The following is a 57671-nucleotide window of genomic DNA, read 5'->3' as shown; positions in this document are numbered from 1 at the left end:
TTGATTGAAAACCCTGTCAATCCGGTTTACAAGTTATTGATGGTGATGGGAAGAACCCCCGAAGAGCTGAAAGTTGCCGCTACTCATCTGGTGACCCGCACGTCTTCTTTGACCGGAACTTATGTAAAAGCAGAACAGCTGCAACAGAATGCGCGCAAACCCTATGATGCACCACGATGGGCTTCCACTGAGCAACCTATTGAGTTTGGCGAATTACAGGATGAAGAACGTCTGGTCAGCCGTGGTTTTTTTCATCCCCCGATTGAAGTGAATTTTACGGTTTCCCCAGATTTGTTTTTCTGGGAAAGAGAAGTGATCCCATTAACCATTAAATATAACTTTCCTGAAGGGCAATGGCTGAACGAGCAAAAGTCTACGCTGGATGTGTCGCTGAATAATCAATACCTCACCTCGCTACCTGTGAATCAAAGCGGATTATGGGCTTCATTTAATAGCTTATTAGGGCGTGACATCCGTCAGGAGCAAGCACAGATAGAAATCCCTCCTTATTTATTATACGGCGAGAATAAACTCAGCCTTTTTTATAATTTTGTCGCGAACGACACAGGCTGCGAGCTTGAGTTACCAGCCGAAAGCGCCGGGCGAATCTTCGAAAATTCCAGCATAGATTTAACCCAGGCTAAAAATTTTACTCAGTTACCTAACCTGTCATTTTTTGTCGGCGTTGGTTTTCCATTTACCCGTTATGCTGATTTGTCCGAAACCGTAGCTTTACTTCCTGTGTTCCCAGGCAACGAGGAAATCCAAACCTTACTGGAAGTCGCTGCCAGAATGGGACAAAACACAGGTTATCCAGCACTGGGGATGGATGTAAAAACGGGGTTGACTGTCACTTCAGGTCTTAAAAATCACGATTTGCTGGTTATTTCTAATTTTAAAGATTTAGATGAGTCAGCTTTACTCGAGCGCAGTGTATTTGATGTGTACAAAGACCGGATGACTGTCAAATCATTCAGTTGGTTTGACCGTTCCTTGTGGTTTTTGCAAGGCGATTGGGACAGAGAAGTAAAAACTGCAAATCGGATACTGGATAGCGCGCAGAAAGTGCAAGGGCTATTTAGTTTTGTTTCTCCGGTCGACTCCGACCGGGTTGTTGTGTTGCTGACCGCCGAAAAGTCGAAGCAGTTGCCACAGTTGTTACATTCGCTGGCTAAACCCTTGGTCAGTAGCCAGGTGCATGGTGATATGGCACTGCTCGATAGTCAGGGACATGTTCGTAGTGCCAGAGCCGGTGAGTTGGTCGCCTCTGGTGACATGCCATGGCACATGGAGGTCCGATGGTTTTTCGGTCAGCATGTGGTTTTCATGGTGATTGGATTAGCGCTGGCTGCATTTTTGGGAGCTTTAATTTTATTCCCACTGCTCAGTGCGCGTGCTCAAAACAGACTAAAAACAGGATCAGGGAATAATGAATAAGTCGATGATTGCACTCTTTCTTGCTTGTTATCTTGCGCCAGGTTTCGCTGCTGATGACACTAGCTCTTTTACTGCATTATTTGAGCAGGCTCAGTTTTGGCAGGAAAAAAACCGGAACGATCTGGCCAAAGACGCATTGCAGCGGATACTTAACGCAGATCCACAAAACAAAGAAGCCATTTATCGCATGGGCATGATAGCCGCGCGCGAAGGTGATGAAGAAGCAACGCAGCAGTGGACTAATTTATTGGCTCAAATTGCGCCTGCCGATCCACGGGTTAAACAACTGGGCGCCGCAAAAGCGGTGCAGGCCGTGGATCCTGCAACTCTTGCTGAGGCGCGCCGTTTAAGCTCACAAGGACAGTACGACGCCGCCATAAAACGCTACCAGGAGGTATTTGGTGGTGTGACTCCGACGCTGGAGCTCTCTGCTGAATACTATCTGACGTTGGCAGGAACCAAGGGCGGTATTGCAGAAGCCAAAGCGCAGCTCAACAAATTGTCACAAGGCGCTTCGCTGAACAGTAGTCTGCGCCAGGCTTATGCTCAGGTGCTGAGTTATGATGAAAACACCAGACGTCAGGGTATTGAATTGTTATCTGCTATGGCGGCGACTTCTCCACAAAGCGACAGCCACTGGCGACAGGCGTTGCTCTGGCTTGATGCCTCTGCATCGGATAAAAAGTACTACGATCAGTATATGAGCGTTCACCCTAATGATTTAGAGGTGATCAATTACTTCCAGAGCACACTGCAACGTAAAAAAAATAACGCGGTGACCAATAACAGAAGCCGCGGTTATCAGGCGTTAAATACCAATAAGTTAAAAGACGCAGAACGGTTATTTAAAGCCGCCGTTGCAGAAAATGCCAAAGATGCCGACGCTGTGGCAGGTCTGGGTCTGATACGTCTTAAACAGCAACAGTTTGATGAAGCTAAAAGCTATTTAGCAAAAGCTATGGCGTTAAGCCCGGCTAAATCGAAACAATGGACTGAAGCTTATCAATCTGCAGATTTTTATGCTCAGATGACTCAGGCTCGTCGACTGATGGAGCAGGAACAATACGAAAGGGCGCTGAATCAGGTGTTGCCTTTGACGACTACAAAAACACCTCGCTCCTTCGAAGCTCAAATCCTTGCTGCTCAACTGGAACATAAGCAGGGCAAAGCCGAACAAGCGCTACAAAGATACAATGCGGTGTTACAAAAAGATCCCTCTCATCTGGACGCAAAACTTGGGTTGATTGCGGTATTACAGAGTCAGGGCCGTTGGAGTGACGCTGAGCGTCTTGCTGCCTTGTTACCTGAAAAAGACAGAAATCGGGTTGCCTATGTTTCGCAGGCAGAAGTGAATAAATTAAGAGCGGATGCAGCCAATACCAATGATCTGTTGGCAGAAATTAGTTTACGCCGCGCCATGAAACTTGCTCCTGCCGACCCATGGGTCCGGTTAGATTTGGCGCGTCTTATTGCCAGACAAGGTGACGACATCCGTGCTCGCACTATAGTGGAGCCTTTACAAGCAGCCAGCCAGAGCGCTGAATCGCGGTATGCGGCAGCTATGTTTGCCAGCGAGCAAAAACGCTGGTTGGATGTTGATCGAATTATGAGCAGCATACCTCAAAGTCAGAGAACTCCAGCGATGAACGCGCTGGCCGCCCAATCAGCGGCCCGCAGTAAGTTTTCCGCTGTCATTCAGCGTGCGTCGGTTGGAGACCAGGCTGGAGCCCGTCAGTTGTTGATTGATTTACACCAAAGCTCTGCTCTGGGCGCTAAAGTGGTTGGTGAATTGGCCAATGAGCTGGTCCAGGCCAACCAGACCGAGCTTGCTTATCAACTGGTTGAACTGGATTTGATGCAGGGGCTGGATGAAAAAGCCGGAGATTACATCGGTCATATCAGTGTGATGAATGAAAGCGGCAGGTCCAGACAAGCCCGGGAGCTGATGACAGAGCTTATGTTAAGGCCTGATTTGACGGAAGAAAACAGAAGATCCCTGATGGGGCTGCAGCAAGGTCTAGCAGTGCGTGAAGCCGACCAACTACGTAGCTCAGGTCAACTGGCCTTAGCCTACGATCTGCTGGCGGCACGCTTAAGGGAAGCGCCTGAAAACGAAGAGCTGTTACTGGCGATGGGGCGTTTGTACGAGAGCGGCAATAAAACCACTGAAGCTGACGAGATATACAATTACGTGCTTAAACTTAACCCGGCTAATCAGCAGGCATTATCCGGTGCAGTCAATCTTGCATTGGCACAAAATGATACCGATAAAGCAGCGCAGTTGCTCAGCCGTATTGACTGGAACTCTGCTGCCGATCCTGAATTACTGGTGATGGCAGCCCGTGTGTCTCAGGCAAAAGGCGATGACAACGAAGCTGCAGCTTTATTGCTAAAAGCCAGAAAGCTGGCTTATCAGGATGCGTCAGTCTGGGGAAGTCATACGAGCTCAGGGGCCAGTGCCAATCCGTTCAGAGAGCCAGCCGAGACGGCATCAAATCCGTTCAGAGATAAACGGCTGTCGAAGAAGCAAAAGCCAGCTACAACGGACATCAGGCCTTCCTGGTTGCCTGGTCAGGCAATCAGTGAGTCACAGGACAGCCTCACCGCTGCTAGTACGTCAACGGATTTATTTGAGCAAATTGACGGTATGTTGCTCGATTTAGAGCAAAGCACGCAAACCCGGGTTGATGCGGATGTTGTATTACGTGTCAGAGAGGGCTCGGAGGGCTCTTCAGGCCTTGATTCTGTAGAAACCCCTTTGGTGGTTTCAACCGGCGTTTTGGGCAATGACAGAGCGGAATTATCAATTACTCCCACCTCACTAAATTCAGGTTCAGTGTCGGGTCAGGATGTTAATTTGTTTGGTCGTGGTGCAGTGGTAAATGCGGCCAGCGGGCTAAGTGCGCGGATAAATGGTTTGGATACTGTGCTAAATAATGTTCAGACTTTAGCTAACACTTATGCCGTTGCAGAGGCTTCATACTTTAGGTTTAAGGAGAGCGAGCTCAATCCAAATTCTACGAGGCTCGAAGAGCTCAGAATTCAGGCTGACACAGCTAAGTTAGCGTTTATTGATGCCGCTACTATAAATTTCTATGATGCGTTAGGGTTGACCTCTGAAAATTTGAGTACCGAGCAACTGACAACGATAAATGAATTTGTCAATTCTTTGTTAGAAGCCAGAGGGTATTCTGATGCATTTCTAATTCCATTAGTAACCCCAACAGATTTAGATGGTGTTCAGGCGTTTATTGATGATTTTGCAACACTCAGGGGACGTCTTGAAGATATTATCGGAGATGCCCAAAGTTCACTTGATGCGCTTGCCGTCAGTACAGGTGATCCTGAGACCCAACGTCAAACCGGTGTCGCTTTGGGCGTGGCATACAAAGGTGACTGGATAGCTGCAGATGTTGGAACCACGCCTTTAGGCTTTGAAAAAACCAACGTCGTAGGTGGCGTAAAACTACAGCCTGAGGTGACTAAAAATACCCGGGTTGTGTTGCAGGGGGAGCGCCGACCTGTCAAAGACAGCTTACTGGCTTATGCTGGAACTGTGGACCATGTTACAGGCGAGACCTGGGGCGCTGTTACCAAAAATGGCGGTGGTGTAGGACTGAATTTCGATAATGGTAAAACCGGAGCCTACGGCTCAGTGGCTGAACACCGTTACGAAGGTGACAATGTCGAGTCGAACAAAGCCTTGTCGATGGAAGTGGGTGGTTATTTCAGGCCGGCACTCTCAATGTCTGAGCAGTTACAGCTAGGGGTTCATGTCGGCTATAGCAGTTTTGATAAAAACCTCAGTAAATTTACCTTTGGTCATGGCGGTTACTTTAGCCTCAGGACTATGTCAGTGTCGCTTTTCCGGTTAATTACAGCTTTGAGATGAAAGATGCACGCTTTAGTGTTTTGCTTGCACCGGGTTTCCAAAGTTATAGCGAAGATGGCAATAGTTTGTTTCCAACAGATACTGCTGCTCAAGCTGCGTTGGATCTGTTTTATGCTTTGGGTGCTATTCAACAGGCTGGATACGCACCTTCAAGTAAATCCGGCTTTGGCTTAAGTTTTGGCGCTACCGGTGAATATATGCCAGACCCTTATCTGCGGGTTGGCGGGCAGTTAGGTTTTGACAGCTTCGGTGATTACAACGAAACAACGTTCCGTTTATATATGAAGTATCTGATTGGAGGTTTTAATGATTGACATGATGCTGACTGAGCGACTGAATTCTGGTTATTTCAATAGTCAGCACTGCTCAAAGCAATGGCGAAGCTTTATTCAGGTATTTGTCGAAGAAATTTATCAGACTGCCGGTGATGAAGATTCCCGGGCGTTTTTACGCCATATGGGGACCCGACTCGCCGCCATGCATCCGGTTCCGCTTTACGACAGTATCGAAGATCTGGAAAAATCGATGAATCTGATTTTAAGCAGTATGGACTGGGGCTGGGTAAAAATAGAAATGCATGACCTCAGTCTGGTGTTCTATCATGGTGCTTTTCCATTGCCTTCTTATGGTAAAAAAGAAGCTGAACGTGAAGCACTGGTGTTCAGTGCCTTACTCGAAGGTCTTTACCATGGCTGGATGGTCGCGCTTGGTGGTAATCCAGAGATTGCTGTCAGAACTCAAAAAGCCATACCGGGACAGGTTTTTGAATTGGTGTATGCAAAATTAACGAGAAACTCTTGATCCCTAAGATGCTGCTCATTCGACACTTGTGGCTGTTGCTGCTGTTGTCTTTATCCTCGATATCTTGTGCTTTTGCGCAGAACACCGACTGGGAAATCTATAAAACCCGGTTTGTCAGCGAGGATGGACGGGTGATCGATACCTTCAATAAGATCAGTCACTCTGAGGGGCAGGGCTGGGGCATGCTGTTTGCCGAGGCGAACAATGATCGCGCCACCTTTGACCGGATCTGGCGATGGACCAGAAAAAATCTGTCCAGACCCGACGTATTTTTATTTTCCTGGCGCTATGACCCGTTGCAAAAACCGCCGGTAAAAGATCCTAATAATGCCAGTGATGGGGATGTGCTTATTGCCTGGGCTTTGTTAAAAGCCGCTAAACGTTGGAACGAGTCTAATTATGAAACAGCCTCTGCTGCGATAAGAGCAGATATTGTGAAGCATCTGGTTCGGGACTATGCCGGCTATACCGTGTTGTTGCCCGGTATGTCAGGCTTTTCCGAGCAGGAGAGTCTGGATCTTAATTTGTCCTACTGGGTGATCCCTGCCTTTATTGCTTTTGCAATCAAAGAACCCGAGCAGCCATGGAGTAAATTAGTTGTGGATGGCCAGCGGCTGCTGGCTGGCAGCAGATTTGGTCAACACGCCTTGCCTACAGATTGGATCAGGCTTTCAGAAAATGGACAGCTAAGCCCATCAAAAGACTGGCCCAGCAGATTTGGTTATGACGCAGTGCGGATCCCGCTGTATTTCATTTGGGGCTCAGCATTAACAACTGAGTTAAAGCAGCCTTTTTCTGAGTTCTGGAAGCGGGGGGAGATGATTTTACCCTGGGTCGATGTGCTCAGTGGCAAAACAGCAAATTATCAAGCTTCAGCCGGTATTCAGGCCGTTCGCGCTTTGGTATATAACGATAGCGCTTTTTTGCAAAAACAACCGCAAATGACAGATGATTACTACTCTACGTCTTTGCTTTTACTGAGTAAATTAGCTGCGTCTCCCCAATAAGACCTGTTGTCTTTGGTTCGGGCTGCAAAAAGGCAAACCGCGGGTAAATTCCGAAATAGTCTTAAGATGTCCCCGGGCAGGTCTTAAGGTAGACCAATAGCGTGAGCCACCTTTGGGTTCGGTGCTCCACCGGGGCTGGCTGATCACGCCATCTGTTTTCACCCATTTGCTCATTATTTTAACGCCACAACGTAAATTAATTTTAGGGTCATGCAGATAATGCGGTTGTTTTATATCGCAGGAATATCGGGGCTGATTGGCGCTTTCATGAGAGATTTGCAATAAGCCACGGCTGATCACCCGGCGACCTTTGGCATCTTTAAACTTTTCCTGGTAAAAAGACTGTGGCTTAAAATTACTTTCAGGTTTGGCCATAGCGGAAAATAAAGCCACCCAAAACTGACTGCGTTGTTGCTGAGGCAGGGCTGGATAACCTGGACAAAACTGATGAATATCCGCCGGCACTAATCTGACTAGCGGCGATTGTGCGACGGCTTGTTCGGTGATCCTGGTCCAGCTACCGTCCTGGTTTTTTTCTGACCAGGCGGCGTAATCTGCGCTTTTGTTGTGGCTCAGGCTACCTGCAACGACTGAAGTTAAAGGTAAAGCACACAGAGCTGTGAGAAGAAGGACTGTAAAATTCATAGGCATTTGTTGTTTATAATATTCCTGACGACTTGTTTTGTATCGGCCTCGTTCAGCCAAACTTCAGCTTCAGACTAGTGTTTTGTTGCCATGGGCTCAAGTCTTTTTTGCCTGAATCAAGCAATAGCTTAAATTCTCCGTCGAAGGCAGTGAAGCGCTCTGGCAGAGTCAGTGAAAACCAGATATGGTACTCATATTACGGCAGTTTTTGCAGGTGTAGCATGCCACACGATCATCAAATTCCAGACCCAAAAGCTCATCAACATGCCCCGGGCTGTACTCGCGGCCATCACCATGGTGCAGGCCATGGTCATACACATGATGATGAACACTCACATTCCCATGGGCTTTTTGGCCATCATCACCATCATCATGGCTCTGAGTCGGGCAATATAGCCACGGCGTTTTGGTTGAACTTCAGTTTTACTATTATTGAATTCATTGGTGGTTGGCTGACCAATAGTGTGGCTATTATGGCGGACGCTATGCACGATTTGGGCGATACTCTGGCCATCGCCTTCGCCTGGTTTGCGGCTAAAGTGGCAGGCAAAGAGGCGACGCCTCGATACAGCTATGGTTACCGGCGTTGGTCTTTGTTGAGTGCCTTGATTAACAGTGTCATTTTGGTCGTGGGTTCCTGCTGGATTTTATATGAAGCTATACCACGCTTGTGGGAACCTCAACTCCCTCATGCGGCAGGCATGATGGCTCTGGCTGTGTTAGGTGTGCTGGTTAACGGTGCTGCGGTGTTTAAACTTCGTCGTGGTAAAACCCAAAATGAACAAATTCTGACCTGGCATTTGCTGGAAGATGTTTTAGGCTGGGTGGCAGTGCTGCTAGGGTCAGTGCTGATTTATTTTACCGACTGGGCCTGGCTGGACCCTTTATTAAGTATCGGTTTTACCTGCTTCATTCTGATCAATGTCTGGCGCAATTTACGTCGTACTCTGGCGCTGTTTTTACAAGTCAGTCCCGATCCAAAACTGGCTGCTAAAATAGAGCACCAGCTACAAGATCTGAGTTTTGTGCAGGATGTACATCACCTACATTTGTGGTCTCTGGATGGTGAAAAACATGTGTTGACAGCACATTTAGTATTAAAGGAGGAAACTGCTGCTGAGCAGTTAAAAGCGTATAAAGAACAGATCCGTCAGTTATTAAAGCCTTATCAGTTGGAACATACCACCATAGAGTTTGAGTTTAATCAGGAAGTATGCCGAGACCAGCATTAACCGCAAATCATAAGGGCGCTGATACATAGCGCCCTTATGATTTCGACAGGTATTAGATAGGCTATTACAACTGGCCATCCTGCAGGCTGATTTCATCCAAAGACAGTGAAAAACTTGGGATAAAAATTTCCAGGAAGTAATTCACCTCCGCCAAGGCATAACTTTCAAGCACTGCCTCCAGACGTTTTTTCGCCAGCACAAACTCATGATTGCCAGCGGAGAGTTCCTCCAGAGTTTTTACATAAGCGCACAGTGTATCCGCTGCTTTGACCAGCAGTTTTTCATCGGCTGAATACTGTTCTGACAGTAACAAAGTCTGATAAAAAGGCTGTAATTTCTCTGGCAACATCGACAGTAGTTTCTGCTCTGCTATACGCTCTATCTTCTTGTACTCCTGAGCAATTTGCGCATTAAAATACTTCACAGGCGTGGGTAAATCACCCGTCAGTACTTCACTGGCGTCATGAAATAATGCCAAGGTTGCGACTCGTTCAGGGTGTACTTCACCTGCAAATATTTCGCGGCGGATAAGCGCCAGCATATGAGCTACCACAGCGACCTGATGGCTGTGTTCAGCTACATTTTCGGTGTTGACGTTTCTCATGAGTGGCCATCTGTTAATCAACTTCATTCGAAACAGATGCGCAAAAAAATGGCTTGGCTCTTCAGAGGTGTTTGTAGTCTTTTGTCCGGTATCCATTATTGCTGATACCCTGGTAAAAATTGTGCTAAGCGACCCATGGCCATTTCCAGCTGTTCTTTGTGGGGTAAAAACACAATACGGAAGTGGTCCGGCTCTGGCCAGTTAAAGGCGCGACCGTGCACCAGCAGCACTTTATGTTGACGTAAGAAGTCCAGCACCATTAACTCATCGTCTTTGATTTTGAATTTTTTACGATCCAGTTTAGGGAATAAGTACATCGCACCCTTGGGGCGGACACAACTGATGCCGTCGATACTGGTCACCAGCTTATGGGCTAAATCCATTTGATCATACAAACGGCCGCCAGGAATGATCAGCTCGTTGATGCTTTGATAGCCACCTAAGGCGGTCTGTACTGCATGCTGACAAGGTACGTTGGCGCACAGACGCATCGAAGCCAGAATATTCAAACCTTCGATATAGTGTTTCGCCAGATGTTTTGCACCGGATAATAAAATCCAGCCAACCCGAAAACCTGCGATACGGTAGTTTTTCGATAAACCACCAAAGGTCAGCATAAACAAGTCATCTGCTAAAGAGGCTGTGGTGACGTGCTCTGCGCCGTCATACAAAATTTTGTCGTAAATCTCATCGCTCATGACCACCAGCTTGTGCTCACGGGCTATGGCCAACAGATCGAGTAAAAATGCCTTAGAATACACAGCTCCCGTCGGATTATTTGGATTGATCAACACCAGCGCTTTGGTTTTTTTCGTGATTTTGGCGCGGATATCAGCTAAGTCCGGGAACCAATCGGATTGCTCATCACAGCGATAATGCACAGCGTTGCCGCCAGCCAGATTGACTGCAGCAGTCCAGAGCGGATAATCAGGGGAGGGGATCAACACTTCATCGCCATTATTTAAAAGTGCCTGTAACGACATCAGAATAAGCTCTGATACCCCATTGCCTATATAGACGTCATCGGCATCAGCACCCAGAATGCCGCGCTGCTGGTAATACTGAGCAACCGCCACACGGGCCGGATAAATGCCTTGCGAATCGCTGTAGCCTTGAGCAGTCGGCAGATTGTGGATCACATGCTTTAAAATTTCATCCGGTGCTTCAAAACCAAAAGGTGCGGGATTACCAATATTGAGCTTTAAAATACGCTGACCTTCTTCTTCCATCCGTTTGGCCTCGCGTGCCACCGGACCCCGAATGTCATAACAAACCCCATCTAATTTTGTCGAGCGCTCTATTGGTTTCATACCGCTATCCTTATGTCTCCGTTTTTCGTTATTAGTTATACCCTAAGTAATTGATGTTGCGGGGAGGCGGCAAGCAATTGAGACCCCATGAACATAGTAATCCTATGTTCATGGGGCGAGATTGCGTAGCCAACAAAGCAGCAGCTTCAAGTACGACGGGGATAAATCTTTGCTTACACCTTTTTACACGCCTAGACGTCTTTTGCAAGTATGATAAGGAAAAAAAGCCGGAAAATCAGGAGTTTTATGATTAGTCAACGAACTATCCCTGTAGGCGCTGTAGTGTGCTGTGAAATTTTTCAGTTTTTTGAGCATACGGGAATTTATATTGGAGATGGGCAAATAGTGGAACTGGCTGGCTCTGGTTTAGTGCGTTCTTTATCTTTTAACAGGTTTTTAGCGGACAGGTCCGGTGCTGAACTGATCTTCGCCACTTCGCCAGCCGGGAACATTATAGGCTCTGAGATAGCCGCAAACCGGGCTATCGAACAGATCTACAGTTATCAGAACTACGACTTGCTAAGAAACAATTGTCACCGCTTTACTTACAGTTGTATCAGCGGTGATTCGTTGCCGTTAACCAGTTTTTTTGATTTAAAGCAGGCGTTAGCTAAGTACTGGCGCTTTACACCAAATTGGCAACATACCCGTCGCAGCTAAAACTTCGGCAACTCAGGGTACGTTGGGTCGATAAGAGGAGATAAAGTGCTTTACCGGATGTTTAGATCCTGGTTACTGGTTATCACGCACTTCAATATCACCCACACCTACATTAGCTTCTAATTCTTTTTTACCTTCGCCATGCAATTGACTAGAGCTGGTGACTAACACCTGATCGCGCTCGTAACGGCCTTTACCGCCTTTGATTGACGTATCGCCTACACCGGCATCCAGTTTAATGGAATCATATAAGCTGGTGTTGACCGCAACATCTACTTCACCGACGCCCACATCTACCTTGATATCCGACGTCAGATCGTCAATTTCAACTGAGCCTACACCTAAGTTTAATGAAATCGCCATATCGGCAGGCATCATCACAGTCCAGTTTTGCTCTACGTCATCGTCATCTTCTAAATCGACTTTTAGTTTTAAGGTCGAACCATCGTCACCTCTGCTGATTTGTGCATCCGATAAATCACTACTACGACCTAGCCAGTCTTCATCAGGATCTAATTCAACCACTAAGCTAATCTCAGAGCCTTTGGCTGCTTTGATATTAATTTCTCCCACCGGAACTTCCAGAACCAGCTTAGTGAAACTCTTAGCATCGATCACTTTTTCTAATACTTTGACATCCTCTGCCATCACAGTTGTTGCAGATAACGCCATAACCAGTGCAGAAACTAAACTCAATTGACGCATGTTATTCTCCTTTTTTCATTGTTATAACAGAGTATGCAGTTTCCTTGCCACTTTAATTTTTGTTTTAAAACAATGGTTTACCTATTTTTGTCAGCGGGTGGCTTATCATTTCGACCATTTTGTGGTCGAAACTACAACCAGATCTGGTTAGAATACGCGCCACTAGGGTCTGGGTGGCATAGGTTATTGTGGCTGGCCGGATAAAAGACGAATTCAGGGTATTGCATGAAAAAAACAGAATTGAGTTTTTGGTTGGTGTTATGGGCAGTGGTGCTCTATGCCACAGTGTACCCTTGGCTTAAGCCTGCTCCTGTTGAAGACATTGCTTCCTTAGCGGATTGGCAAGTCCCATCAAAACTCGAATCATTAGATGCAGCAGATCAACGTAAGTTGTTAAAGCGGCTAGCGTATCCTGTTGCGATGCCAGAGTTATTGCCTGTACCTGACTTTGACCAGTACAAAGATGTGGTCGAGAAGAAAAAAGCATTCTTTGATTACCTGTTGCCTTTTATTGAGCGTGAAAATGCCAGATTGCTGCATATTCGTCAGCAAGTCATCGAAGTGCAGCAAAAACAACAGCAACAGGAGCTGACGGTCGAAGAATACGCTTTTATCTACAGCCTGTACGACGAGTTTAAACTGGACTATCCAGATGTGGACGCACAAGGATTTCGTTTGCTGTTAAGCCGGGTCGATGCCATACCTGCTGATTTAGTCTTGATCCAGGCAGCGAAAGAATCCGGCTGGGGCAGCAGTCGTTTTGCTTTGGAGGCGTACAATTTCTTTGGTCAATGGTGTTTTAAAGCAGGTTGTGGTCTGGTGCCACAAAAGCGCAGTGCAGGTAAATACCATGAAGTTGCGGTATTTCCGCATGTTGCTGCAGCTATCAACAGTTACTTTTATAACCTCAATACTTTTTATGTGTATGAGGAATTACGCCAGCTCAGAGCCAAACGTCGCGCTGAAGGTGAGGTCGCCGGACATCATCTGGTCACAGGTCTGATCCGTTATTCAGAGCGTGGCAAGGATTATGTCGATGAAATCCACACCATGCTCAAAGCCAACACTAAACATATAGACAGCTAATCATGAAACCTTATTTTTTTGCCAGCGTGCTGGTTGCTTTTAGCGCTTCAGCTGTGGCTGATACTGTATTTAATTACGATGCTTTTATGCCCGGATGAAAAAGAGTGAAAAGGTCGAATTCAGTGATATTACGCTGGCTTTTGTGTTGCAAAAGGCCGGAACCAGTGAGGCCTGTAGCGTAGATAAGGCCTTAATTACCACTGATATTTCTGAAGCGCCTTTAACTATTGCTGGTAATGGCGAGCTGATGCTGCCTTTTGATCTGATGCTAAACGCGCAAAAAGCGCTGATAGTGCTCAAGCAACCTGAGGGGGCCGATGCCTGTGATTTAAACTTTAAGCTACGGAGTAAGATGCCGGTGTCGCAGCAGGCTACTGTGGCTGAGCTGCGTAAGTTACAAGCTCAGTTTGATGCACTTCTGGATTCATTGGCCGGTTGGGGCAAATACTGGTTACCTGAAGTGTCAGGTTTGACTGTGCATTTTGCATCCGAAGTCGTGGCGCAAAGTTCAGATGCAGCCCTGAGTCAGCAGTTGCTGTGTGAGCAAAATCGCTGCCGGATCTTTTTACCAGCCTCTTTATCGGATAAAGCGACAATACAGTTTTCAAAAGTACCGGATCACGCGACGCCTTTACTGCAGCAGCCTTAAACTACGTGACCGTATTGGTGCTTTATCTGCTGACCCACAGCAGGGAGTTACAGAAAGATACCAACACCGGTATTTTGGTGTTGCAGGCGCTCTCAGCTTCACTAAAGATCAGGGTTGAGGTGATTGAATGGCAGCGCAAAGCACCAGATCAGCGATTGTTTGATTTATCAGCATCACGGCAACTGGGTTTGATTTATCCATTGTTAGCTGACACACCCCAAGCCTGTTATCTACTGCATCATGGTCAGTATCAGGCTCAAAATCCTGCGGCCCTTGCAGAGCTGGAAGCTCGTCAGAGCGAAGCGGTCAAACACTGGGTTTTGTTGGATGCCACCTGGCAGGAAGCGGCAAAAATGCTCAGACAAAGCCCTTATTTGCAGTCTTGTTACCGTCTTGCCATCAAACCTGATACGCCATCCTTATACAAACTACGACGTAATCAAAAAGCAGGGGCCTTGTGCACAGCAGAAGTGGTGATGGAGTTGCTACAGCAAACAGGATTTATTCATGAAAAAGAGCAGCTGATGCTGCTCTTTGATGAATTTAATAAGCGCTGACCCAGTCTGGTATTGGATTGGAATTTGCGCCGGGATGGGGCAAGCCCATTCCCTACGTCAGCTCAACAAACTGAACCGCGGTAGCGGCCGGTTCGTCTTCATCCAACAGCAAACCCACTGGTACTTTTGGCACATCAGGTTTATCAAAGGCCATATCACCTTCGACTGCTAAAGGACTATCTTTACTGATCCCTGCAAAATCAAACAGATTTTTATCAATCATATGAGAGGGCACAATATTCTGCATGGCCTGGAACATGGTTTCGATACGACCAGGAAAACGTTTATCCCAATCCTGTAGCATTTCTTTCACGACCTGACGCTGCAAACCGTCTTGTGAGCCACATAAGTTACAAGGGATGATCGGGAACTGGCGGGCAACAGAGTATTTTTCAATATCTTTTTCGCGGCAATAAGCCAAAGGACGAATTACAATATGCTCACCGTTGTCGCTGATGAGCTTGGCTGGCATCGACTTCATCTTACCGCCGTAAAACATGTTTAAAAACATAGTTTCAATCATGTCGTCGCGATGATGACCTAAGGCTATTTTAGTGGCGCCCAGCTCTTTTGCTGTGCGATATAAAATGCCACGGCGCAAGCGCGAGCACAAAGAGCAAGTCGTTTTGCCCTCAGGGATTTTGTCTTTGACAATAGAGTAGGTGTCTTCGGTGACGATCTGAAAATCCACACCAATACGACTTAAATAACCAGGCAGTACATCTGCAGGAAAACCGGGTTGTTTCTGATCAAGATTCACCGCCACTATGGAAAACTGAATAGGGGCAGATTGTTGTAAGTTCAGCAGAATATCCAGCAGGGTATAACTATCCTTACCGCCTGACAAACACACCATTACTTTGTCGCCATCTTCAATCATATTAAAGTCGGCGATAGCTTGGCCGACGCCACGACGCAGACGTTTGTGTAATTTATTCAGATTATATTGTGCTTTGGCTTCTGCTGCATGCGACATAAAACAACGACCCCAGATAAAAATGGCGCGTAGTATAACCAACTACACGCCAGCTTTGTAGCGTAAGGAGCTTATTGTTTTGCTAAAGGGCAGACAAAACCCGCCGGTTTGACCGCCAATACATCACAATCCAACCTGTCTATCACATGCTCAGCTGTATTACCAATGATGGCAGCAGATAAACCGGTGCGGCCTATAGTGCCTATCACTACCATCTCGGCATCCAGTTGTGCGGCTAGTGTAGGGATCACATCTTCAGGCATGCCTTCCTGCACATGAGTTTGAGCTGCAGGCAATTCAAATTCCATAGCCAGCTTTTGTACCGCTTCCAGATGATGAGTTTTCATCGTCTGACTGTATTCCTTCGGATTAAATTCAGGAATTTCAATAGCTATATTGACAGGGGTACCAGGGAAAGCGTTGACCAGTTGTACTTTACTATTGAGTAAAGCGGCGAGCTGTTTGGATTGCTGAATGATACGTTGATTCAGCGAGCTGTGATGGGTCTGTTCACTACCCGCATTGACTGCTGCGAGTATATTGCCATGTGCAGGCCATTCATGATCTTTAACCAGTAAAACAGGGCAAGGGCATTTACGCAAAATATGCCAGTCGGTAGGGGTGAAAATCATCGATTTGAGTACATCGTGATCATGTGTACCTTTAATCACTAAATCGTATTCTTTCTCCAGTACCGCTTGCACTATGGCTTCAAAGGGCCTGTTGTGCCAGACCACCTGAATATCTATCTTCAGACCTTGTTCTTTGTGTTCCGCAATCAGTTCGCTGATCCAAAGTTCTCTGTCGTTGATCACAGCCTGGCGCATAGACTCTCGTTCTTCGCCGGATAACATAGTGGTCATTTCGTAGGAAAAATCGTAAATCGATAGAAAAGCGGTTAGATGGCAATCTTGTAGTTTTGCCAGTTGAACAGCGCGCTTGAGGGCTTTCTGTTCAGCCACCGAAGGGTCCAGCACCACCAGTACTCTCGGATATAAGGTCATATCATGCTCCTGCTAAGCTAAGGCTTACCTTGTAAGTGTAGCCAAGGTAGCGAAGGTAGGCTGATAAGTCCTTGTGCTGGATCAAGGATTGGTTTGATCAGCGCGCTATAGCAGACCCACCAGCCAGTTTACTTAACGCCTCCGGATCGCTGATGCAAATCAGCTTACCATCGACCTGTATTAAATCGTCCTTATGGAATCGACCCAATAAACGGCTAATAGTTTCAACGGTCAGGCCTAAATAGTTACCTATTTCGCCACGCGTCATACTTAGACGGAACTCTTTTTTCGATAAACCGCGATTCGCAAAGCGTTGGGCCAGGTTGGTCAGAAAGGCAGCGAGTTTTTCTTCCGCGTTCTTCCGGTTTAACAACAGCAACATTTGTTGATCACCGCTGATGTCCTGACTCATCAGACGCATCATTTGTTGGCGTAATTTGGGCAATTGTCCCATCAGCTGATCCATCTGGCTGTAGGGAATTTCGCAAACCATAGCCGTCTCCAATGCCTGAGCAAAACTTGGATGTTGCTGCTCGCCTATCGCATCGAAACCTATCACATCACCAGGTAAATGAAAGCCTGTGATTTGCTCTTCACCGGATTCAGTTAAGGTAAAAGTCTTAAAAGACCCACTGCGTACCGCATACAAAGAGTGCAGGTGAGTACCAGCTTCAATTAAAAAGTCACCTTTGTGCAGAGGCTTTTTGCGTTCGATAATATCGTCAAGCGTATCCAGTTCGGCATTATTTAACGTAAAAGGCAGGCAGAGCTGGCTAAAACCACAGTGTTGGCAACTTAAATTTGAACCGGACATAACAGTATTCCTTTGTAACGACTTTCCCAGCTTAGAAAACTCGCGGCGCTATTGCAATAGCTATAGTATAAAGTGCATACAAAGCCAGTAATAGAGCAGCACTGACCCGAACCCACTGTTTATTTTTAAATCGACTCAGGCTCTGAGCGAAACGCCCGACCGCCAGCATAGCAGGCAAGGTACCCATACCAAAAGCAAACATCAATACCGCACCTTGTAAAGCGCTGCCACTGGCCAGACTCCAGCCTAAACTGCTGTACACTAGACCACAAGGTAAAAAGCCCCAGCTCAGACCGTAAGCCACGGCTTTTGCGCTGCTATCGAGCGGCAATAAGGATTTTGCGATAGGTTGGATCTGACGCCACACCAGTGCCCCCAGTTTTTCAAGCAGCGTCAGAGCGAACCACAAACGGGCAACATAAAGAGCCATTAGCAGCAGTAATACACCAGCCAACAGCTTTAGCCAGAACAAACTAATGCCAAGTTTTACCAGCACAGCCGCGCCAAATGCGCCTGTAAGCGCGCCCAGAAAGCTGTATGTTGTTAAACGGCCCAGACTTAACATCAGTTGTAACTTCAGCTGCTGCAAAAATGTTAGCTGAGGCATAGAGAGTTGTAATGCGCTGGCTATACCACCGCACATCACCAGACAATGACTGCTGCCTAAAAAACCTATACTCAGGGCTGCCAGCAGGTTAAGGACAAGTTCCTGACTCATTGCGGCGGTTGTTTATCCGTATCTGTTTTACTCTTGATAGTTTTCTTTTCATCGTCAAACAAAATACTCATACCTTCTTTGTTTAAATCATCAAACTGGCGGCTGCGCACTGCCCAGAAAAAGATGCCAAGGCCAATACAAACAAAAAGTATGGCAATGGGGATCAGCACATAAATAATACTCATGCTTTAAGTAACCTCAGTGAGTTTGATACCACCAGAATAGAGCTGAACGACATACCGATCACGGCGATGTAAGGGGAGACAAACCCCATCACCGCCAGAGGAATAATGACCAGATTATAGCCTACAGCCCACCACAGATTTTGTTTGACGATACGCTGCGCTAATACTGCACCTTCGATTAGCTCTTGTAGTGAATTCAGATTGTTATGCAGCAATACCACATCAGCCTGATTTTTCGACAAATCTGTGCCTGAATCTAGAGCTACAGAGACATGAGCGGCGTGAAAACAAGGACTGTCATTAATGCCATCTCCTAACATGAGCACCTTATCGCCTTGCGCCACAGCCTGACGGATATACTCAACTTTTTGCTCCGGACTACACCCTTTAAATACCCGATCAAATTGCAATTGCTGTTGAACATTCTCGACCTGAGCAGAAGAATCTCCTGTTAGCATGGATAAGTGTAATCCGCGTTGTTTTAACGTCTGAATCAATGCTGGTACTTCAGGACGTACCGCGTCTGATAGCTCAACAGAAAACACCAGGTGCTGATTAATGCTGCAGCATACTGCAGCTGTGGTTTCAGCTTGTGCACCACAAAATGCAGCGCTGCCCACTTTGACTTCTAAACTCTCTCCATGCTCCCGGATCCAAACTGCGGATAGGCCTGACCCGACATGAACTTGTACTTGTTCCACTTTAATTTTTGAATCCAGATAGCTTTCAAATGCATGAGCTATAGGGTGTTCTGAATACGCTTCAATACGGGCAATCAGAGCTAGCAGCGTATCCGGGTTGTATGCCTGGTCATGTAATTGAGTGCGCTGAATACTAAAACGCCCTTGTGTCAGACTGCCTGTCTTATCGAGGAAGACAGAATCGAGTTGTGGCAATATTTCCAGCACTTGCTGATTTTTGATCAGTATGCCTTTGCGGTTAAGACGTGCCAAAGCGCAAGTGATAGCTGTAGGAGTGGCTAAAGTTAAAGCACAAGGGCAGGTGGCGACCAACACAGATAACGTCACCCAAAACGCTCTGTCTTTGTCCAGCCAGAAATACCAGACCAAAAATGTTCCTAAAGCGATAATCAACAAGCGCTGAATAAAAAAACGTGCCAGTTGAGTGGTTTTTTCTACTATCTGTGGTTTTTGATTCAGCGTCTGCTGTTGCAGTTCGATGATCTGGCCTAAGCGTGAATGGGCGAGGGGCTGATGCACAGTGATCTTCATCACTCCATCGTGGTTAATACTGCCAGCCATGACGGCATCACCCGCTGCTTTGTTCACCGCTTTGTATTCGCCGGTGAGCATAGATTCGTCCACCGAGCTTTCGCCTGACAACACCACACCATCTGCCGCTATAGTTTCACCAGCCTGCACCAGTATCACTTGGCCAGCTTCCAGACGACGTGCTGAGGTAGGAACCAGTTCATCACCTTGCACCAGCCGTGCGGATACCGGCATAATTTTTAATAAGTTTCCTGTGGCTGCACGAGCCTGTGCTCTGGCGCGGAATTCAAAAAACTTACCCAGCTGCAGCAAAAACACAAACATACAGACGGATTCAAAATAGACTTCGCCAGTGTCAAACACAGTAGCGTAGGCAGAAGCGAGGAATGTATAGAACACGGCTAGAGTGACAGGTACGTCCATATTCAGCTCACGGCCTTTCACTGCTCGCCATGCACTTAAAGTAAAAGGTTTAGCACTATAAAACACGACCGGAGTGGTCAGGAACAAACTGATCCAGCGTAAATAACCTTCAAATTCAGGATCAATGCCGGTGTATTCACCAAAATACAGGCCAAAAGCCAGCATCATCACCTGCATACTCATAAAACCGGACACAGCCAGACGTTTTAAAAACCGTCGTAATTCCGCTTGCTGCACCGCTTCTTCCTGATCGGCCATAAATGGTGAGGCCTGATATCCTAACTTATTGATAATATTAAGTAGCTCACTGAGTTTGAGTCGTTGTATATCCCAACTTACCACACAGCGTGCTGTACTAGAGTTGACACTGACGTTATGAATAGCCGGATTTTTTTGCAGTTGTTTTTCAATCAACCAGGCGCAGGCGGCACAGCTGATACCGCTAATAGACAATTCAATCTGGGTCAGATTGTCTTTATGCTGAGTCAGATCAGACAACACTTCGGTGCTGTCATAACTCACCAGTTGTAACTGATCCGGCACCAATTGAGCTTTGCTGGCAGGGGCAGTACGAAATTTATAATAATCGCCAAGCCCTTGATCGATGATAGTTTCAGCGACTGCCAAGCAACCAGGGCAACAAAATAGTCGCTGTTGTTGCTCTATAACAAGGCTAAAGTTCGATCCAGCCGGTATGGCTTCATTGCAGTGAAAACAACCCGTATACGACACTGTTAATATCCCAGTTTAAATTCACCTTGTTGTGGCAGCATAGCGCTTGCCCGCAGTTTCCAATCCTTGTGCTCATCTGAGACGACCAGATTCCATTTGCCTTCCAGTGTTTTAGGCAAGGTTCCGACATAAAGATTTTCACCACTGCGCTCTGCAGTAATGACAAAGTCTTTAGCCGCTATCGTATTGTGGAAAAACTCCAACTGAAGGTGTTGCCCCAGCGTTTTGTTTTGCTCAAACCGAACTATGACCTGATTGGCAGCAATCAAGGTGCTGGCATGCAAATTCCGTAATTCTGCTTCACGGTATTTGGCTAAATTCATGTTGATGGCCCGGCCTTCTTTATAGTAATCATCGATCACCAAATCAGGATTATTTTGCTGCATGATGTAAATGGTATGGCCGCCTTTGATAAAGGAGACGATGGGGAAGGCGATCAATAACCAGGGCCACAGCTGTTTGTACCAGGGTTTTGTATCATGCAACATCAGGTATTCCTCTTTCAGATAGCAATAAGCCCCACAAAGCGGGGCTTATTGTAATGCATTCACAGCAAAGATTACTTAGAACTTTCTTCCGGACGAGATAAACGGTAGACATAAGCAGAGATAATATGGATTTTGTCTTCTCCTAAAATCTCCTTGAATGCTGGCATCTGACCATTACGGCCTTTATTCAGCGTTTCTTCTACCGCGCCGTGTGAACCACCGTATAACCAGGTGTTATCCGTCAGGTTAGGTGCGCCAAATGGCAGGTTATGGGCTAAGCTGCCCTTACCATCTGCACCGTGACAAGCAGCACACATGCCAAACTTCGCTTTACCAGCAGCTGCATCTTTGTCATTCACCTTACGACCTGACAAACTTAATACATAAGCAGTCATTTCTTTGACGCCTTGTTCACCCAGAGCATCACCCCAAGCTGGCATAGCGGCTTTACGGCCATACAGCAGGGTTTCTTTGATTTTGTCCGGCGTACCGCCATATAACCAGTCATCATCTGTCAGGTTAGGAAAACCACGCTGACCACGAGCATCTGAACCGTGGCATTGAGAGCAGTTCTGCAGGAATAAACGCTGACCTACTTTTAATGCGTCCGGATCGTAAGCTAAGTCCAGAATATCGCGGCTGGTGTACTTAGCAAACTCTTTGGCATAAGTTTCATTGGCCGCATCATATTCACGGTCCAATTGCACGTTTTTGCCGTCCAGTTTGTTTTGTTCTACCGCAGCTTTGGATTCAGCCAGGTTTTTAATACCCTGATTTGAACTGGTCCAGTTTAAAAAACCTTTGTAGTTACCTAAGCCAGGGTAGGCGGCAAAGTAATACACCGACCAAACAATGGTGGCGTAGAACATGTAAGTCCACCATTTTGGCAGAGGATTGTTAATTTCTTCAATGCCGTCAAACTCGTGACCAGTGGATTCGCCTTCTTTCACTCCAACATGGTTTTTTAAATTCCAGGTTAAAATGACGGCGCAAAATACGATACACGCTATTGTTAAGACACTGATCCAAGTGCTCCAAAAGCTACTCATGATCCGACTCCTGTTTCTGTTGTTGTTTTGGTTTTTGGTCGTCTGCGAAAGGCAAATTTGCCTGTTCTTCAAAGTCTGGCTTGCGTTTTAACACAAAAAGCCAGACTACAGACCAATAAAACCTACAAACACTAGCACGGTGAAAATACTGTGTAGGGTTGCAATATCCATCATAATTACTTCAGCGCTGTGCCAAGGGATTGCAGGTATGCAATTAACGCCTGCATCTCTGTTTTTCCTTTGACAGACTCTGTCGCTGCCGCGATTTCTTCAGCTGAATACATCAGACCGTCTTCATCGTTCGGCGACATTTTGCCTTTAGTTAACTTGTTAAAGATTTCCATCTTTTTCGGAGTTAACTCACCATCCAGCGTATTAGTCGCCAGCCATGGAAAACCTGGCATATTCGACTGAGGTACAACGTCACGTGGATTGATTAAATGCGCATAATGCCAGTCGTCACTATAACGACCGCCTACACGGGCTAAATCAGGACCAGTACGTTTTGAACCCCATAAAAATGGATGTTCCCATACACTTTCACCGGCAACAGAGTAGTGACCGTAGCGTTCCACTTCATGACGGAACGGACGGATCATCTGGCTATGACAGTTGACACAACCTTCACGGATGTAAATGTCACGACCTTCAAGTTGCAGCGCTGTGTACGGTTTTAAACCGTCCACAGGTTCGGTGGTTTCTTTTAAAAACAGCAGAGGAGTGATTTCAACCAGTGTACCAAAACTGATTGCCAGCACTGTGCCTATGGCTAACCAGCCTGCACTTTTCTCAAAAAATTCATGATAGTTCTTAGACACAATAAGCTCCTTACGCTGCTTCAGCTACTGGTTCCAGAGCACCATCTTTCGCTCTGATAGTTTTCACAACGTTATACGCCATGACCAGCATACCTGTGACGACAAAACAGCCACCGATAAAACGCATCAGGTAGAACGGGTAAGAGGCTTCTAAGCTTTGTACAAAGCTGTAGGTCAGAGTGCCGTCAGTGTTGACCGCACGCCACATCATGCCTTGCATAATGCCGCTGATCCACATAGCGACAATGTACAGAACCACGCCAATAGTGTGTAACCAGAAGTGGGTGTTAATCAGCTTGATGCTGTACATCCGGCCTTGGTTATAGATGTTCGGGATCAGGTGGTAGATAGCGCCGATAGACACCATAGCAACCCAACCTAAAGCACCTGAGTGAACGTGACCTACTGTCCAGTCTGTGTAGTGTGATAAGGCGTTTACTGACTTGATCGCCATCATCGGGCCTTCGAAAGTTGACATACCGTAGAAGGACAGAGATACAATCAGGAAACGTAAGATAGGGTCAGTTTTCAGTTTGTGCCAGGCACCAGATAAGGTCATGATACCGTTGATCATGCCACCCCAGCTTGGAACGAACAGGATGACTGACATCACCATACCAACGGACTGAGTCCAGTCTGGCAGGGCAGTGTAGTGTAAGTGGTGAGAACCAGCCCAAATGTATAATGCGATCAGAGCCCAAAAGTGCACTACAGATAAACGGTAGGAATACACAGGACGACCAGCTTGTTTTGGTACGAAGTAATACATCATACCCAGGAAGCCTGCTGTTAATAAGAAACCTACAGCGTTGTGACCATACCACCATTGCACCATCGCATCCACAGCACCAGCGTAGACAGAATACGACTTGGTGAAAGACACAGGCACAGCCATGCTGTTGACTATGTGTAAGGCGGCAACGGTGATAATAAAGCCGCCGTAGAACCAGTTCGCCACATAAATATGGCTGGTATTACGTTTGACTAGGGTGCCAAAAAACACCACAGCATACGAAACCCAAACCACAGCAATCAGAATGTCAATTGGCCATTCCAGCTCTGCATATTCTTTACTACTGTTACCTATACCCATAGGTAAGGTAATCACGGCAGCGATAATGACTGCTTGCCAGCCAATAAAAGTAAACATCGCAAGCTTTTCTGCAAAAAGCCTGACCTGGCAGGTACGCTGCACCACATAATAAGATGTGGCAAACAGGGCACTTGTACCAAAGGCGAAGATTACTGCGTTAGTGTGAAGAGGACGAAGACGACTGTAAGTAAACCATGCCGTGTCGAAATTAAGTGCGGGCCAATACAGTTGCGCCGCAAGTAATACACCCAACCCCATACCGACAATACCCCACAATACTGTGGTGACGGCAAAAAGGCGGACAACGGTATAGTTGTAGTCAACATTTAACGATTTGGTCTGGCTCATGTTGAGTTCCGCTGCAGTTTATTGCTAGTGATTAAAAATTCACCCTAAGGTGACCCTTCTTATTGTTGGTTAACAGTGTAGCAGCCTTCAGAACAAGCAAAGCAACTAAACTCCTAACCATTTTGGGGCGAAATAATACGAGTTTTGCCTTTAAAAAGATAGGCGAAACAGCCGTTTTTATGATGTAGAACAATACTGCTGGTCGCAAAATAACCAATTGCAGCAATGTTTTGCGTTTCATCGCAACAAGAAGTTAGACTTATTGCTCTTTATTTACGGAAATTAATCAGATGAGATTGCTGTTTCTGGCTTTTTATTTAGTCTGTCTTAGTGGTTGCTCAGATCAAAAGACAGAACCTCAGACCTCAGTGTTGCAACTGCATCAGGATACACGATTCACTGTCAGTTTAGCCCCTGCCGATGCGCCAGTTGAAGAGATTCTGCACTGGACTGTTGAGTTATCTGATGGCTGGCAAATCAAACAGGCAGAAGTCACAGGATTGTCGATGACTATGGGCACTATTCCCTTATTGTTCAAAACTGTTGAGGGGAAAGCGAGAGTGTACCAGGCCGAAATGGTATTGGGGGCTTGCAGTCAGCCTCGGATGAAGTGGCAATTACAGCTTCAGCTGCTTCATGCCACAGAAGGGGAAAAGTTGTTGTTGCTGCCTTTTTATTCCAGCTGGCCTAAATAGCGGATTTGTTGTACCAGGTGCAGAGGAGCTGAAGTGGTCAGGCTCAGACGCGCAGTTTCGACACAAACAAAATCCAGATACCCATCATCAGGCAAATCTTTTAACGCCGCTGCTTTTTCTATCCATGGATTCCAGAGCACACTGGCATCATGACCTTGCTGAGCAATTTGCACAGCATTTTTTGCTTGTTCTAACGTCAGCTCATCCGCTGTATCCAGATAAACCCTGTCGACTTCTGCTGTAAACTTCAGTTCAGGGTGTTGTTGGTCAAAGCGCTCGCCGGCTTTCACTTTATCCAGATAAGCGCCTGCCAAAGTGCTGACGGAAACCTGATGCACAGAATCCACGGTAAAATAGCTATGCAATGCAGCTTGCTGTACGCCCTGATCTGAGTTTAGCGTCAGGGTTAACGCTGCTTCGGTTAACTGTAGGGTCAAACTTAAGTAAGAAGGCGCGTTAGTATAAGGCAACTCTTTGGTTGTTATACGAAATTCAATACGGACTTCGGTTTCAGTGACGGATTGTTGTATCACCTGCCAGAATTCAGTCCGCACCACACCATGATTGGGCAACTTCTGAGCTTTAGGGTTGAACTCTGCCGCAGCAGGGCCAAACCAGGGCCAACACACAGGTACACCTCCACGAATAGGAGTATTATTTTGCCAGACAGCTTCAGGCGACAGATAGACCAGTTCCACCTCTGCCTCTGGCTTATACGAGAGCAAATGAGCACCATAACTACTGATCACCGCTGTGGCCTGACCACATTGGAGTACATAACAAGGTAGGTCTGTCAGGTGGGCGAAACCAGATTGTTCAGTAATGCTGTTATTGCTCATTGGATTATCTCAAACGCTAAAGAAAGAAAAGGCGGCTAAAAAGCCGCCCCTGTATAGTCTCAATACCTTACTTTGAAAATTTCATCAGCTCAACAGTGTTGTCAAGCATTCTGTTGCTGAAACCCCACTCGTTGTCATACCAGGCCATGACTTTGACTAAACGACCATTTACACGGGTTTCGCTGGCGTCAAAAATAGAGGACATTGGATTGTGATTAAAGTCGACAGACACCAATGGTAAATCGTTGACAGCTAATACCTGATTCATCGGACTCTGAGCTGCAGCTTTACGGATAATATCGTTGACTTCTTCAACTGTGGTGTTACGACCGGCAATAAAAGATAAATCCACTAACGACACGTTCAGGGTTGGCACTCGTACCGCTAAACCGTCAAATTTACCTTTCAGCTCTGGTACGACTAAACCTACGGCAGCGGCAGCGCCAGTTTGTGTTGGGATCATTGACATAGCTGCTGCACGGGCACGACGCACGTCAGTGTGGTATACATCACTTAAACGCTGATCGTTGGTGTACGCATGAATAGTCGTCATTAAACCAGATTCAATGCCTAAAGCATCGTTTAATGGTTTAGCGATAGGAGATAAACAGTTGGTGGTGCATGAGGCGTTTGAGATGATGGTCATATCTTTAGTAATGACATCGTGGTTCACACCGTACACTACTGTTGCATCCACATCTTTCGCTGGAGCAGAAATAATAACTTTTTTAGCGCCTGCGCTTAAGTGAGCTCCTGCAGTCTGACGATTGGTGAACAGACCTGTACATTCCAGCACCACGTCAATATTTAATTCTGCCCACGGCAGATTCGCCGGGCTACGTTCACTTAAAGTCAAAATTTCGTCTTTGTTAACGAAAATAGCTTTGTCTGAGTGCTCAACGTCAGCGAAGAAAATGCCATGCGCTGTATCGTATTTAAGCAAATGAGCGTTAATAGCAGCATCGCCTAAATCGTTGATGGCTACAACTTTGATGTCGTAATTCTTTTTGGATTCATATAAAGCGCGTAAAACGTTGCGGCCAATGCGACCAAAACCATTAATTGCTACACGAATTGTCATAACCTATCCCCAGACTGTAATTTAATTCTGTAATAAAATTACATTTTTTGTCATTCTTTTCAAGTACAAAAAAGTTATGCATTCGTATTTTGTTAATCCGGGTCTTGAATCTGGAGTAGACTGTGATAGTTAATTTTTCCTAACCATTTACTTTTCTGAGCAAAAAACAGGTCGCTGGAGCCTTTATGGACAAACAATTACTTTCTGATCTGATTCCTTTACCGGCATAGAAACACAATTTACTGACGCATGGGGCAATCAATCAGAAGTCGCAGAGAAAAACTTACTCACTTTGCTAGCAGCTCAGGCTTTGCCATAGATAACGATGCACTGGCTCGTGAGCAGCTTCTGGAGCGTCAGCAAGATCATTGGGAGCAGTTACTGGATCCTGTTTCTGTGCAAAAAGCCGGGCACGATATCCAAATCGAACTGAAGTTACCTATCGCTTTAGCCAATACGCCTTTAGAGCTGGTGTTGACCACAGAACAAGGCAAAACACATACTTTTACAGTGACAGCAACTGATGATGCTGACTTAAATCAGGTGATGGTATTTGACGGCGAAGAATATCAGCAATATCAATGGACGTTACCTGTTTTGCTTGACCAGGGTTATCATAGTTTAAGCCTGACTCTGGGTGAGCTGGATTTTGTACAATCGCTGATCATCACGCCGTCTGCGTGCTTCCAGCCAGCAGAATTTAAAAAACAAAAACAATGGGGTGTATCTGTCCAATTGTATTGTGTACGCTCTGATCAAAACTGGGGGATAGGTGACTTTGCAGACTTACGTTTCCTGCTTGGTCATTTAGCTAAACAAGGCGCTGATTTTGTTGGGTTAAATCCTATCCATGCGCTGTATCCAGCCATGCCGGAATCTGCGAGTCCTTACAGTCCATCGTCCCGTCGCTGGTTAAATATCATTTATGTAGCTGCGCCACAAATGCCTGGTTTTGATCAATGCAAGCAGGTAAAACAGCTGGTCAATGCGCCAGGATTTCAGCAACAGTTGGACGCTGCGCGCGCTGCACAATGGGTCGATTATAGCGCTGTAACCCGTCTGAAACTGCCTGTATTCAAAGCGTTGTATCAATGGTTTATCGAACACCAGTCTGAACACGCTGAACTGGCTGCGGCTTTTTCTGTATTTAAACAACAATCTGGTGAAAGTTTATTACAACTGGCGCTTTATGATGCAATTCACGCGCATTTGATCCAAAAAGATAGTCATGCCTGGGGATGGCCAGTATGGCCAGAAGCCTGGCAAAGACCAGACAGCGATGAAGTATTGGCTTTTGCCAAAGCCCATGCAGATGAACTGGATTTTTATTGTTACCTGCAATTTATCGCCCGAGAGCAGTTGGCTCAGGCACAAGCTTTTGCCAAAGAACAGGGTATGTTATTAGGCTTGTACCGTGACCTGGCTGTTGGCGTCAGTGAAGCTTCAACCGAAATCTGGGGGAATCCTGATCTATACTGCCGCGATGCCAGTGTTGGTGCGCCGCCGGATATTTTAGGGCCCAAAGGCCAGAACTGGGGCTTACCTCCGATGTTGCCTTATCAGATGTTTCAGCAAGCCTACCGTCCTATGATCGATTTGTTCCGCGCCAATATGCAGAACTCTGGTGCGCTGCGTATTGACCACGTGATGGCTTTATTACGCTTATGGTGGGTGCCGAAAGGCGCTGAAAGTGCTGGTGATGGCGCTTACATCTATTATCCTATTCAGGATTTGTTAGGTATTTTGGCTCTTGAATCGCAGCGTCATCAGGTGGTCGTGATAGGGGAAGATTTGGGCACTGTGCCGGATGGTATTCGCGAAATACTGGCTGAATACGGTATGTACTCTTATCGGGTATTTTTCTTCGAAAAAGCTGAAGATGGTGGTTACGTGTCTCCAGCCCATTATCCGGTGCAGGCGATGGCGACCTTAACCACTCATGATATGCCTACTTTAATTGGCTATTGGCACTGTGGTGACTTGCATTTAGGTAAAGAAGTAGGGCTGTACTGTGATGATCAGCTGCCGGGTCTTTTTGAATCCCGTCACAAAGATAAGCAAAAAATTCTTGATTCATTGCATGGTCACCAGATGTTAGCTCCTCATTTTGACCATAATGTCGATCACGTTGGCATGAGCACTGAATTGAGTTATGCGATTCAGCGCCATGTGGCTAAAGGCTCCAGCCAGTTGTTGTGTTTACAATTGGAAGATTGGATGGAAATGACGCAACCTGTCAATATTCCGGGCACCAGCGATGAATATCCGAACTGGCGCCGCAAACTAACGATGACGATCGAGCAACTATCAGAGCAACAGAATGTCAATCAGTTGCTGCAAGAGCTAACTCGTTTGCGCCGCAATTAACTGACTCAAGCGATGTAAATGACATTGAATTTTTAAAGCCATAAATAAATTAAAGTTATGGCTTCAAATAATTCGGCCATAAAACTGCCAAAACCGCATGGCAGTTTTAATCTAATTTGTTATCTTAGAAATTAAGACGGTAAAAAAATCAAAAGGATAGTTCATGTCCGTAACTCAGTTAGCCTCTGCCAGTTGTTCTTCTCCATTTTCTGTATTGTCTTGGCAAAAAGGGACAACCAAAGGCTTTATGATCCGGGCTTATTTGCCGGATGCCGCAAAGGTTGAAGTTTTTGATCTTGCGACCCGCAAGTCTTTAGGGCAGATGGTTGCTCAGTCTGTGTTACACGGTTTATTTGAGCTTGAATTGCCAACTAAACGCAAAACCAGTCCTTATTACTTTCAGATTGAAACACCGCATCACCATAGCTACGAGCTGGTCGACCCTTATCAGTTTGAAGAAGAGGCTTACTACGCCGTACACTTTGTCAACAGTAAGCCAGAGAATTTGTATAAACAGCTAGGTGCTCAGTTGGTCGAATTGAAACTGGGTAAAAAGACACTCAAAGCGACCCGTTTTGCAGTGTTTGCTCCCAATGCGTCCAGTGTGAGTTTGATTGGTGATATGAATCAATGGGATGGCAGGCGTCATCCTATGCAGCGCACCGAATGTGGTCATTGGGTGTTGCTGGTTCCTGAAGTTGGAGCCGGTGTTCGGTATAAATTTGAAATCAAAGACAGCTTTGGTAATTTGCTACCGCACAAGGCCGATCCGCTGGCTTTTGCTGCCGAACAGTACCCCTCACACGCATCGCTGGTGTTCGACCACTCACAGTACAAATGGCAGGATCAGAAGTGGCAAGAGCGTACTGTTGATCCTTATCACGAAGCTATGAGCATCTACGAGTTGCACCCGGGCTCGTGGAAGCATAATCAGCATGGCGAACCTTTAACCTACACTGAGCTTGCACTTGAGCTTATTCCTTATGTGCTGGACATGGGCTACACCCATATAGAGTTATTACCGGTAATGGAGCACCCATACTCTGGCTCCTGGGGTTATCAGCCACTTGGTTTGTTTGCCGCGACTTCACGTTTTGGCACCCCTGATCAGTTCAAGGCCTTTGTCGATTCCTGTCATCAGGCCGGACTTGGAGTGATTTTAGACTGGGTTCCGGCGCATTTTCCGGAAGATGCGCATGGACTGGCCCGCTTTGATGGCAGCCATTTGTATGAATACGAAGATCCTCGCCGTGGTTGGCATCCGGATTGGAACTCCTGCATTTACGATTATGGTAAAGACCCGGTTCGTCAGTTTTTAGTGGCCAGTGCTTTGTTCTGGCTGGATTACTTCCACATTGACGCCTTGCGAGTCGACGCCGTAGCTTCGATGCTGTATCTGGATTACTCACGTCGGGACGGCGAGTGGGTGCCAAATGTTGATGGTGGTAATCACAATTACGAAGCCATCAGTCTGCTACGCTGGCTCAACACTGAAGTGTATCGGCAGTATCCGAAGGCCATGATGATAGCTGAAGAGTCCACTTCTTTTGATGGCGTCACCCGGCCGGTAGATTTAGGTGGTTTAGGCTTTGGCTTTAAATGGAATATGGGCTGGATGAATGACACCCTGCGTTACATTAAAAAAGACCCCGCCTATCGGAAGTTCCACCATAACGATTTAACCTTTTCTATGGTGTACGCGTACAACGAGAACTTTATCCTGCCGTTATCTCACGACGAAGTGGTGCATGGCAAAGGTAGTATTATCAATAAGATGCCTGGAGATGAGTGGCAACAAGCTGCGAATTTACGCGCTTATTATGCGTTTATGTTTGCCCATCCAGGTAAAAAGCTGAACTTTATGGGCAATGAATTTGGCCAGGGCACTGAGTGGGATCATAACCAGCAGTTGCCATGGTATTTATTGTCTTTTGATAAACACAGGGGCGTACAACAGCTGTTCCGTGACTTAAACCTGACCTACAAAGCTTGCCCCCCATTGCATCAGTTGGACCATGAGGCGGCTGGTTTTCGCTGGATTAATTATCAGGATGCTGAACACAGTACCTTGAGTTTTTATCGTTTGGATAAACACGCTAATGCGGTGTACGTGGTCAGTAACTTTACGCCAGTCCCTCGCAGCGGCTTCCGTTTATCCGTAGCTGAGCCTGGCGAATACGAAGTCATCCTCAATACGGACAGCGAATACTATTGGGGCAGTAATTACCCTGTCGGAGAGTATTTATCTGCCTTTGCAGCTGCAGCCTTCGGTTTAAACTACATGGTGCAGTTGGATTTACCTCCTTTATCGACCCTGTATTTGAGAAGAAAAATATCGTGAGCAGCAAGGCAGAGCAGATGTCTGAATGGATAAGCACAGTGGGTAGTGTATATCCACCAGGACCACAGCAAACCGGATCGGACAGCTGGAATTTTTCGGTTTACGCTCCTGATGCTTCGGCGCTTTGGTTATGTCTGTTTTGTGCTGATACAGAAGAGCCCTTGGCAGAAATTGAGTTTTTCGCCCGCACTGGTGAATCATGGCACTTGCATGTGGCTGGCATTGAGCAAGGCACTCTGTATGGATTACGTGCAGAAGGCGTGTGTCAGGCCAGTTCAGGCTTAGTGTTTGATCGTAACCGTCTGTTGATTGATCCCTACGCCAAACAGTTAAACCGGGCTTTGGTGTGGAACGAACGACTTTATCAGGTGCATAGCCATTATATGGTGCCTAAGGCTGTGCTAAGAACCGTTGAATTTGACTGGCAAGGCTCAAAAAAACCAGCCATCCCCCGTGAAAAAACTATTATCTACGAAGCTCATGTCAAAGGTCTGACCAAACTACATCCTGATGTGCCGGAACCTCTGCGTGGTAAATACCAGGGCATGTGCCATCCCGCTGTGATCCAGCACTTAAAAGACTTAGGTATCACGACGGTTCAATTGTTGCCTGTCGCCAGTTTTATGAGTGAACCTCGGTTAGAAAAGCTGAAACTAAGTAATTACTGGGGTTATAACCCCATCAACTTTTTTTCTCCGGACGCCCGCTATCAGGTAGGTGATGCGGTCAAGGAGTTTAAAGAGCTGGTTCGCACTTATCACCAGCATGGCTTGGAAGTCATTCTGGATGTGGTGTTTAATCACACGGCTGAAGCAGAAGATTACCGCTTAAGCTTCAGAGGCCTGGCAAACCGGCATTATTACCTGTTTGAAAATCATGCCGATATTACCGACTACCAGCAGAACTGCAATTACAGTGGCTGTGGCAATACACTCAACGTTGCTCATCCAATGACACAGCGTTTGGTGTTGGATGCATTGCGCTATTGGGCCACTGAGATGCAAGTCGATGGGTTTCGTTTTGATTTGGCCGTGACTTTAGCCCGAGAGCATAAACGCTTTGATGCGTACGCTACTTTTTTACAGGTGATAGCACAGGATCCTGTATTAAGTCAGGTGAAATTAATAGCCGAACCATGGGATTTAGGTCCCTTTGGTTATCAGCTTGGACAATTTCCGGCGCATTGGTCTGAACTGAATGATAAATGCAGAGACACCTTTCGCTCTTTCTGGCGTCAGGATCCTGGCCAATTACCACAATTTGCTACCCGGTTGTTAGGCTCCCGCGATATTTTTCAGAAACATCATAAGCCAGCTTGTTGCAGTGTGAATTACATCAGTTATCACGATGGGTTTACCTTGCAGGATATGGTGTCGTATCAGGATAAACACAACTGGCTGAATGCAGAGCAAAATCGTGACGGGCATGGTCATAATTTAAGCGTCAATTACGGTGTGGAAGGTCCCAGCAGCGACGCTGATATTCTGCGCAACAGATACCAGCACAAACGAAATTTAGTCGCCACTCTGATGCTCAGTCAGGGCATAGTGCACTGGCTCGGAGGAGACGAGCTGAGTCAAACCCAACAAGGTAACAATAACGCTTATTGTCAGGACAATGAGATCAGTTGGTTACACTGGCATCTGGATTATCAGGCCAGTCAATTTTTAGCTTTTGTCAAAAAGATGATTCGGCTACGCCAACAATTTAGCTGTCTGCAGCAACTCTCTTTGTTGGATGATCAGTATCAATTGCATGGTGACAAACATCAGGTGAGCTGGTATCTGCCCGATGGAAGTGTGAAACAAGACGAACATTGGACTGATCCCTACAAAACCAACTGTGTTTTTGTGATAGAGCATTTAAAAGATCAGCAAAGTCTTTTGGTGATTATCAACGCAGCGGATCATCCACTGCAGGTCGATTTACCGAAAAAAAGTTGGCAGCTGTTGCTGGATACGGAATTTGACACAGGTGAACCGCTGGAAAAATCAGCAATAAGAACACGTTATATGCAAAGCGCACGATCTTTATCCATTTGGAGCTGAGTTTTTTCAGCTTGGCTTTTTCTTTATCCGCAGTTTTCCAGTATAATCGCGGCCACTTTTGCAGTGCCGGATTTTAAAAGGAAAATCAAATGTCTGAGACATCCGTATTATGTGATATAGGTTTTGTCGGCGCAGGTGTCATGGGGAAGAACCTCATTTTAAACCTGGCTGATCACGGTTATCGGGTTGCCGCTTTTGATTTAGACCATAAAAAACTGGAAGCTGTGATAGCGCAGGACAAAGCCGAGCGGGGCGATAAACCTGCCCGGGTCATCAGCTGCAGCTCTTATACAGAACTCCTGTCGCGTTTATCCTCTCCTCATTTAGTGATCTTATCTGTGCCAGCCGGCAAGCCTGTTGATGATGTCTGTTTAAAACTGATCGATGCCGGTATTCAGGCCGATGACATTATTGTTGATACAGGCAATAGCTTGTGGACAGACACGGTGCGCCGTGAAAAACACTACGAAGGCAAATTTATTTTCTTCAGTACAGCGGTCTCTGGTGGTGAAGTGGGGGCCCGTTTTGGCCCTTCCTTGATGCCAAGTGGCGATCCTTATGCATGGACCAGGATTGAACCTATCTGGCGCGCTATTGCGGCCAAAGTTGACCCGGCAACAGGTCGTCCGCTGGAACGGCACGAACCCGGTAATCCGGTGACAGAGGGAGAATCCTGCGCCACTTATATTGGGCCGGGCGGTTCAGGTCACTATGTCAAAATGGTGCACAACGGTATCGAATATGCCGATATGCAGCTGATTTGTGAAGTCTATCAGGTGATGCGTGACGCACTTGGTATGAGTGCAGAGCAGGTATCCAAAGTATTTAAAGAGTGGAATCAGGGCATATTAAACAGTTACCTGATGGAAATTAGCGCTGAAGTGCTGGCCACGAAAGATTCAGAAACAGGCTTACCCCTGGTCGATGTGATACTGGATAAAGCAGGACAAAAAGGCACTGGTCTTTGGACTGCAGTCAGCAGTCTGGAATTAGGTTGTCCTGCACCTACGATCAGCGAAGCTGTATTTGCCCGTTCTATGTCGACTTTAAAAGATCAGCGGGTGTTAGCATCTACGTTGTTATCTGGTCCTGTGCGTGAACATTGCACAAATCAGACTGCTGAGCAGATGATCAAGCAGCTGCATGACGCACTGTACTGCGCCAAAATTTGTGTGTATGCACAAGGCTTTGATTTAATGAAGACCGCAGCAGCTGAGCATGGTTGGCAACTGAATTTTGCTGAGATTGCAAAAATCTGGCGCGCAGGTTGTATCATTCGCGCAGTGTTTTTACAGTCTATTACTGAAGCTTATGAGCGTAACGACGATTTACAGAATTTACTGTTGGATCCGTTTTTCTCCAAACAAATTTCTGTCAATCAGATGAACTGGCGTCGGGCTGTGGCTGAAGCAGCCATGACAGGTATTCCGGTATCTGCATTAAGCTCAGCTTTAAGTTATTACGACTCGTACCGTACTGCCGTCTTGCCTGCTAACTTGCTGCAAGGGCAGAGGGATTATTTTGGCGCTCACACCTTTGAGCGTACGGATAAAGCTAAAGGTAAAACTTTCCATGTCGACTGGGGTCATACCGACAGGCCGATGCAAAAAATTAAGTAAATAAAAAGCTCCGCAAGGAGCTTTTTACGTATTAAGAGTACTGTCGGCATAAACTGCTGTTGAACAGCGCAGCACTTTTTGTTTTGCTGCCTGTCCTTTGACCTGGAGTAATGAATGAAAAAAACTGAACAAGAATGGCGTCAGCAACTCACCGAAGAGCAATACAGAGTGACACGGCAAAAGGGTACTGAGTATCCTTTTAGTGGCTCCTTACTGCACAATAAAGCAACAGGCTGTTATCACTGTATCTGTTGTCAGCAGCCCTTGTTTGATTCTGCAGATAAGTTTGACTCTGGCTGTGGTTGGCCATCATTTAGTAAAGCCATCAAAGGTCAGGTCAAGTATGAAAAAGATCACTCTCATGGCATGAACCGTATCGAGATTTTATGTCAGCACTGTGATGCACACTTAGGTCATGTGTTTGACGATGGCCCGGCTCCCACCGGGCAAAGGTATTGTGTCAACTCCGTATCATTACTCTTTAACGCGGATGTTAAAATTTCGGCGGAGTAAAGTGCCCCAGCTGCAGCTGAGCTATAGTATGCTCAGCTGTGTCTTTAATTTTTTCGTGATCTAGCTGGGCTTGCTCCAAATAAATTTTTAGCTCTTGCAGCTCGACATTAAAAGCGCCGCTTTGCTGCGCCAGCAGTGCCCAATGGTAGGAGCTGGCGTAATCTTTTTTCTTATAAAACATACTGCTCAAGGATGCATAAATTTCCGGGTCGACTTTAGGTTGTGGCGGATAAAGCTCCAAAGCATGGTGCAGCAGTTGAATGCTTTTTTCTCTGTCTCTTTTACTGTAATAGCTGACTAATGCCATTTGCAGCTCTGGTGTTTCCAGCTGATTATTTTGTTCAGCCTGCAAAAATCGCTGCAGATGACTGTCACTCTTATTACGCGACCAGTGGTAATACAACAGATGCGGATCATCAGAGCTGATGGTTTCATCACTTAAACGTTTGATCTCTTTAAGGCTTGTTATATAACCTACCATGCGTGTGCTGGTTTTTTCTTTCAGCTTGATATGCTCTATGCCTGCGGCCAACTCAATACATTTTGAGTATTTTTCAAGATCTATCAGCAACTGGTATTTATTTTTATCCGAAGGCAGATGCTTTTCCTCAAAGCGCTGCATAATCAGGTCACGGCGTTGCAGGTTACAATGAGAATCATCATTTAAGTCGTTGCAAATTCCAGGTTCTTTTTCACAAACAGCACGTAGCGTCAGCTCACCTTCAGAGCAGGCTCCCAGCAATATCAAGCTAACGCTTACCAGCAAATATTTCATAAGTATCTCATTCGTCTTTTCTGCCTCCAGCATAACGAAGAATTCAGAAAAAATCTTTTTGTAATTGTTGTCGTAGTATTACATGTTCAATTACAATGCGCCTGCCTGAATGTGGCGATGACCACAGGCACACCTCTGAACCTACAAGACGTAAAAGGCGAAACCATGACTCTATCACACGAAGAACAGTATCAACGCAGCTGGCAGGAGCGCCAGGAGTACGCTGAGAACATGCAACCTATTATAGGTCGTTTGTATCGCAATAAAGGCATTGAGGTTGTGGTTTATGGTCGTCCTCTGGTCAATGCAACCACTATTGACATCATTAAAGCACATAAAACAGTCGAACGTTTTGAACAGCAGAAGTTACGCTTAAGAGAAAGCTTCCCAGTGCTTGAAGCAATTTCCAACATGGAACTGGCACCAGGCCGCGTCGATATTGGTAAGCTGGCTTTTGCCTATCTGTACAAAAATGCTGGTGAAGGTCAAACTTTACAGCAGTATTTAGATAGTCAGCTGTCTGAAATATTACATCGTGACGATCAAATCAAAGCTGTGGACGTGGTGCTGTATGGTTTTGGCCGTATTGGCCGTTTGTTAGCCCGTCTGATGCTGGAGCGCTCAGGCCCAAGCAGTAAATTACGCTTACGTGCCATAGTGGTGCGGGGCGGTCGCAAAGGTGATTTAGAGAAACGCGCCAGTCTGCTGCGTCGCGATTCTATCCATGGCCCGTTTAACGGCAGTATTACCGTGGATGAAGAAAACGGTGGCATCAAGGCCAATGGTACTTTTATTAAAGTGATTTATGCCGATTCACCTGAGTTGGTCGATTACACCGCCTATGGCATTCACGATGCGCTGGTGGTGGATAACACGGGTATTTGGAAAGATGACAAAGAACTGTCTATTCACTTTAAATCCAAAGGCGCAGCGAAAGTCTTATTAACAGCTCCGGCCAAAGGCGAAGTGCACAACGTGGTCTATGGTGTGAATCACGACATGATCCAGCCACAAGACCGCATCGTTTCAGCGGCAAGCTGCACAACTAATGCGATCACGCCTGTGTTAAAAGCTCTGAACGATGAATACGGTATTAAAAACGGTCACGTAGAGACTGTGCACTCGTACACCAACGATCAGAACTTAATCGACAACTACCACAAAGCTGAGCGTCGTGGTCGTGCAGCACCACTGAATATGGTGATCACTTCAACGGGTGCAGCCAGCGCTGTGGCAAAAGCCTTACCAGAGTTAAAAGGTAAGCTGACGGGAAATGCAATTCGGGTTCCAACCCCTAATGTGTCTATGGCAATTTTGTCATTAAATCTGAATAAAACAACCAACCGTGAAGAGCTGAACAGCTATTTACAAAAAGTAGCACTGTTTTCTGAGCTCCAAGACCAGATCGATTTCACCAGTTCTACTGAAATTGTCTCCAGCGACTTAGTCGGCTCACGTTATGCTGGTGTGGTCGATTCTCAGGCGACCATAGTGCAGGATGACCGCTGTGTACTTTATGTATGGTATGACAACGAGTTTGGTTACAGCACTCAGGTGATTCGAGTGATGAACGAGATGGCTGGTATTAAATACCCAACCTTACCTATCAGCAAATAACAAAAGAACGTTGAACGGGCCGCCTTAGTGCGGCCTTTTTTGTTATCGAAGGTTACTAAATCTGTGGTAGCTGCAGAACAGCACGCAGTGATGCCCAAAGCGATGCGTCATGCATACCAGGGACCATGAAGGGCAGGTTTAGCAGCGCCCGACAAAAAAAGGAGAAAGGCAGTCTGCAGTCAACAGTCAATAAAGCTGTGGCTTCAAGTGCGAAGGGGATAGTGTTATGATGCCGGTCCGTTAAGACTGCCCCAAGGCAGCATCTGTTACCTAACCAAGTGGATATGTTATGAAAATTACCTGTAACTTTGACAGCGGTAATATTGACGTGATCAAAGCCGAACATCCAACCGATATTCAGCTGGCTATCCGTAAAGACCACAACTCAGACTTTTATCAATGGTTCCACTTCCGTTTACATTCTCAAAGCCCTGAACCTCATACTATCCGTATTGTAAACGTCAAAGATTCGGCTTACCCGGATGGCTGGAAAGGCTATCAGGCTGTTGCCTCTTACGACAGAGAAACCTGGTTCAGAGTTGAGACACAGTTAGTAAATGATGAATTAGTCATCACCCATTACCCTGAAGCTGAATCTGTTTACTTCGCATATTTCGCACCCTACAGCTATGAACGTCATATGGATTTATTACACTCGGCACAAAGCTCTGGTATGGCGCAAATTGTTGAGCTGGGTGAAACCCTGGACGGCCGTGATATGAGTATGCTGGTGGTGGGTGAGCCTGCTGATGGTAAGAAAAAAATCTGGATCACCGCCCGTCAACACCCGGGGGAGTCTATGGCCGAGTGGTTTGTTGAAGGTTTATTAGACCGACTTTTGGATGAAGATGACGCCGTGTCTCGTACCTTATTGGACAAAGCGGTGTTCTACATAGTGCCAAATATGAACCCGGACGGTAGCGTGCGAGGTCATTTACGGACCAACGCTGCTGGGGTGAATTTAAACCGCGAATGGCAAACACCCAGTATGGAAAAAAGCCCAGAAGTGTATTTAGTCCGCCAGCAGATGCTGGAAATCGGTGTAGATATGCTGCTGGATGTGCATGGCGATGAAAACCTGCCGTATAACTTTGTTGCAGGCTCTGAAGGTGTGCCTTCTTACAATGCCAAAATGCAACAACTGGAAACTGCGTTTAAAAATGCGCTTTTATTAGTAACACCTGAGTTCCAAACTGAATTTGGCTATGAACTGGATGAGCCGGGTAAGGCCAATCTGACGATCGCCTCGACCTGGGTAGCAGAACAGTTTAAATGTCTGTCATACACTCTTGAAATGCCATTTAAAGACAATGCGAACTTACCGGATTTAGACTACGGCTGGTCTGATGTACGTTCGATGAAGCTGGGACAGGATAGCTTAGTTGCTGTGCTTGCTGTGGTTGATCAACTGCGTTAATGACTACGTATCTGCTATGACGCAAGCCGGCTTGGGCTGGCTTGCAAACTAGTTCTTTTGCTTTATAGTGCGCCATAACTTTTAGAGGGTTTTACTATGGCAATTATTTCCTGCCCACGTTGCGCGAAAAAAATTTCGGATAAAAGTCAGAATTGCCAGCATTGTCAGTTAGATATGACAGGCATGTCAGCAGAAAGAAAACAACATTTAGCCATCGAAGCCAGAGATAAAAAAATGCAAGGCGCTTTGAATCAATCGATGCTCGCACTCATTTTGTTTTTAGCTGGTTTCTGTTTCCTGTATTTTTGGGCCTTAGAGCCGGATGGTTATGAAGCTGTTGTCTCCAAAGGCATGATAGCTTTAGGCTTTCTTTGGTATATTTATGCCCGTGCTCGTCTGATCTATCTGAAGCGAAAAAATTAATATGGATTTCAAAGCTCTTGTTCTGGCGATGTCGCCAGAAACCTACCAATCCCTGCTAGATACAGTAGCCACAGGACGTTGGGCTGATGGTGTAGTGCTGTCAGACAGTCAAAAATCGCATACTCTGCAACTGGTGATGGCTTATCAGGCTTACGTACTCAAATCCACTGAACCCTACACCATAGGGGCGGATGGAGAAATGGTGATTAAATCCAAAGCCGAAATGAAAAAACAATTCCCTCAGGATTCTTCGATAGCAAGGTTTGCGCATGATGATCTTTAAACGTTGGTTCGCGCCTAAATGGCAACATAAAGACGCTGCAGTGCGGCAACAGGCAATTGCCGGGTTAAGTGTGGATGCTCAGCATAAAGAAATCTTGCATGAACTTGCCTTTAATGACGGCCATGAAGCGGTACGTCGTGCTGCATTAGAAAAATTAAATGAATTTTCGTTATGGTGGCAAGCCAGTAAACAGGACAGTGCTGAACGTTTAAAGCAGTATGCCGAAACTCAACTGGTACAGATGATACTGGACAATCGTATTTCGGTGCATTTAAAACGTCAGTTTATTGAAGAGTGCCACAGAAGCAGTATTTTAGAGAAATTAGCCTTAACGGAAGCAGATGCAGATATCCGTTTTTCGCTGATTATGCGGCTGAAGAAAACAGATCTGATCCTGACCAATTTGCAGCAAGACCTGTTGAGTCTGGAGCAAAAACGTCAGTTGCTTACTTTAATCACCGAGCCAAAACAGTTAGAAAAATTAAGCAAACAACTGGCTGAGCCTTTAGCCAGCGAGTTAAAACTGCAACTGCAACAACAGCAAGAAGCCAAAGACAAACCTGTCCAGCTTCGTAAAGTGGTCAACTTGTTGTTAGCTAAATTCAATGCAGTGCGTGAACGTGGCGATTTAACTCAGATGCAGCAAAAATGGCAGCAGTACCAACAAGAGTGGGATGCTGTGCAGTCTGATCTGGCGTTGCTGGACGATGCGGTTGAACTGACGCAAAAATACGAAAAGATAAAAGTCTTAACGGAAAACGCCTGGGCTCCGCTGCGCAAAGAACAGCAACAACAGTTGGCTCAACAGCAAAAAATTGTCGCATTACAACAGCAGCAACAGCAGTTTGAAAACCAACTTCAGGCGATGCAGCAGCAGTTATCTCAGCTGATGTCTGAAGGCCGCTTAGATGAGACGGATCCGTTAGCTGCAGAAGCGGCGACTTTGCTGCAACAGATCTCACAGAGTGAATTAGCAGTAGGGATAAAATCAGGTCTGCAAAAAGCGCTGGCTACCTTTGAACGTCAATTACAGCAATTACCAGCTCAGGCCGAACAGTTATTTAAATTAACCCGCTTGTTAGCGGATTGGTCGTCTGCTGTTGTTCCTGCGGATGCAGTGCAGTTTCAATATATCGAAGCCAAGTATCAGCAGTGGCAGCAAGAATGGAGTAAAGGTCGCAAGGCGTTGGGCGCTATGTTGCCAGAGAGCTTGGTGCAAGCTCAGCACCAACTCAATGCACAGTGGCAGCCACTGATGAGTGAGTTTGCAGCCCAGACTGAAAAAAATCTTAAATCGGTGCGCTCTAAGCTCGCTGAATTCCGGCGTTTATATGAAGCAGGGCGTTACAAAGTGTTGTTTGGCTTGTTCAAAGGCATTCAACAAAGTTACGCCGAGCTTAGTGTGGCTCAGCAACAACAACTGGCAAAAGATTATCAGGCTGCTGAACAGCAATTACAGCAGCTCAATGAATTACAAAACTATATTGCGACACCTCGCAAACAGGAACTGGTTGCACAAATGCAAGCTTTGGCTGTAGCCACTGATGTCGCTGCGCCAGAGCGTGCTGAACAAGTAAAGTTAGCTCGCGCAACCTGGCAGACCTTAGGTCGTGCCGATCAAGCGTTAGAGGCAGATTTGAATCAGGCCTTTAATCTTGCTTGTGAGCAGGCTTTTGCACCGTGCCGCGACTATTTCGCCGCGCAGGATGAGCAGCGTAAACAAAATGCGTTAATAAAACAGCAAATTCTGGCGGATTTAATTGCGTTATTAGAGCAACCTCTGGACAAGAGCTTTGATAGTCAGTTAACCAAATTACAAAAGAGCTGGCGGGAAAGTGGGCCTACAGAGTCGGGTCTTTATAAAGAACTTTCAGCCCGGTTTAAAACTCTGGTTGATCAGTTGAAAGGTCGCGTTCGTGGTCAACATGAACAGAATTTAACGGAAAAACAACAGCTGATTCAGAAAGCACAACAGTTGCTGAATTTATCCGTTGATGAAGCAGTGGCTGGCGCGAAAAAGCTGCAGCAAGACTGGAAACAGATTGGTTTTGCCGGAAAAACGGATCAACAACTCTGGTCAGCATTCCGTGTCGTCTGTGATCAGATTTTCGCTAATAAAACAGCTGCAAAGCAGCAGCAAGATCAGCAATGGGCGGAGCAGCAACAGCAAGCGGAAACTCAATTCGCTGAAGTTGCAACACAGTGCACACAAGCAGCTACAGCGGCTGAACTGCATGCGGCTCAAGGCGCATTAAAAGCGCTGGACCTGCCAGCCAAATCTGCTTTGTTGCAGCAAAAGCAGCAGTTGTTAGCGGAAGTCCAACAGAAGCTGGAAATCTTAGAACAGACTGCTTTTAATGCCGGTTATCAGCAATTGTTTGCGGTACTTGAACAAGCTGATATAACAGCTGAAGCTATTCCAGCGCGTTTTCGTGAATACTTTGCCAAAGGTAATGAAGAGCAACTGACCCGTGCTCAGCTTACGACCGCTATAGAACTTATTAGTGGGAAAGACTGCCTTGCTTCAGACAAAGCTCAGGTGCAACTGCAATTGTTGTCAGATAAACACAATTCGGGCTCCAGCCTGACAGTGGATGCGTTATTAACACGTTGGTTAAGTTTTGGCGCAGTGAAAGCAGAAGAGCAGAGCTTATTACAACGTCTAAAAGTTGTGTTTGCGTAAAGCAAATATTGCATACGAAAAAGCCAGCGCAAGCTGGCTTTTTTACATCAGAACTACGCTAATTTACAGCGTCAATTCGCCACGCAAACTTTGTTGCATAAAAAGCCGGACTTGCTCAGTGCTTAAAGGTTGGCTCAGTAAATAATGCAGTTTAGTCAATGTGGCTTCGAGCGTCATGTCGTACCCACTGATCACACCACAAGCTCGCAGGGCATTGCCTGTCGCATAGCCACCCATATTTACTTTGCCTTTAAAACACTGAGTGCAGTTGACAATGATAGTACCGCGCTTTGACGCTTCTGTCAGAGCTTCAAGTAATTCAGCTTGCTGCGGTGCATTACCTACACCGTAGGATTTTATAATTAAGGCTTTGATCGGAGCCGCCGCCATATTTCTGATCACATCCGCACTAATACCAGGATATAAAGTCACCACGCTGATAGGCTGAGGTGTGATTTGAGCAACTTTTAAAGCTCTGGTCACTGCAGTCGACGCCAAATGACCCGCTATTAAATTGATATGAATACCGGCTTCAATCAGCGGTGAAAAGTTCGGAGATGCAAAAGCATCAAAACCATCAGCATCCGCTTTGGTGGCGCGGTTTCCTCTGAATAATTTATTGTTAAAAAACAACGCTACTTCGGCGATAGGATAATAGGCTGCTAAATACAAAGCATTCAGTAAATTCACCTGACCGTCAGAACGTAATTGCGCCAATGGAATTTGTGAACCAGTGACAATAACGGGTTTGGCCAAATCTTCCAGCATAAAAGACAAAGCCGAAGCCGTATACGCCATGGTATCAGTGCCGTGTAGCACAACAAAACCATCGTAATCGGCGTAATGACTTTGAATATCAGTGGCAATTTCCAGCCAGTGCGCTGGTGTCATGTCAGAGGAGTCAATCACAGGGTGGTATTCGTGGATGTCAAATTCCGGCATTTCTGACCGGTAAAACTCTGGCATGCTTTTGACTGTCTCGGATAAAAAGCCCGGAACAGGCACAAAACCATTACTCGATTGTTGCATTCCTATGGTTCCGCCTGTGTAGGCGACATAAATTCGTTTTTTGTTCATGACAGAGAAGGTCCTGATCTGTTGTCGCCCTATTGTAATCAACACTAGCAGGGCTGTCAGGTTTTGTTCGGTTTAATCTGTGTTGATGCAGTTATTTAGGCCTTAACCGTCATAAATCCCGGAGAAAATTAGTAAAAAGTGACCACTTTGCACAAATGCTGAGCAAACGAATGAAAAGCGATAGAAAAGCACTTTACAAAAAAAGGCGGGCCCCCTAATATGACGTCCAACGCGGAGGGGTGGCAGAGCGGTTTAATGCACCGGTCTTGAAAACCGGCGAAGGTTAATAGCCTTCCGAGAGTTCGAATCTCTCCCCCTCCGCCATTAAAACCACCATACAGGTGGTTTTTTTATGCCTTCAATTCGCTATCTCATTGGTTCATAACGTTTTTTCATTTTTTCTCCACTAATTTTATGTTACTTATCGCTTTCTGCATTGAAGGGCTTGAGCTTTGTCCCGACTCTGCTTTATGCTCAGACAGAATGCAGCTAGACTAGAGACGTTAACCTTGGCCCTGGAGAGAGCAAATTGATAAATGTGTTATTAGTGGATGATCACGAGCTGGTTCGAACCGGTATCAGTCGTATACTAATGGACGAACGTGGCATCAAGGTCATAGGTGAAGCGATTTCCGGTGAAGCTGCCATTCAATTTTGCCGGGCTCAGACACCGGATGTAGTGCTGATGGATATGAATATGCCTGGTATGGGCGGTATGACAGCCACCAAACGTATTCTGCATTATTGTCCTGAAATCAAAGTACTGGCTTTATCAGTCTCCTGCGAGGAGCCTGTTCCTACCAAAGTAATGCAACTAGGGGCCGCGGGTTTTATTTCGAAAAATGCGGCTCCCTCTGAGATGATTAGTGCCATTCGTAAAGTACATGCCGGGGAGCGTTATATCTCAGGTGAAGTCGCACAAAAGATGGCGATGAGTCGGGTGACCAGCAGTAACCAGAATCCTTTTGAGGAATTATCTGACCGTGAAATGCAAATTATGTTGATGATCACACGGGGACAGAAGGTCAATGATATTGCTGAGCAGCTGAATGTGAGCGCCAAAACAGTGAATTCTTACCGCTATCGTATGTTTGAAAAATTAGATATCAGCGGTGATGTAGAGTTAACTCACCTCGCTTTGCGTCATGGCATGATCGATATTGCAAAGTTGTAATTGTCTTTATGATGTTTAAATTTGATGTTTGATGCCAAAAGCTTCCTGAAAACAGCGCCTCATTTGCCGGGCGTGTATCGTATGCTGGATCAGAAAGAGACCGTCATTTATGTCGGTAAAGCTAAAGATCTGAAAAAGCGTTTATCCAGTTATTTCCGCCAGAATGTCTCCGGCAGTAAAACCCGGGCCTTAGTCAGCCATATTCATAGCGTAGAGCTGACGGTGACACAAAGTGAAACCGAAGCGCTGATTTTAGAAAACAACCTGATTAAGCAGTACCTGCCGAAATACAATATTTTACTGCGGGACGATAAATCTTACCCTTTTATTTTGATCACCAACCATAAGCACCCCAGGATCAGCTCACATCGTGGGCCCCGTAAAGTGGAAGGCCAGTATTTTGGTCCTTATCCAAGAGCCGGCGCAGTGTGGGAAAGCTTAAAGCTATTACAAAAAGTATTTCCTATACGCCAGTGTGAGGACGGCTTTTACCGAGCCCGTACCCGGCCTTGTTTGCAGTACCAGCTAAAACTTTGTTCAGCGCCTTGTGTGGGCAAAATCTCAGACGAAGACTATGCGGCTCAGGTAAAAAACACCTCGTTGTTTTTATCCGGAAAAAGTCAGCAATTAATAGAACAACTGGTGCAGCAAATGGAACAAGCCAGTAGCGAAATGGCTTTTGAAAAAGCGGCGCAGTTTCGCGATCAAATCATTAGCTTACGCAAAGTGCAGGAACAGCAATACGTCAGTGGTGATCACGAAGAGATGGATGTGATAGCTCTGGAATGGTCACATGGAGTGGCTTGTATCCACGTGCTTTTTATTCGGGATCATAAGGTGCTTGGCAGTAAAAACTTTTTCCCTAAAGTGCCGGCGGGTTCTGAGCCAGAAGAAATTTTACCGTCATTTTTGGCACAATTTTATTTAAGTGGCGCTGGTGGTCAGATGGTGCCTAAAGAGCTGGTCTTGAGCGAGCAGGTGGCCGAAGATGAACAGCTGGCACAAGCTATTGGTGAATTAGCCCAACGTAAAGTGAGTTTTGTTTACGCCAAACGGGGTGAAAAAGCCCGATATTTAGCTTTGGCACAAAAAAATGCTCAGCTTGCTGCTGCGACTAAATTATCAGTGAAAGAGCAGGTGGCTGTGCGCTACCGCGAGCTCAGACAAACTCTGAAACTTGAGTCTTTAGAACGAATGGAATGTTTTGATATCAGTCACACCATGGGCCAGTCGACTATTGCATCTTGTGTGGTGTTTGATGGCCAGGGGCCGAACAAAAGCGAATACCGTCGTTTTAATGTTGAGGGTATCACACCAGGTGATGATTATGCCGCTATGTTATTTGCGTTGAATAAACGCTATGGCAAACTCACCGATGAAAGCCGTATCCCCGATTTAATCTTAATAGACGGTGGCCAGGGACAACTGACTCAGGCCATTAATTTTTTCCGCGACTGGGCTTTTGCGAAAAAACCATTATTGGTTGGGGTCGCTAAAGGTACCAGTCGTAAACCTGGTTTAGAAACTTTAATTTTACCTGAGAACCCGGCAGGATTTTCTTTGCCCACTGAATCGCCGGCTTTGCACTTAATTCAACAAATCCGCGACGAGGCGCACCGTTTTGCCATTACAGGCCATCGCAATAAACGCGGTAAAGCCATTATTAAAAGCCCGTTGGAAAATATCGATGGAGTAGGTGAGAAACGCCGACAAGCTTTGTTACAATACCTCGGAGGTTTGCATGGCGTAATGCAGGCTTCAGTGGACGAACTCGCGACAGTACCGGGAATTTCCAGGCAACAGGCCGAAAAGATTTACCAGGCATGTCACAATAACTAAAAATTTGTGCCGACTTTGAGAAGTAGCGTTATGTGGAATATTCCAAATCTGTTGACTCTGTTCCGATTGTGTTTGATCCCGGTTTGTTTATTCTGCTTCTACTCTGAACTGGAACACGCCCGTTTTTTTGCTGCTTTTGCTTTTTGGTTTGCCGCTATCACTGACATGTTAGACGGTTATTTAGCTCGCAAGATGCAGCTGATGACTCCTTTTGGTGCTTTTTTAGACCCGGTCGCAGACAAACTGATGGTTGCCGCAGCATTGGTACTGATTGCTGTGGATATGCAAACGCTGTGGGTGACTATTCCGGCTTTTATTATGATCAGCCGCGAGATTTTAATATCCGCCTTGCGTGAATGGATGGCTGGAGTAGGGCAGCGTGCTCAGGTGGCCGTGTCAGAAGTGGGTAAATACAAAACAGCAGCTCAGATGCTGGCATTGATAGGCTTGATTTGGCAACCCGTAGGCTGGCTGACTGATTTAAGTATGGCGCTTCTGTATATAGCCACTATATTGACCGTCTGGTCAATGTTGGTTTACCTGAAAGCATCCTGGCCAACGCTGAGTAAATAAGCGGAAAAAGTTTGCAAAAACAGCAGTGAAGCTACTTTTTGAGCAAACGAATTTAAAAGCATAAATTTGTGGTTGACGTAAAAGCATAAACCAGTAGAATGCGTCTCGTGTTACGGCGAATGGCCAGTACAAAGCGGGCATAGCTCAGTTGGTAGAGCGCGACCTTGCCAAGGTCGAGGTCACGAGTTCGAGCCTCGTTGCCCGCTCCAAGTTGTACGCCAGATGGCGGGTTGGCAGAATGGCCATGCAGCGGATTGCAAATCCGTCCACCTCGGTTCGACTCCGGGACCCGCCTCCATTTAATGCGTTACTTGGTTGAATGTCGTTGGCTGTAATACAAAATTGAAAAGTGTTTGCCCGGGTGGTGAAATCGGTAGACACAAGGGATTTAAAATCCCTCGCTCGAAAGGGCGTGCCGGTTCAAGTCCGGCCCCGGGCACCATCTCAATAGCTTTATGTTTAGACAAGCTGGAAAGATAAGATACCAAAGCAGATTGTTATCTGCACAATGCCTAAGCGGGCATAGCTCAGTTGGTAGAGCGCGACCTTGCCAAGGTCGAGGTCACGAGTTCGAGCCTCGTTGCCCGCTCCAAATTAAGAAAAAGCAGCCTGAAGGCTGCTTTTTTCGTTTCAGGATATCTAAAAGTATTTTCAGTGATTTGGAACCATAGGTGTGACACAAAAAAAGCGGCCAAAGCCGCTTCTATTGCTAATCTGTTGAACGGTCTAACGTACAAGCTGTGGCCCTAACCACAGACTAAACAAGCTAATCGCCACTATACCGACCAGATTCAGCACCAGGCCTGCTCTTACCATATCTTTGATCTGCAACTTACCTGACGCAAACACAATAGCGTTTGGCGGCGTTGCCACTGGCATCATAAAGGCGAAGCTGGCGGCTAAGGCGGCTGGTACGACTAAATACAGCGGCGATAACTCCATGGCGACGGCCACCGGGCCTAATAATGGCAGGAAGGCTGCCGCAGTCGCGGTATTGCTGGTGACTTCTGTCAGGAAGATGATAAGACTAGTGACAGTGACTAGCAGTAAAACAGGTGGCACTCCGTCCAGTAACTGTAATTGTTGCGCTAAGAGTTCAGCCACACCGGTTTTTTGGATCTGATCGGCCATACTCAAACCGCCGCCAAACAGCAATAACACGCCCCAAGGCACGTTTTGACTGTCTTTCCATTCCAGCAACGCAGTGCCAGAGCCTTTTTCACCCGGCAATAAGAACAATAAAGCAGCGGCGCAAAGTGCAATCACGGTGTCGCTGATGGGTAATCCAGTCCATTTCACCAACCATTGCTGACTGATCCAGCTCAACGCAGCCAGAGCAAACACCATCAGCACCAGTTTTTGTGAACGTGACATCAAACCCAAAGTGTTTAACTGGGCCGGCGTATCATTCTGACTAGCCTCTGTTTTGGGCATGCGAAAATGTACCTTTGTCAGCCATAGCCAACAAATGATCAGCATAGTCAGCGCCAGTGGCACCCCTAAAATCATCCAATCGGCAAAACTGATTTGCATACCATAACTTTTCGACAGATAAGCAGCTAATAACGCATTAGGTGGTGTCCCTATCAGAGTTGCTATACCGCCAATACTGGCGCTATAGGCAATACCTAATAACACAGCTTTACCAAACTGGTCCTGAGTTGAAGCATTGGCCATGGCGATAATGGACAAACCAATGGGCAACATCATGACGGCAGTGGCTGTATTGGACATCCACATCGACAAAAACGCAGTCACACCCATTAAAGCTGCTATCTGCAAGCCTGGAGAAGTACCGACTAAAGACAAGGCTTTTAAAGCGATACGTTTATGCAAATTGGTTTTTTCCATCGCAATAGACAGGAAAAAACCGCCGAAAAACAAAAATATTAGTGGATGTGCATAAGGGGATGTTGCTGCATCGAGTTTATCTATACCCAGCAGAGGAATAAAAATCATCGGCAGTAACGAGGTGACTGGGATAGGTACTATTTCGGTGATCCACCACAGCACCATCCAGGCCATTAAGCCTGTGACCATCCAGGCAGCCTGGCTCATTTCTGTGGCTGGCGCAGGCAGCAGAATAGTCAGTAAAAGCAATAAAGGACCGCAGAGTAGAAATAAGCGGCGGGTAACAGGTGACATAGATAATCCTTACTTAAAGCAACCGGAGCTCAGCTCCGGTATGTTCAGAATAAAAACTTCAGGCCTAAAGCGGCCGCATGATCTTTATCGGTTTCGAACTTGAGTTTGGACAGAAGCAGGTAAGCCGTCAAATTGTTTCGCCATTGATAATCCAATCCGATGTTATGCAGGCGTGCATTTTCTGCATGGCGGGTTTGACTGTCATCCTTTTGCCATTGCCATTTGTAAGTCCAGTCGCCGCGCTGATAACTCAGCTGAGCCAGCCAGGCATCGCCTGCTATGTTGCGCACCACATGTTCACTGTGTTGATACATCAGGCCTGCGGCAAGTGTCGATCCATTCAGTTGCCACAAGGGCATCTGAGCTAATAAACGTTCTGCAGTGATGTTATTCAGCTCGTCTGTACGGCCATAGGCCAGATACAGCGGGTACTTTTTTAAAGCAGGGTCGCCATAGCCCAGCACCCAATCGTAACCACCAGCAACCTCGTCGCTGGCTCCTGTTTGGTAAGTGGCAGATAAGTTAAACCCCTCAATCACCGGAGACTGGTAGCCAATCACATTTTCCAGCCTGTCCTGACCTGGCGTAATTTGAGCGATATCGGCCACTGTCTCGTTAAATAAATCGATTTTGCCCTCAGATTTCTTAAACTTGGTGTCATTTTTACCAAACACCAGTTCGCCATACCTACCGGCGACACCAATGTAGGTGTTACGGGAACCTAGTCTGTGATCTTTGTTGGCGTCATCCAGACCGTTTACTTGCCATTCGTACACCGCAATCAGCGCCAAACCGTCGGTCAATTGATGTTTGGCTTTTACACCTAAGCGTGAGAATGGCGCCTCAATCTGGCGGCCCTGATCGGCATAACGATACAGGCCTTTGTCGACATCCAGCGCCTGTAATTCAACTTTGCCATACCAATCCCATTCAAAAGCATGGGTTGCTGAGCTAAAGGCCAGCGTAGTGCAGATGGCGGCGGATAAATACGACTTAACCATGTTGCACCTCCACTGTTGCGGCAGTCGCTGTTGGAGTCGTTTGCTGCGGTATTGCACCTTGGGCAAGCTCCTTATCCAGTTGTGCTGTATCCAACTCGCCACACCATTTTGACACGACCAAAGTCGCAACACCGTTGCCTATTAAGTTGGTCAAAGCCCGCGCTTCAGACATAAATCTGTCGATGCCTAAAATTAACGCTATACCAGCCACAGGCACTGAGCCTACAGAAGCCAAGGTTGCAGCTAATACAATAAAACCACTGCCAGTGACGCCAGCAGCACCTTTAGAGGTCACTAATAATACGGCAAGCAGAGTCAGTTGCTGAGTTAAATCCATAGGCGTATCTGTCGCCTGGGCAATAAATACAGCAGCCATCGTCAGGTAAATGGCAGTGCCATCAAGATTAAAGGAATAGCCTGTTGGGATCACCAAACCTACAGTGGACTTAGTCGCACCCAGCTTTTCCAGCTTGGCCATCATGCGTGGTAGTACAGATTCAGAAGACGATGTGCCTAATACGATCAACAACTCTTCTTTGATATAGCGGATGAACTTGGTGATCGAAAAACCGTGATAGCGGCAAATAGCGCCCAGCACGACAAAAATAAAGACTAAACAGGTGATGTAGAACGTTGCCATGAGGCCTGCTAAAGACCATAAAGTCGCAATACCATATTTGCCTATGGTAAAGGCCATGGCGCCAAAAGCACCGATAGGCGCGACTTTCATCAGCATATGCACTATGGCGAATAAGACTTCAGAGCTTTTCTCGACATAACCAAAAATCAGATTCTGCCGACCACCTAAACGCTGCAGTGCAAAACCAAACAAGATAGAGAAGAACAGTACTTGCAGCATATCGCCGCGGGCAAAGGCATCAAATACACTGCTTGGGATCACGTTCAGTAAAAAATCTGTAGTGCTTTGCATCTGATCAGGAGCTGTGTACTTACTGATGGATTGCTGGTCCAGACTGGCCGGGTCTATATGCATACCCACACCAGGTTTGACGACATTAATCACCACTAAACCAATAATTAAAGCGATGGTAGAGACAATTTCAAAATAGAGTAGGGCGTAACCCCCTGTTTTCCCGACTTTTTTCATATCCTCCATACCTGCTATACCCACCACTACGGTACAAAAGATAATGGGCGCGATAATCATTTTAATCAGCTTGATAAAAGCTGTACCCAGAGGCTGCATGGCGGTGCCGAGCTCCGGGTAAAAATGACCTAAAAAGATACCTATGCTGATGGCGAGTAACACCTGGATATAAAGGCTGGATAACAGCTTTATGGCTTTATTTTTCATTGTTATTGTCTCTCTGATTATGGAGAAAATCTCCCTGTCAGACAGTTAATAGCAAAGAGGAAGCCAGCTTTTCGTTCTTTAAAATATTGTTTAAATACAGCTATTTAGGTGTTATTTTCTGGCTGGGTGTAAAAACTTGTGTGGATTTCCACACAAAGCAAAATGAGTACTGTCACCAAATCCACACAAGACCATAATTAGTCTTCGTTTTTATCCAGAAAATCACGGCGGGTCAGTTGGTATTTTGCCATTTTGTCGTACAAGGTTTTACGGGGTAAATCCAGCTCTGCCATGACAGCTTTCATTGCGCCCTTATGCTGGTTCAGAGCTTCTTCCAGCAGCATCTTTTCGTAGTACTCCACCCGTTGTTGCAAACTCATACTGCCTGTGATGCCATGCTCTGCTTTATGTGGCTGTTGATTAAAAGCTATATCCGCGCCCATTAACACATAACGCTCGGCCATATTGCGCAATTCCCGAACATTACCGGGCCAAGAGTGCTGCGCCAGTTGCTGTAACTCGGCCGTTTGCAGTGGGATATATTCTTTATGAAAACGCGCGGCAGCAATGCGGGCAAAATGTGAAAACAATAAAAATACATCGTCTTTGCGCTGACGTAAGGGGGGCAGCTGTAAATCTACCAAAGACAAACGGTAATACAAGTCGCTACGAAATTCTCCTGTACCTGCCAGCTGTTTTAGATCCGCTTTACTGGCTGCTATCACCCTGATATCCAGCTCAATCGCCTGGTTGGAACCTAAGCGGGTGACTTTGCGCTCTTCCAGCACTCGCAGTAGTTTGACTTGCAACGACAGGGGGGTACTTTCTATTTCATCCAGCAGCAAGGTGCCGCCATTAGCGAACTCAAACTTACCTATACGTTTTTTGTCTGCACCGGTAAAAGCTCCGGCTTCGGCGCCAAACAGCTCACTTTCAATCAACTGCTCCGGAATAGCGCCGCAGTTAATAGCGACGAAATTATGCTGACGTCTGTCGCTTTGTTCATGCAGGTAACGTGCGACCAGCTCTTTTCCTGTGCCAGTTTCACCGTAAATCAACACATCAGCAGGAGCATTGATCACCGCATCCAAAGTGCGTCGCAGCTGCTGCATCGCTGGGCTTTGTCCTAAGATCCGTAAACCGGGTTGCTGCTCCCGTTCAACCGCTGCTTTTAATTGACGGTTTTCCAGTACTAAATGACGTTTCTCCAAAGCACGGCGGCTGACTTCAACCAGATGATCGTTATCAAAGGGTTTTTCCAGAAAATCATAGGCGCCTTGTTGCATCGCTTTCACCGCAAGGGACACAGCACCATAACCTGTCAACATAACGACTGGTATTTCGGCGTCAATGGCATGAATTTTCTGTAGCAATTCCAGGCCGTTTAAAGCAGGCATATGCATATCGGTAATGACAATACCGTTGAAGGTTGTATTGATGCGACTTAACACTTCAGCTGGGTTGGCTGTGGTGATACAAGGCAAATCTTCAAGTTTAAACAGCTGACTGACGGCACTTCGAATATCGGCTTCATCGTCAATAAAAATAATAGCTGGAAGCTGCTGCTCTATGTTTGCCATTTAAGACCCCGATGTCGCTATTAAAAGCATGATAATAAACTCAGCTCCACCTTGTGGGGTGTTACGCACCTCAAGCTGACCACCAAAGGATTGTACTATACGTTGCGAGATAGAAAGGCCCAAACCAAGGCCATCTCGTTGCTTGGTGCTAAAGAAAGCCTCAAAGATACGTTCTAAATGATGAGGTTCTATACCTGGGCCCTGATCACGGATATGAATACTGACCTGCTGTGCTTGTGTTCTGACTGCAATATGAAAAGCTGCGTCTGCTTGTCCTGCCATCGCCTGCACGCCATTGGTTAGAATATTCACCAGCACTTGCTCCAGCTGAATGCTGTCTGCCAGAACCGAAGGAGACTGCTCAGGCAGTTGCAGTCGCACTTTTACCCCTTGTTGCTGACATTGGTGCTTCACTATACCCAGCGCGTCCAGCACGAGTTTATTCACCTGCACCAACTGACTTTTGCCAGAACTTTTACGGCTGAAATCTTTAAACTGAGCCACTATGACACTCAGTCGCTGCATTAACTGGCGCATCGCCTGAATATTAGTTTTGGCATCATCCAGATAACCTTTGTCTATAAGCTTTTCAGTCGTCTGAGCATAACTTTGCAAGGCTGTCAGTGGCTGATTCAGTTCGTGATTCAGCGACGCAGATAAAGCGCCTATGGTCGCAAGTTTAGCGGTTTGCACCAGATGTTGTTCGGTTTGGGCCAGTTCAGTTTCGGTTTGTTCGCGTCGTTCAATCTGGCGTATCAACTGTCGGTTGGTTTCCGCTAAATCCTTGGTACGGGCTATCACTCTTTGTTCCAGCTGCTGATTATGCTGCAGCAATTGCAGATGACGTTTTTTCCGCTCGCGTCTCACCCAAACTGCAAGTAAGGCGGAGCTGTAGATTAAAGTAACCAGTAACAGGGCTGACCACAAGGCTGAACGATGCGGAGTCGGAGAGGCCAGTACAGTCAGAGTCCAACCAAATTCAGCTAAGGTGCGCTGGTAGGGCAAAAAGCTCAGAGTTTTATCGTCAACAGGTAAATGCCATAACGGGTAAGAAGACGCCAGCAAGGCGGAGCCCACCGAATAATGCAGAGGTTCTATCGCCTGAGTGATATATCGTTGTTGCTCTGAAGCCGTTAAGGAGCGCCCCGTCAGGCTGGTTAAACGCCACTGGGGCACATCAGATAAAAATACCTCATCACTTTGGCCTGTGACCATAAAATGACTATCGGCTAAACCGGCAATTTGCTGCTGATGTTGTTCTATAGGCTCCAGATCGACCTTAGCTACCATCACCGCCAGAATTTTATTCTGAATACGCACAGGCACACTGTAGTAGTAACCCCGGCGCTCACTAGTATGGCCCAGCGCATAATACTGAGCATCCTGACCGGTCAGAGCTTGCTGTACATAAGGCCTGAAACCAAAATCACGACCCAGATAATAAATTTTTCCGTTGGCATTGGAGCTGGCTATGACGATGCCTGACGGGTTTACCAGATAGAGATCGGCGACATCAGCGCTACGCTGCAATTGGAACAAATATTGATTCAGTTGCTCTGTACTGCGCGGTAAGTCAAGTAACAAGGATTGTAATAAGTCCGAACTGGCTATTTGCTCGGTAAATCAGCGTAGCGGCCTATTTCGTAGCGAATGAAAGCGGCGAGATTGTCGCTTTGATGCTGCGCTTTGAGTGTCAGTTGCCGATAGTTCCAGTGCTGTGCGGCTGAAGCTGCCAGTATCAACACCAGCAGATAACCACAAAGCAGCAGAAACCAGCGCAGCTGTTTATTCATTCGCTGCGTCTTGAGGTTATGTTGGCTTTTGGCGCCATCGCTGAGGCTTCTTCTGTTTTACTCGAGCTTAATAACTTAGCTTCTAACTCTGCCATTTCAGCTTGGGTGAGTTCGCGGTATTGTCCGGCTTTTAACTCCGCCAGGCGTACATTCATAATACGAACCCGCTTGAGTTTAGTCACATTAAAGCCCAAAAATTCAGTCATACGGCGGATTTGGCGGTTCAGGCCCTGAGTCAACACAATATTAAAGGTTTGACGGGAGATTTGTTTCACCTGGCAAGGTAAAGTAATAGTCTCAAGTATAGGCACGCCTGATGCCATTTTACGCAGAAAATGTTCAGTGATAGGCTTGTCGACCGTCACCACATATTCTTTTTCGTGCTCGTTACCAGCGCGCAGAATTTTATTGACGATATCACCATCATTGGTCAGGAAAATTAAACCTTCAGATTCTTTATCCAGCCGTCCAATAGGGAAAATCCGCTCCGGATAGCCGATAGCGTCGATAATATTACCTTTGACATCCAGCTCTGTGGTGCAGGTAATGCCCACTGCTTTATGGTAAGCCAGATACACCCGCCGTGGTTTGGCTTTTAATGGTTTACCATGGACCAGCACCTGATCCTGTTCTGTCACTTTGGTGCCTAAAGTACCGGGCAAGCCGTTGACCGTCACCACACCTTGTTCGATCAGCTTGTCGGCTTCACGACGCGAACAAAAACCTGTGTCACTGATAAATTTATTCAAACGAAACAATGTAGTTTGGTCCAAAGCTTCACACCCGGCAGTTGAAAAGGACGATAGTTTAGGGGCTCAAGGCATCAGGGGCAAGGCTGGTGTTTATTTTAAAGCAGAAAACGGACCTGCTCTTGGCAAGGCGGGCAGATCAGGTAAACTTACAGCTCACTCTTCAGAAGGGACCATAGATGTTACCTATTCAGCATTATTTCCCCCAAGCCGATGCCTTAGTTTATGGCTGTATGGGATTGGGCGGCAGTTGGGATCATCCCACCACCAGTAAAGAGCAGCGTGATTTATCTTACACCGCGATAGAGGCCGCGCTGGAGGCTGGTATTCGCTTTTTTGATCATGCCGATATTTATACGCGCGGCAAAGCCGAAGCTGTGTTTGGTGACTATCTAAAAGCGCATTCAGGTTTACGTGACCAATTACTACTGCAGACCAAATGCGCAATTCGCTTTGCCGACGCAACCACAGTAGGGCGTTATGATTTTAGTAAAAGTTATATTTTGGATTCAGTGCACCAGTCGTTAAAACGACTGCAAACTGACTATATAGATATTTTATTGCTGCACAGACCTGATCAATTGATGTTGACTGATGAAGTGGCTGAAGCTTTTGCAGAGCTGAAACAACAAGGTAAAGTGAAAGCTTTTGGCGTGTCCAATTTTGGTTGGCCACAAATGCAGTTGCTGCAATCTGTATTGCCTGAGCCTTTGGTAGCGAATCAGCTGCAAATGAGTCTGAACGACTTCAACTGGCTGGAACAAAATGTATTGACCGGCATGCCGGATGGTGCCGCTCATCATTACAGTTACGGCACAGTCGAATACTGTCAGTTACACAAAGTGCAATTGCAGGCCTGGGGCAGTCTGGCGCAAGGATTGTTTAGCGGAGGCCGCACTCCTGAAACAGCAGCACAGCAAGCGACAGCAGCATTGGTGGCTCAGTTAGCCGCAGACTATCAAACCAGCGCTGAAGCTATAGTTCTGGCGTTTTTGCTGAAACACCCGGCAGGTATTCAGCCAGTGATAGGCACCACCTCACCAGCTCGTGTCGCCGCTTGCCAGAAAGCTTTAACAGTGAATTTAAGCCGTGAACACTGGTATGCGCTTTATGTCGCCGCCAGGGGCAAGGCACTACCTTAATAACCTCGAATAAACAAGGGCCAGCAGGCCTAATGCCAGTCAGTTAAGCTGACTGGCATTATTTTTTGTACGCATATTTGCTGGATTTCCTTTTGATTTGCCTTGGATAACTTCGCT

Annotated in this window: 48 protein-coding genes, 5 tRNA genes and 1 pseudogene (1 of these 54 running past the window's edge); 29 read left to right on the top strand and 25 right to left on the bottom strand. The window is 46.4% G+C overall.

The features are described 5' to 3' along the window. From bcsA to WH43_RS16840, 4 genes and pseudogenes are all read left to right on the top strand, one after another. Positions 1 to 1437, top strand: partial view of a UDP-forming cellulose synthase catalytic subunit gene (gene bcsA, locus WH43_RS16860; RefSeq protein ID WP_053425747.1) — the 3' portion only. Its footprint begins 2991 nt before the window's first position; 1437 of the gene's 4428 nt are visible here — the last part of the coding sequence; its start codon lies beyond the left edge, outside the window; it ends in the stop codon at positions 1435 to 1437. Next, positions 1430 to 5643, top strand: a pseudogene (locus tag WH43_RS16855) (cellulose biosynthesis protein BcsC). Before bcsA ends, WH43_RS16855 begins: the two are co-directional and overlap by 8 nt. Then, positions 5636 to 6130, top strand: a complete 495-nt coding sequence (gene bcsD, locus WH43_RS16845; protein ID WP_053425744.1) for a cellulose biosynthesis protein BcsD — start codon at positions 5636 to 5638, stop codon at positions 6128 to 6130. The pseudogene WH43_RS16855 and the gene bcsD overlap by 8 nt, the downstream one beginning before the upstream one ends. Before the next feature lie 8 nt (positions 6131 to 6138). Further along, complete coding sequence (locus WH43_RS16840; protein ID WP_152342888.1) at positions 6139 to 7137, top strand: family 8 glycosyl hydrolase; 999 nt, start codon at positions 6139 to 6141, stop codon at positions 7135 to 7137. Here WH43_RS16840 and WH43_RS16835 read toward each other — a convergent pair. After that, on the bottom strand, positions 7117 to 7782 hold the full coding sequence (locus WH43_RS16835; protein ID WP_053425756.1) for a transglycosylase SLT domain-containing protein: 666 nt from the start codon (positions 7780 to 7782) through the stop codon (positions 7117 to 7119). The genes WH43_RS16840 and WH43_RS16835 overlap by 21 nt on opposite strands. 221 nt (positions 7783 to 8003) lie before the next feature. Between WH43_RS16835 and WH43_RS16830 the strand changes: the two genes are divergently transcribed. Beyond that, positions 8004 to 9014, top strand: coding sequence for a cation diffusion facilitator family transporter (locus WH43_RS16830; protein WP_082335839.1), 1011 nt, complete (start codon positions 8004 to 8006; stop codon positions 9012 to 9014). 64 nt (positions 9015 to 9078) lie between these two features. Here WH43_RS16830 and yfbR read toward each other — a convergent pair whose 3' ends face one another. Both yfbR and WH43_RS16820 read right to left on the bottom strand, forming a co-directional pair. Further along, complete coding sequence (yfbR, locus tag WH43_RS16825) at positions 9079 to 9714, bottom strand: 5'-deoxynucleotidase (RefSeq protein ID WP_053425743.1); 636 nt, start codon at positions 9712 to 9714, stop codon at positions 9079 to 9081. Then, on the bottom strand, positions 9714 to 10928 hold the full coding sequence (locus WH43_RS16820) for a pyridoxal phosphate-dependent aminotransferase (RefSeq protein ID WP_053425742.1): 1215 nt from the start codon (positions 10926 to 10928) through the stop codon (positions 9714 to 9716). Before WH43_RS16820 ends, yfbR begins: the two co-directional genes overlap by 1 nt. A gap of 246 nt (positions 10929 to 11174) precedes the next feature. Between WH43_RS16820 and WH43_RS16815 the strand changes: the two genes are divergently transcribed. Continuing rightward, the gene (locus WH43_RS16815; protein ID WP_053425741.1) at positions 11175 to 11588 is read left to right on the top strand and encodes a C40 family peptidase; all 414 of its coding nucleotides are present in this window, start codon (positions 11175 to 11177) and stop codon (positions 11586 to 11588) included. Positions 11589 to 11660: 72 nt separating this feature from the next. Here the strand turns inward: WH43_RS16815 and WH43_RS16810 are convergent, their stop codons facing one another. Beyond that, complete coding sequence (locus WH43_RS16810; RefSeq protein ID WP_053425740.1) at positions 11661 to 12293, bottom strand: hypothetical protein; 633 nt, start codon at positions 12291 to 12293, stop codon at positions 11661 to 11663. Between the two features lie 225 nt (positions 12294 to 12518). Here WH43_RS16810 and WH43_RS16805 point away from each other — a divergent pair, with 225 nt between their 5' ends. From WH43_RS16805 to WH43_RS16795, 3 genes are all read left to right on the top strand, one after another. Next, positions 12519 to 13379 carry a glucosaminidase domain-containing protein gene (locus WH43_RS16805; RefSeq protein WP_053425739.1) on the top strand — a complete coding sequence of 287 codons (861 nt, stop codon included), beginning with the start codon at positions 12519 to 12521 and terminating at the stop codon, positions 13377 to 13379. Positions 13380 to 13473: 94 nt separating this feature from the next. After that, on the top strand, positions 13474 to 14028 hold the full coding sequence (locus WH43_RS16800) for a DUF2987 domain-containing protein (RefSeq protein ID WP_053425738.1): 555 nt from the start codon (positions 13474 to 13476) through the stop codon (positions 14026 to 14028). A gap of 5 nt (positions 14029 to 14033) precedes the next feature. Beyond that, on the top strand, positions 14034 to 14585 hold the full coding sequence (locus WH43_RS16795; protein ID WP_053425737.1) for a DTW domain-containing protein: 552 nt from the start codon (positions 14034 to 14036) through the stop codon (positions 14583 to 14585). A gap of 52 nt (positions 14586 to 14637) precedes the next feature. Here WH43_RS16795 and ttcA read toward each other — a convergent pair whose 3' ends face one another. The 10 genes from ttcA to ccoN all read right to left on the bottom strand — a co-directional run bounded on the left by ttcA (position 14638) and on the right by ccoN (position 24465). After that, on the bottom strand, positions 14638 to 15561 hold the full coding sequence (ttcA, locus tag WH43_RS16790) for a tRNA 2-thiocytidine(32) synthetase TtcA (protein ID WP_053425736.1): 924 nt from the start codon (positions 15559 to 15561) through the stop codon (positions 14638 to 14640). 71 nt (positions 15562 to 15632) lie between these two features. After that, positions 15633 to 16565, bottom strand: a complete 933-nt coding sequence (uspE, locus tag WH43_RS16785; protein WP_053425735.1) for a universal stress protein UspE — start codon at positions 16563 to 16565, stop codon at positions 15633 to 15635. 97 nt (positions 16566 to 16662) lie between these two features. Further along, the gene (gene fnr / locus WH43_RS16780) at positions 16663 to 17409 is read right to left on the bottom strand and encodes a fumarate/nitrate reduction transcriptional regulator Fnr (RefSeq protein WP_286049909.1); all 747 of its coding nucleotides are present in this window, start codon (positions 17407 to 17409) and stop codon (positions 16663 to 16665) included. A gap of 1 nt (position 17410) precedes the next feature. Then, entirely contained in the window at positions 17411 to 18097 is a 687-nt protein-coding gene (locus tag WH43_RS16775) for a sulfite exporter TauE/SafE family protein (RefSeq protein WP_053425733.1), read from the bottom strand. Then, positions 18094 to 18282 (bottom strand): cbb3-type cytochrome oxidase assembly protein CcoS, encoded by a 189-nt coding sequence (ccoS, locus tag WH43_RS16770; RefSeq protein WP_053425732.1) that lies wholly within the window; start codon positions 18280 to 18282, stop codon positions 18094 to 18096. Before ccoS ends, WH43_RS16775 begins: the two co-directional genes overlap by 4 nt. After that, positions 18279 to 20669, bottom strand: coding sequence for a heavy metal translocating P-type ATPase (locus tag WH43_RS16765; RefSeq protein WP_053425731.1), 2391 nt, complete (start codon positions 20667 to 20669; stop codon positions 18279 to 18281). The genes ccoS and WH43_RS16765 overlap by 4 nt, the downstream gene beginning before the upstream one ends. 2 nt (positions 20670 to 20671) lie before the next feature. Further along, positions 20672 to 21157, bottom strand: coding sequence for a FixH family protein (locus WH43_RS16760; protein ID WP_053425730.1), 486 nt, complete (start codon positions 21155 to 21157; stop codon positions 20672 to 20674). A gap of 71 nt (positions 21158 to 21228) precedes the next feature. After that, positions 21229 to 22206, bottom strand: a complete 978-nt coding sequence (gene ccoP / locus WH43_RS16755) for a cytochrome-c oxidase, cbb3-type subunit III (RefSeq protein WP_053425729.1) — start codon at positions 22204 to 22206, stop codon at positions 21229 to 21231. A 176-nt stretch (positions 22207 to 22382) separates the two neighbouring features. Beyond that, complete coding sequence (gene ccoO / locus WH43_RS16745; protein WP_053425728.1) at positions 22383 to 23024, bottom strand: cytochrome-c oxidase, cbb3-type subunit II; 642 nt, start codon at positions 23022 to 23024, stop codon at positions 22383 to 22385. Positions 23025 to 23034: 10 nt separating this feature from the next. Further along, positions 23035 to 24465, bottom strand: a complete 1431-nt coding sequence (gene ccoN / locus WH43_RS16740) for a cytochrome-c oxidase, cbb3-type subunit I (protein WP_053425727.1) — start codon at positions 24463 to 24465, stop codon at positions 23035 to 23037. 290 nt (positions 24466 to 24755) lie between these two features. Here ccoN and WH43_RS16730 point away from each other — a divergent pair, with 290 nt between their 5' ends. Next, positions 24756 to 25160: a hypothetical protein gene (locus WH43_RS16730; protein ID WP_053425725.1), complete on the top strand. Its 405-nt coding sequence runs from the start codon at positions 24756 to 24758 to the stop codon at positions 25158 to 25160. Here the strand turns inward: WH43_RS16730 and WH43_RS16725 are convergent. Together WH43_RS16725 and gap are read right to left on the bottom strand one after the other, a co-directional pair. Then, positions 25139 to 25999 (bottom strand): D-hexose-6-phosphate mutarotase, encoded by an 861-nt coding sequence (locus WH43_RS16725; protein WP_053425724.1) that lies wholly within the window; start codon positions 25997 to 25999, stop codon positions 25139 to 25141. The genes WH43_RS16730 and WH43_RS16725 overlap by 22 nt on opposite strands. Before the next feature lie 67 nt (positions 26000 to 26066). Next, the gene (gap, locus tag WH43_RS16720) at positions 26067 to 27080 is read right to left on the bottom strand and encodes a type I glyceraldehyde-3-phosphate dehydrogenase (RefSeq protein WP_053425723.1); all 1014 of its coding nucleotides are present in this window, start codon (positions 27078 to 27080) and stop codon (positions 26067 to 26069) included. A 249-nt stretch (positions 27081 to 27329) separates the two neighbouring features. Here gap and malQ point away from each other — a divergent pair, with 249 nt between their 5' ends. The 5 genes from malQ (at position 27330) to msrB (ending at position 35968) form a co-directional block, all read left to right on the top strand. After that, positions 27330 to 29447, top strand: a complete 2118-nt coding sequence (gene malQ / locus WH43_RS16715) for a 4-alpha-glucanotransferase (protein WP_286049897.1) — start codon at positions 27330 to 27332, stop codon at positions 29445 to 29447. A 163-nt stretch (positions 29448 to 29610) separates the two neighbouring features. Further along, positions 29611 to 31788 carry a 1,4-alpha-glucan branching protein GlgB gene (gene glgB, locus WH43_RS16710; RefSeq protein ID WP_053425722.1) on the top strand — a complete coding sequence of 726 codons (2178 nt, stop codon included), beginning with the start codon at positions 29611 to 29613 and terminating at the stop codon, positions 31786 to 31788. A gap of 17 nt (positions 31789 to 31805) precedes the next feature. After that, positions 31806 to 33836 carry a glycogen debranching protein GlgX gene (glgX, locus tag WH43_RS16705; protein ID WP_053425721.1) on the top strand — a complete coding sequence of 677 codons (2031 nt, stop codon included), beginning with the start codon at positions 31806 to 31808 and terminating at the stop codon, positions 33834 to 33836. Positions 33837 to 33925: 89 nt separating this feature from the next. Then, positions 33926 to 35455, top strand: a complete 1530-nt coding sequence (gene gnd, locus WH43_RS16700; protein ID WP_053425720.1) for an NADP-dependent phosphogluconate dehydrogenase — start codon at positions 33926 to 33928, stop codon at positions 35453 to 35455. Between the two features lie 114 nt (positions 35456 to 35569). Further along, positions 35570 to 35968 carry a peptide-methionine (R)-S-oxide reductase MsrB gene (msrB, locus tag WH43_RS16695; protein WP_053425719.1) on the top strand — a complete coding sequence of 133 codons (399 nt, stop codon included), beginning with the start codon at positions 35570 to 35572 and terminating at the stop codon, positions 35966 to 35968. Here the strand turns inward: msrB and WH43_RS16690 are convergent. Then, entirely contained in the window at positions 35949 to 36743 is a 795-nt protein-coding gene (locus WH43_RS16690; RefSeq protein WP_053425718.1) for a DUF2989 domain-containing protein, read from the bottom strand. The two genes, msrB and WH43_RS16690, sit on opposite strands and share 20 nt — an antisense overlap. Positions 36744 to 36860: 117 nt before the next feature. Here WH43_RS16690 and WH43_RS16685 point away from each other — a divergent pair, with 117 nt between their 5' ends. The 5 genes from WH43_RS16685 to WH43_RS16665 all read left to right on the top strand — a co-directional run bounded on the left by WH43_RS16685 (position 36861) and on the right by WH43_RS16665 (position 43166). After that, complete coding sequence (locus WH43_RS16685) at positions 36861 to 38360, top strand: glyceraldehyde-3-phosphate dehydrogenase (protein WP_286049896.1); 1500 nt, start codon at positions 36861 to 36863, stop codon at positions 38358 to 38360. Between the two features lie 289 nt (positions 38361 to 38649). Beyond that, positions 38650 to 39777, top strand: a complete 1128-nt coding sequence (locus WH43_RS16680) for a M14 family metallopeptidase (RefSeq protein ID WP_053425716.1) — start codon at positions 38650 to 38652, stop codon at positions 39775 to 39777. Positions 39778 to 39873: 96 nt separating this feature from the next. Continuing rightward, positions 39874 to 40200: a hypothetical protein gene (locus tag WH43_RS16675; protein WP_053425715.1), complete on the top strand. Its 327-nt coding sequence runs from the start codon at positions 39874 to 39876 to the stop codon at positions 40198 to 40200. Between the two features lies 1 nt (position 40201). Next, on the top strand, positions 40202 to 40483 hold the full coding sequence (locus WH43_RS16670) for a YeaC family protein (RefSeq protein WP_053425714.1): 282 nt from the start codon (positions 40202 to 40204) through the stop codon (positions 40481 to 40483). Further along, entirely contained in the window at positions 40470 to 43166 is a 2697-nt protein-coding gene (locus tag WH43_RS16665) for a DUF349 domain-containing protein (protein ID WP_082335837.1), read from the top strand. The genes WH43_RS16670 and WH43_RS16665 overlap by 14 nt, the downstream gene beginning before the upstream one ends. A gap of 63 nt (positions 43167 to 43229) precedes the next feature. Here the strand turns inward: WH43_RS16665 and ansA are convergent, their stop codons facing one another. Further along, complete coding sequence (gene ansA, locus WH43_RS16660; RefSeq protein WP_053425712.1) at positions 43230 to 44243, bottom strand: asparaginase; 1014 nt, start codon at positions 44241 to 44243, stop codon at positions 43230 to 43232. A 233-nt stretch (positions 44244 to 44476) separates the two neighbouring features. On the opposite strand from ansA, the gene WH43_RS16655 reads away from it, so the two are divergent. The 8 genes from WH43_RS16655 to WH43_RS16620 all read left to right on the top strand — a co-directional run bounded on the left by WH43_RS16655 (position 44477) and on the right by WH43_RS16620 (position 48421). After that, positions 44477 to 44567, top strand: a tRNA-Ser gene (locus WH43_RS16655). 214 nt (positions 44568 to 44781) lie between these two features. Beyond that, the gene (uvrY, locus tag WH43_RS16650; protein ID WP_286049908.1) at positions 44782 to 45417 is read left to right on the top strand and encodes a UvrY/SirA/GacA family response regulator transcription factor; all 636 of its coding nucleotides are present in this window, start codon (positions 44782 to 44784) and stop codon (positions 45415 to 45417) included. Positions 45418 to 45441: 24 nt separating this feature from the next. Then, on the top strand, positions 45442 to 47256 hold the full coding sequence (gene uvrC / locus WH43_RS16645; RefSeq protein ID WP_053425710.1) for an excinuclease ABC subunit UvrC: 1815 nt from the start codon (positions 45442 to 45444) through the stop codon (positions 47254 to 47256). A gap of 30 nt (positions 47257 to 47286) precedes the next feature. After that, a complete protein-coding gene (gene pgsA, locus WH43_RS16640) occupies positions 47287 to 47829 on the top strand; it encodes a CDP-diacylglycerol--glycerol-3-phosphate 3-phosphatidyltransferase (RefSeq protein WP_053425709.1) in 543 nt (180 codons plus the stop codon). A 133-nt stretch (positions 47830 to 47962) separates the two neighbouring features. After that, positions 47963 to 48038 (top strand) — tRNA-Gly (locus WH43_RS16635). Positions 48039 to 48053: 15 nt separating this feature from the next. After that, positions 48054 to 48127: transfer RNA gene (locus tag WH43_RS16630), tRNA-Cys, on the top strand. A gap of 57 nt (positions 48128 to 48184) precedes the next feature. Continuing rightward, positions 48185 to 48271, top strand: a tRNA-Leu gene (locus tag WH43_RS16625). 74 nt (positions 48272 to 48345) lie between these two features. Next, positions 48346 to 48421 (top strand) — tRNA-Gly (locus tag WH43_RS16620). Between the two features lie 134 nt (positions 48422 to 48555). On the opposite strand, the gene WH43_RS16615 is transcribed toward WH43_RS16620, so the two are convergent. The 7 genes from WH43_RS16615 to WH43_RS16585 all read right to left on the bottom strand — a co-directional run bounded on the left by WH43_RS16615 (position 48556) and on the right by WH43_RS16585 (position 56436). After that, complete coding sequence (locus tag WH43_RS16615; protein WP_053425708.1) at positions 48556 to 49974, bottom strand: SLC13 family permease; 1419 nt, start codon at positions 49972 to 49974, stop codon at positions 48556 to 48558. Positions 49975 to 50018: 44 nt separating this feature from the next. Continuing rightward, positions 50019 to 50975, bottom strand: a complete 957-nt coding sequence (locus tag WH43_RS16610) for a porin (protein ID WP_053425707.1) — start codon at positions 50973 to 50975, stop codon at positions 50019 to 50021. After that, complete coding sequence (locus WH43_RS16605; protein WP_053425706.1) at positions 50968 to 52290, bottom strand: dicarboxylate/amino acid:cation symporter; 1323 nt, start codon at positions 52288 to 52290, stop codon at positions 50968 to 50970. The genes WH43_RS16610 and WH43_RS16605 overlap by 8 nt, the downstream gene beginning before the upstream one ends. Before the next feature lie 197 nt (positions 52291 to 52487). Next, complete coding sequence (locus tag WH43_RS16600) at positions 52488 to 53870, bottom strand: sigma-54-dependent transcriptional regulator (RefSeq protein ID WP_053425705.1); 1383 nt, start codon at positions 53868 to 53870, stop codon at positions 52488 to 52490. Then, positions 53871 to 55454 carry a sensor histidine kinase gene (locus tag WH43_RS16595; RefSeq protein WP_053425704.1) on the bottom strand — a complete coding sequence of 528 codons (1584 nt, stop codon included), beginning with the start codon at positions 55452 to 55454 and terminating at the stop codon, positions 53871 to 53873. Positions 55455 to 55477: 23 nt separating this feature from the next. Next, entirely contained in the window at positions 55478 to 55663 is a 186-nt protein-coding gene (locus tag WH43_RS16590) for a hypothetical protein (protein WP_053425703.1), read from the bottom strand. Continuing rightward, the gene (locus WH43_RS16585) at positions 55660 to 56436 is read right to left on the bottom strand and encodes a pseudouridine synthase (RefSeq protein ID WP_053425702.1); all 777 of its coding nucleotides are present in this window, start codon (positions 56434 to 56436) and stop codon (positions 55660 to 55662) included. Before WH43_RS16585 ends, WH43_RS16590 begins: the two co-directional genes overlap by 4 nt. 155 nt (positions 56437 to 56591) lie before the next feature. Here WH43_RS16585 and WH43_RS16580 point away from each other — a divergent pair, with 155 nt between their 5' ends. Further along, positions 56592 to 57554, top strand: coding sequence for an aldo/keto reductase (locus tag WH43_RS16580; protein ID WP_053425701.1), 963 nt, complete (start codon positions 56592 to 56594; stop codon positions 57552 to 57554). Positions 57555 to 57671: the final 117 nt, after the last annotated feature.

Source organism: Rheinheimera sp. KL1, from assembly GCF_001275035.1.
Lineage (GTDB): Bacteria > Pseudomonadota > Gammaproteobacteria > Enterobacterales > Alteromonadaceae > Pararheinheimera > Pararheinheimera tangshanensis.
Note: the sequence above shows the minus strand (reverse complement) of the source record. Positions and strands in the feature narration are given on the sequence as shown.

Excerpts from the sequence above, each read along its gene's own strand:
- bcsD (WP_053425744.1), top strand. The coding sequence starts at position 5,636 with ATGATTGACATGATGCTGACTGAGCGACTGAATTCTGGTTATTTCAAT.
- WH43_RS16840 (WP_152342888.1), top strand. The coding sequence starts at position 6,139 with ATGCTGCTCATTCGACACTTGTGGCTGTTGCTGCTGTTGTCTTTATCC.
- WH43_RS16835 (WP_053425756.1), bottom strand. The coding sequence starts at position 7,782 with ATGAATTTTACAGTCCTTCTTCTCACAGCTCTGTGTGCTTTACCTTTA.
- WH43_RS16830 (WP_082335839.1), top strand. The coding sequence starts at position 8,004 with ATGCCACACGATCATCAAATTCCAGACCCAAAAGCTCATCAACATGCC.
- yfbR (WP_053425743.1), bottom strand. The coding sequence starts at position 9,714 with ATGGATACCGGACAAAAGACTACAAACACCTCTGAAGAGCCAAGCCAT.
- WH43_RS16820 (WP_053425742.1), bottom strand. The coding sequence starts at position 10,928 with ATGAAACCAATAGAGCGCTCGACAAAATTAGATGGGGTTTGTTATGAC.
- WH43_RS16815 (WP_053425741.1), top strand. The coding sequence starts at position 11,175 with ATGATTAGTCAACGAACTATCCCTGTAGGCGCTGTAGTGTGCTGTGAA.
- WH43_RS16810 (WP_053425740.1), bottom strand. The coding sequence starts at position 12,293 with ATGCGTCAATTGAGTTTAGTTTCTGCACTGGTTATGGCGTTATCTGCA.
- WH43_RS16805 (WP_053425739.1), top strand. The coding sequence starts at position 12,519 with ATGAAAAAAACAGAATTGAGTTTTTGGTTGGTGTTATGGGCAGTGGTG.
- WH43_RS16800 (WP_053425738.1), top strand. The coding sequence starts at position 13,474 with ATGAAAAAGAGTGAAAAGGTCGAATTCAGTGATATTACGCTGGCTTTT.
- ttcA (WP_053425736.1), bottom strand. The coding sequence starts at position 15,561 with ATGTCGCATGCAGCAGAAGCCAAAGCACAATATAATCTGAATAAATTA.
- uspE (WP_053425735.1), bottom strand. The coding sequence starts at position 16,565 with ATGACCTTATATCCGAGAGTACTGGTGGTGCTGGACCCTTCGGTGGCT.
- WH43_RS16775 (WP_053425733.1), bottom strand. The coding sequence starts at position 18,097 with ATGAGTCAGGAACTTGTCCTTAACCTGCTGGCAGCCCTGAGTATAGGT.
- ccoS (WP_053425732.1), bottom strand. The coding sequence starts at position 18,282 with ATGAGTATTATTTATGTGCTGATCCCCATTGCCATACTTTTTGTTTGT.
- WH43_RS16760 (WP_053425730.1), bottom strand. The coding sequence starts at position 21,157 with ATGTTGCATGATACAAAACCCTGGTACAAACAGCTGTGGCCCTGGTTA.
- ccoP (WP_053425729.1), bottom strand. The coding sequence starts at position 22,206 with ATGAGTAGCTTTTGGAGCACTTGGATCAGTGTCTTAACAATAGCGTGT.
- ccoN (WP_053425727.1), bottom strand. The coding sequence starts at position 24,465 with ATGAGCCAGACCAAATCGTTAAATGTTGACTACAACTATACCGTTGTC.
- WH43_RS16730 (WP_053425725.1), top strand. The coding sequence starts at position 24,756 with ATGAGATTGCTGTTTCTGGCTTTTTATTTAGTCTGTCTTAGTGGTTGC.
- WH43_RS16725 (WP_053425724.1), bottom strand. The coding sequence starts at position 25,999 with ATGAGCAATAACAGCATTACTGAACAATCTGGTTTCGCCCACCTGACA.
- gap (WP_053425723.1), bottom strand. The coding sequence starts at position 27,080 with ATGACAATTCGTGTAGCAATTAATGGTTTTGGTCGCATTGGCCGCAAC.
- malQ (WP_286049897.1), top strand. The coding sequence starts at position 27,330 with ATGGGGCAATCAATCAGAAGTCGCAGAGAAAAACTTACTCACTTTGCT.
- glgB (WP_053425722.1), top strand. The coding sequence starts at position 29,611 with ATGTCCGTAACTCAGTTAGCCTCTGCCAGTTGTTCTTCTCCATTTTCT.
- glgX (WP_053425721.1), top strand. The coding sequence starts at position 31,806 with ATGTCTGAATGGATAAGCACAGTGGGTAGTGTATATCCACCAGGACCA.
- gnd (WP_053425720.1), top strand. The coding sequence starts at position 33,926 with ATGTCTGAGACATCCGTATTATGTGATATAGGTTTTGTCGGCGCAGGT.
- msrB (WP_053425719.1), top strand. The coding sequence starts at position 35,570 with ATGAAAAAAACTGAACAAGAATGGCGTCAGCAACTCACCGAAGAGCAA.
- WH43_RS16690 (WP_053425718.1), bottom strand. The coding sequence starts at position 36,743 with ATGAAATATTTGCTGGTAAGCGTTAGCTTGATATTGCTGGGAGCCTGC.
- WH43_RS16685 (WP_286049896.1), top strand. The coding sequence starts at position 36,861 with ATGACCACAGGCACACCTCTGAACCTACAAGACGTAAAAGGCGAAACC.
- WH43_RS16680 (WP_053425716.1), top strand. The coding sequence starts at position 38,650 with ATGAAAATTACCTGTAACTTTGACAGCGGTAATATTGACGTGATCAAA.
- WH43_RS16675 (WP_053425715.1), top strand. The coding sequence starts at position 39,874 with ATGGCAATTATTTCCTGCCCACGTTGCGCGAAAAAAATTTCGGATAAA.
- WH43_RS16670 (WP_053425714.1), top strand. The coding sequence starts at position 40,202 with ATGGATTTCAAAGCTCTTGTTCTGGCGATGTCGCCAGAAACCTACCAA.
- WH43_RS16665 (WP_082335837.1), top strand. The coding sequence starts at position 40,470 with ATGATGATCTTTAAACGTTGGTTCGCGCCTAAATGGCAACATAAAGAC.
- ansA (WP_053425712.1), bottom strand. The coding sequence starts at position 44,243 with ATGAACAAAAAACGAATTTATGTCGCCTACACAGGCGGAACCATAGGA.
- uvrC (WP_053425710.1), top strand. The coding sequence starts at position 45,442 with ATGTTTGATGCCAAAAGCTTCCTGAAAACAGCGCCTCATTTGCCGGGC.
- pgsA (WP_053425709.1), top strand. The coding sequence starts at position 47,287 with ATGTGGAATATTCCAAATCTGTTGACTCTGTTCCGATTGTGTTTGATC.
- WH43_RS16615 (WP_053425708.1), bottom strand. The coding sequence starts at position 49,974 with ATGTCACCTGTTACCCGCCGCTTATTTCTACTCTGCGGTCCTTTATTG.
- WH43_RS16610 (WP_053425707.1), bottom strand. The coding sequence starts at position 50,975 with ATGGTTAAGTCGTATTTATCCGCCGCCATCTGCACTACGCTGGCCTTT.
- WH43_RS16605 (WP_053425706.1), bottom strand. The coding sequence starts at position 52,290 with ATGAAAAATAAAGCCATAAAGCTGTTATCCAGCCTTTATATCCAGGTG.
- WH43_RS16600 (WP_053425705.1), bottom strand. The coding sequence starts at position 53,870 with ATGGCAAACATAGAGCAGCAGCTTCCAGCTATTATTTTTATTGACGAT.
- WH43_RS16590 (WP_053425703.1), bottom strand. The coding sequence starts at position 55,663 with ATGAATAAACAGCTGCGCTGGTTTCTGCTGCTTTGTGGTTATCTGCTG.
- WH43_RS16580 (WP_053425701.1), top strand. The coding sequence starts at position 56,592 with ATGTTACCTATTCAGCATTATTTCCCCCAAGCCGATGCCTTAGTTTAT.